At 39.0% G+C, this 57,492-nt stretch carries 59 protein-coding genes and 1 other annotated feature (1 of these 60 only partly in view); of the genes, 40 read left to right on the top strand and 19 right to left on the bottom strand.

Annotated elements, in window-relative coordinates; all coding sequences use genetic code 11:
• The 7 genes from ACJMMI_RS09055 to ilvC all read left to right on the top strand — a co-directional run.
• On the top strand, positions 1-1,104 hold the 3' portion of the coding sequence (locus ACJMMI_RS09055) for a phosphoribosylaminoimidazolecarboxamide formyltransferase (RefSeq protein ID WP_405355077.1). 72 nt of this gene lie to the left of the window's left edge; only the last 1,104 of its 1,176 coding nucleotides appear in the window; the start codon falls outside the window, past its left edge; its stop codon occupies positions 1,102-1,104.
• 16 nt (positions 1,105-1,120) lie between these two features.
• Positions 1,121-2,386 carry a phosphoribosylamine--glycine ligase gene (gene purD / locus ACJMMI_RS09050; protein ID WP_405355076.1) on the top strand — a complete coding sequence of 422 codons (1,266 nt, stop codon included), beginning with the start codon at positions 1,121-1,123 and terminating at the stop codon, positions 2,384-2,386.
• A 5-nt stretch (positions 2,387-2,391) separates the two neighbouring features.
• Positions 2,392-2,718 (top strand): rhodanese-like domain-containing protein, encoded by a 327-nt coding sequence (locus ACJMMI_RS09045; protein WP_405355074.1) that lies wholly within the window; start codon positions 2,392-2,394, stop codon positions 2,716-2,718.
• Positions 2,719-3,492: 774 nt separating this feature from the next.
• Positions 3,493-4,053: a manganese efflux pump MntP family protein gene (locus tag ACJMMI_RS09040; RefSeq protein ID WP_405355073.1), complete on the top strand. Its 561-nt coding sequence runs from the start codon at positions 3,493-3,495 to the stop codon at positions 4,051-4,053.
• Between the two features lie 142 nt (positions 4,054-4,195).
• Positions 4,196-5,818: a biosynthetic-type acetolactate synthase large subunit gene (gene ilvB, locus ACJMMI_RS09035; RefSeq protein WP_405355072.1), complete on the top strand. Its 1,623-nt coding sequence runs from the start codon at positions 4,196-4,198 to the stop codon at positions 5,816-5,818.
• Positions 5,819-5,830: 12 nt separating this feature from the next.
• On the top strand, positions 5,831-6,322 hold the full coding sequence (gene ilvN, locus ACJMMI_RS09030) for an acetolactate synthase small subunit (RefSeq protein WP_117705438.1): 492 nt from the start codon (positions 5,831-5,833) through the stop codon (positions 6,320-6,322).
• Positions 6,323-6,374: 52 nt separating this feature from the next.
• Positions 6,375-7,412, top strand: coding sequence for a ketol-acid reductoisomerase (gene ilvC / locus ACJMMI_RS09025; protein ID WP_278286548.1), 1,038 nt, complete (start codon positions 6,375-6,377; stop codon positions 7,410-7,412).
• 676 nt (positions 7,413-8,088) lie between these two features.
• On the opposite strand, the gene ACJMMI_RS09020 is transcribed toward ilvC, so the two are convergent.
• Complete coding sequence (locus tag ACJMMI_RS09020; RefSeq protein ID WP_405355071.1) at positions 8,089-8,865, bottom strand: hypothetical protein; 777 nt, start codon at positions 8,863-8,865, stop codon at positions 8,089-8,091.
• 192 nt (positions 8,866-9,057) lie between these two features.
• Between ACJMMI_RS09020 and ACJMMI_RS09015 the strand changes: the two genes are divergently transcribed.
• The 5 genes from ACJMMI_RS09015 to ACJMMI_RS08995 all read left to right on the top strand — a co-directional run bounded on the left by ACJMMI_RS09015 (position 9,058) and on the right by ACJMMI_RS08995 (position 13,223).
• Complete coding sequence (locus ACJMMI_RS09015) at positions 9,058-9,666, top strand: TetR/AcrR family transcriptional regulator (RefSeq protein WP_405355070.1); 609 nt, start codon at positions 9,058-9,060, stop codon at positions 9,664-9,666.
• Between the two features lie 310 nt (positions 9,667-9,976).
• Positions 9,977-10,186: a ferrous iron transport protein A gene (locus tag ACJMMI_RS09010; RefSeq protein WP_405355069.1), complete on the top strand. Its 210-nt coding sequence runs from the start codon at positions 9,977-9,979 to the stop codon at positions 10,184-10,186.
• A 12-nt stretch (positions 10,187-10,198) separates the two neighbouring features.
• Positions 10,199-10,420 carry a ferrous iron transport protein A gene (locus tag ACJMMI_RS09005; RefSeq protein ID WP_405355068.1) on the top strand — a complete coding sequence of 74 codons (222 nt, stop codon included), beginning with the start codon at positions 10,199-10,201 and terminating at the stop codon, positions 10,418-10,420.
• 83 nt (positions 10,421-10,503) lie between these two features.
• Positions 10,504-13,008 (top strand): ferrous iron transport protein B, encoded by a 2,505-nt coding sequence (gene feoB / locus ACJMMI_RS09000; protein ID WP_405355067.1) that lies wholly within the window; start codon positions 10,504-10,506, stop codon positions 13,006-13,008.
• 26 nt (positions 13,009-13,034) lie between these two features.
• Complete coding sequence (locus ACJMMI_RS08995; protein ID WP_405355065.1) at positions 13,035-13,223, top strand: FeoB-associated Cys-rich membrane protein; 189 nt, start codon at positions 13,035-13,037, stop codon at positions 13,221-13,223.
• Positions 13,224-13,976: 753 nt separating this feature from the next.
• Here the strand turns inward: ACJMMI_RS08995 and ACJMMI_RS08990 are convergent.
• The 3 genes from ACJMMI_RS08990 to ACJMMI_RS08980 all read right to left on the bottom strand — a co-directional run bounded on the left by ACJMMI_RS08990 (position 13,977) and on the right by ACJMMI_RS08980 (position 17,030).
• A complete protein-coding gene (locus ACJMMI_RS08990) occupies positions 13,977-15,089 on the bottom strand; it encodes a 5-methyltetrahydropteroyltriglutamate--homocysteine S-methyltransferase (protein ID WP_405355064.1) in 1,113 nt (370 codons plus the stop codon).
• Between the two features lie 125 nt (positions 15,090-15,214).
• Positions 15,215-16,108, bottom strand: a complete 894-nt coding sequence (locus ACJMMI_RS08985; protein ID WP_405355063.1) for a YitT family protein — start codon at positions 16,106-16,108, stop codon at positions 15,215-15,217.
• Positions 16,109-16,130: 22 nt separating this feature from the next.
• The gene (locus tag ACJMMI_RS08980) at positions 16,131-17,030 is read right to left on the bottom strand and encodes a LysR family transcriptional regulator (RefSeq protein ID WP_405355062.1); all 900 of its coding nucleotides are present in this window, start codon (positions 17,028-17,030) and stop codon (positions 16,131-16,133) included.
• Positions 17,031-17,309: 279 nt separating this feature from the next.
• On the opposite strand from ACJMMI_RS08980, the gene ACJMMI_RS08975 reads away from it, so the two are divergent.
• From ACJMMI_RS08975 to ACJMMI_RS08945, 7 genes are all read left to right on the top strand, one after another.
• Positions 17,310-18,719: an amidophosphoribosyltransferase gene (locus ACJMMI_RS08975; protein ID WP_405355060.1), complete on the top strand. Its 1,410-nt coding sequence runs from the start codon at positions 17,310-17,312 to the stop codon at positions 18,717-18,719.
• A gap of 97 nt (positions 18,720-18,816) precedes the next feature.
• Positions 18,817-20,568 (top strand): SpoIIE family protein phosphatase, encoded by a 1,752-nt coding sequence (locus tag ACJMMI_RS08970; protein ID WP_405355059.1) that lies wholly within the window; start codon positions 18,817-18,819, stop codon positions 20,566-20,568.
• A gap of 9 nt (positions 20,569-20,577) precedes the next feature.
• On the top strand, positions 20,578-20,988 hold the full coding sequence (locus ACJMMI_RS08965) for an ATP-binding protein (RefSeq protein WP_405355058.1): 411 nt from the start codon (positions 20,578-20,580) through the stop codon (positions 20,986-20,988).
• Positions 20,989-21,010: 22 nt separating this feature from the next.
• A complete protein-coding gene (locus tag ACJMMI_RS08960) occupies positions 21,011-21,301 on the top strand; it encodes an STAS domain-containing protein (RefSeq protein ID WP_405355057.1) in 291 nt (96 codons plus the stop codon).
• A gap of 80 nt (positions 21,302-21,381) precedes the next feature.
• Positions 21,382-22,125: an AzlC family ABC transporter permease gene (locus tag ACJMMI_RS08955; protein ID WP_405355056.1), complete on the top strand. Its 744-nt coding sequence runs from the start codon at positions 21,382-21,384 to the stop codon at positions 22,123-22,125.
• On the top strand, positions 22,115-22,423 hold the full coding sequence (locus ACJMMI_RS08950) for an AzlD domain-containing protein (RefSeq protein ID WP_405355055.1): 309 nt from the start codon (positions 22,115-22,117) through the stop codon (positions 22,421-22,423). Before ACJMMI_RS08955 ends, ACJMMI_RS08950 begins: the two co-directional genes overlap by 11 nt.
• 284 nt (positions 22,424-22,707) lie before the next feature.
• On the top strand, positions 22,708-23,733 hold the full coding sequence (locus tag ACJMMI_RS08945) for a branched-chain amino acid aminotransferase (protein WP_405355053.1): 1,026 nt from the start codon (positions 22,708-22,710) through the stop codon (positions 23,731-23,733).
• A 54-nt stretch (positions 23,734-23,787) separates the two neighbouring features.
• Here ACJMMI_RS08945 and ACJMMI_RS08940 read toward each other — a convergent pair whose 3' ends face one another.
• From ACJMMI_RS08940 to ACJMMI_RS08930, 3 genes are all read right to left on the bottom strand, one after another.
• A complete protein-coding gene (locus ACJMMI_RS08940; RefSeq protein WP_405355052.1) occupies positions 23,788-24,258 on the bottom strand; it encodes a phosphatase PAP2 family protein in 471 nt (156 codons plus the stop codon).
• Between the two features lie 70 nt (positions 24,259-24,328).
• Positions 24,329-26,161 carry an asparagine synthase (glutamine-hydrolyzing) gene (asnB, locus tag ACJMMI_RS08935; protein WP_405355050.1) on the bottom strand — a complete coding sequence of 611 codons (1,833 nt, stop codon included), beginning with the start codon at positions 26,159-26,161 and terminating at the stop codon, positions 24,329-24,331.
• Positions 26,162-26,173: 12 nt separating this feature from the next.
• The gene (locus ACJMMI_RS08930) at positions 26,174-27,241 is read right to left on the bottom strand and encodes a hypothetical protein (RefSeq protein WP_405355049.1); all 1,068 of its coding nucleotides are present in this window, start codon (positions 27,239-27,241) and stop codon (positions 26,174-26,176) included.
• Positions 27,242-27,315: 74 nt separating this feature from the next.
• Between ACJMMI_RS08930 and ACJMMI_RS08925 the strand changes: the two genes are divergently transcribed.
• From ACJMMI_RS08925 to ACJMMI_RS08900, 6 genes are all read left to right on the top strand, one after another.
• Positions 27,316-27,588 carry a YabP/YqfC family sporulation protein gene (locus tag ACJMMI_RS08925; protein WP_405355048.1) on the top strand — a complete coding sequence of 91 codons (273 nt, stop codon included), beginning with the start codon at positions 27,316-27,318 and terminating at the stop codon, positions 27,586-27,588.
• Positions 27,589-27,602: 14 nt separating this feature from the next.
• Entirely contained in the window at positions 27,603-28,781 is a 1,179-nt protein-coding gene (locus ACJMMI_RS08920) for a sporulation protein YqfD (protein ID WP_405355046.1), read from the top strand.
• 48 nt (positions 28,782-28,829) lie between these two features.
• Positions 28,830-29,603, top strand: a complete 774-nt coding sequence (locus ACJMMI_RS08915; protein WP_405355045.1) for a TIGR00282 family metallophosphoesterase — start codon at positions 28,830-28,832, stop codon at positions 29,601-29,603.
• Between the two features lie 117 nt (positions 29,604-29,720).
• Positions 29,721-31,364 carry a DAK2 domain-containing protein gene (locus ACJMMI_RS08910; protein ID WP_405355043.1) on the top strand — a complete coding sequence of 548 codons (1,644 nt, stop codon included), beginning with the start codon at positions 29,721-29,723 and terminating at the stop codon, positions 31,362-31,364.
• A 96-nt stretch (positions 31,365-31,460) separates the two neighbouring features.
• A complete protein-coding gene (gene recG / locus ACJMMI_RS08905) occupies positions 31,461-33,506 on the top strand; it encodes an ATP-dependent DNA helicase RecG (protein ID WP_405355042.1) in 2,046 nt (681 codons plus the stop codon).
• Positions 33,507-33,537: 31 nt separating this feature from the next.
• Positions 33,538-34,890 carry a D-alanyl-D-alanine carboxypeptidase family protein gene (locus ACJMMI_RS08900; protein ID WP_405355039.1) on the top strand — a complete coding sequence of 451 codons (1,353 nt, stop codon included), beginning with the start codon at positions 33,538-33,540 and terminating at the stop codon, positions 34,888-34,890.
• 45 nt (positions 34,891-34,935) lie between these two features.
• Here ACJMMI_RS08900 and ACJMMI_RS08895 read toward each other — a convergent pair whose 3' ends face one another.
• A complete protein-coding gene (locus ACJMMI_RS08895) occupies positions 34,936-35,364 on the bottom strand; it encodes a hypothetical protein (protein WP_405355037.1) in 429 nt (142 codons plus the stop codon).
• 93 nt (positions 35,365-35,457) lie between these two features.
• On the opposite strand from ACJMMI_RS08895, the gene ACJMMI_RS08890 reads away from it, so the two are divergent.
• Entirely contained in the window at positions 35,458-36,246 is a 789-nt protein-coding gene (locus tag ACJMMI_RS08890; RefSeq protein ID WP_405355035.1) for an alpha/beta hydrolase, read from the top strand.
• 57 nt (positions 36,247-36,303) lie between these two features.
• Here the strand turns inward: ACJMMI_RS08890 and pduL are convergent, their stop codons facing one another.
• Positions 36,304-36,873 (bottom strand): phosphate propanoyltransferase, encoded by a 570-nt coding sequence (pduL, locus tag ACJMMI_RS08885; protein WP_405355034.1) that lies wholly within the window; start codon positions 36,871-36,873, stop codon positions 36,304-36,306.
• Between the two features lie 173 nt (positions 36,874-37,046).
• On the opposite strand from pduL, the gene ACJMMI_RS08880 reads away from it, so the two are divergent.
• The 5 genes from ACJMMI_RS08880 to ACJMMI_RS08860 are packed head-to-tail and all read left to right on the top strand — an operon-like array spanning position 37,047 to position 39,804.
• A complete protein-coding gene (locus ACJMMI_RS08880) occupies positions 37,047-37,619 on the top strand; it encodes a uracil-DNA glycosylase family protein (protein WP_405355032.1) in 573 nt (190 codons plus the stop codon).
• A 1-nt stretch (position 37,620) separates the two neighbouring features.
• Positions 37,621-38,148 (top strand): nitroreductase, encoded by a 528-nt coding sequence (locus tag ACJMMI_RS08875; RefSeq protein ID WP_405355030.1) that lies wholly within the window; start codon positions 37,621-37,623, stop codon positions 38,146-38,148.
• Between the two features lie 12 nt (positions 38,149-38,160).
• Positions 38,161-38,709 carry a Maf family protein gene (locus ACJMMI_RS08870; protein WP_405355028.1) on the top strand — a complete coding sequence of 183 codons (549 nt, stop codon included), beginning with the start codon at positions 38,161-38,163 and terminating at the stop codon, positions 38,707-38,709.
• A gap of 6 nt (positions 38,710-38,715) precedes the next feature.
• Positions 38,716-39,279, top strand: a complete 564-nt coding sequence (locus tag ACJMMI_RS08865; protein ID WP_405355027.1) for a GNAT family N-acetyltransferase — start codon at positions 38,716-38,718, stop codon at positions 39,277-39,279.
• A gap of 3 nt (positions 39,280-39,282) precedes the next feature.
• Entirely contained in the window at positions 39,283-39,804 is a 522-nt protein-coding gene (locus ACJMMI_RS08860; protein WP_405355025.1) for a hypothetical protein, read from the top strand.
• Between the two features lie 553 nt (positions 39,805-40,357).
• On the opposite strand, the gene ACJMMI_RS08855 is transcribed toward ACJMMI_RS08860, so the two are convergent.
• The 6 genes from ACJMMI_RS08855 to ACJMMI_RS08830 form a co-directional block, all read right to left on the bottom strand.
• Positions 40,358-40,660, bottom strand: a complete 303-nt coding sequence (locus ACJMMI_RS08855) for a hypothetical protein (RefSeq protein ID WP_405355024.1) — start codon at positions 40,658-40,660, stop codon at positions 40,358-40,360.
• A 17-nt stretch (positions 40,661-40,677) separates the two neighbouring features.
• On the bottom strand, positions 40,678-40,923 hold the full coding sequence (locus tag ACJMMI_RS08850) for an IreB family regulatory phosphoprotein (protein WP_405355023.1): 246 nt from the start codon (positions 40,921-40,923) through the stop codon (positions 40,678-40,680).
• Between the two features lie 171 nt (positions 40,924-41,094).
• Entirely contained in the window at positions 41,095-41,442 is a 348-nt protein-coding gene (locus ACJMMI_RS08845; RefSeq protein ID WP_405355022.1) for a type II toxin-antitoxin system PemK/MazF family toxin, read from the bottom strand.
• 104 nt (positions 41,443-41,546) lie between these two features.
• Complete coding sequence (locus ACJMMI_RS08840) at positions 41,547-42,056, bottom strand: hypothetical protein (protein WP_405355021.1); 510 nt, start codon at positions 42,054-42,056, stop codon at positions 41,547-41,549.
• Positions 42,057-42,217: 161 nt separating this feature from the next.
• Complete coding sequence (locus ACJMMI_RS08835) at positions 42,218-43,087, bottom strand: NAD(P)H-hydrate dehydratase (RefSeq protein WP_405355020.1); 870 nt, start codon at positions 43,085-43,087, stop codon at positions 42,218-42,220.
• Positions 43,088-43,089: 2 nt separating this feature from the next.
• Positions 43,090-43,626, bottom strand: a complete 537-nt coding sequence (locus ACJMMI_RS08830; protein ID WP_405355018.1) for a hypothetical protein — start codon at positions 43,624-43,626, stop codon at positions 43,090-43,092.
• 105 nt (positions 43,627-43,731) lie between these two features.
• Positions 43,732-43,951: a binding site (T-box leader), on the top strand.
• Between the two features lie 42 nt (positions 43,952-43,993).
• Here ACJMMI_RS08830 and pheS point away from each other — a divergent pair.
• The 3 genes from pheS (at position 43,994) to ACJMMI_RS08815 (ending at position 47,846) form a co-directional block, all read left to right on the top strand.
• Positions 43,994-45,046 carry a phenylalanine--tRNA ligase subunit alpha gene (pheS, locus tag ACJMMI_RS08825; protein WP_405355017.1) on the top strand — a complete coding sequence of 351 codons (1,053 nt, stop codon included), beginning with the start codon at positions 43,994-43,996 and terminating at the stop codon, positions 45,044-45,046.
• A 14-nt stretch (positions 45,047-45,060) separates the two neighbouring features.
• Positions 45,061-47,427: a phenylalanine--tRNA ligase subunit beta gene (gene pheT / locus ACJMMI_RS08820; protein ID WP_405355015.1), complete on the top strand. Its 2,367-nt coding sequence runs from the start codon at positions 45,061-45,063 to the stop codon at positions 47,425-47,427.
• A gap of 221 nt (positions 47,428-47,648) precedes the next feature.
• Complete coding sequence (locus ACJMMI_RS08815) at positions 47,649-47,846, top strand: alpha/beta-type small acid-soluble spore protein (RefSeq protein WP_022233969.1); 198 nt, start codon at positions 47,649-47,651, stop codon at positions 47,844-47,846.
• A gap of 95 nt (positions 47,847-47,941) precedes the next feature.
• Here the strand turns inward: ACJMMI_RS08815 and ACJMMI_RS08810 are convergent, their stop codons facing one another.
• The 4 genes from ACJMMI_RS08810 to ACJMMI_RS08795 form a co-directional block, all read right to left on the bottom strand.
• Positions 47,942-48,403, bottom strand: a complete 462-nt coding sequence (locus tag ACJMMI_RS08810; protein WP_405355014.1) for a low molecular weight protein-tyrosine-phosphatase — start codon at positions 48,401-48,403, stop codon at positions 47,942-47,944.
• Between the two features lie 378 nt (positions 48,404-48,781).
• Complete coding sequence (locus tag ACJMMI_RS08805) at positions 48,782-49,027, bottom strand: tyrosine-type recombinase/integrase (RefSeq protein ID WP_405355013.1); 246 nt, start codon at positions 49,025-49,027, stop codon at positions 48,782-48,784.
• A 366-nt stretch (positions 49,028-49,393) separates the two neighbouring features.
• Positions 49,394-49,972 (bottom strand): DUF6933 domain-containing protein, encoded by a 579-nt coding sequence (locus ACJMMI_RS08800; RefSeq protein WP_405355012.1) that lies wholly within the window; start codon positions 49,970-49,972, stop codon positions 49,394-49,396.
• Between the two features lie 89 nt (positions 49,973-50,061).
• Positions 50,062-50,778 carry a metallophosphoesterase family protein gene (locus ACJMMI_RS08795; protein WP_405355010.1) on the bottom strand — a complete coding sequence of 239 codons (717 nt, stop codon included), beginning with the start codon at positions 50,776-50,778 and terminating at the stop codon, positions 50,062-50,064.
• A gap of 398 nt (positions 50,779-51,176) precedes the next feature.
• On the opposite strand from ACJMMI_RS08795, the gene ACJMMI_RS08790 reads away from it, so the two are divergent.
• From ACJMMI_RS08790 to ACJMMI_RS08765, 6 genes are all read left to right on the top strand, one after another.
• Entirely contained in the window at positions 51,177-52,994 is a 1,818-nt protein-coding gene (locus tag ACJMMI_RS08790) for an NEAT domain-containing protein (protein WP_405355127.1), read from the top strand.
• Positions 52,995-53,010: 16 nt separating this feature from the next.
• Positions 53,011-54,042, top strand: a complete 1,032-nt coding sequence (locus ACJMMI_RS08785; protein WP_405355008.1) for a heme-binding Shp domain-containing protein — start codon at positions 53,011-53,013, stop codon at positions 54,040-54,042.
• Between the two features lie 12 nt (positions 54,043-54,054).
• The gene (gene isdE, locus ACJMMI_RS08780) at positions 54,055-54,951 is read left to right on the top strand and encodes a heme ABC transporter substrate-binding protein IsdE (RefSeq protein ID WP_405355007.1); all 897 of its coding nucleotides are present in this window, start codon (positions 54,055-54,057) and stop codon (positions 54,949-54,951) included.
• Positions 54,952-55,028: 77 nt separating this feature from the next.
• On the top strand, positions 55,029-56,021 hold the full coding sequence (locus ACJMMI_RS08775; protein ID WP_405355006.1) for a FecCD family ABC transporter permease: 993 nt from the start codon (positions 55,029-55,031) through the stop codon (positions 56,019-56,021).
• Complete coding sequence (locus ACJMMI_RS08770; protein WP_405355005.1) at positions 56,011-56,787, top strand: ABC transporter ATP-binding protein; 777 nt, start codon at positions 56,011-56,013, stop codon at positions 56,785-56,787. The genes ACJMMI_RS08775 and ACJMMI_RS08770 overlap by 11 nt, the downstream gene beginning before the upstream one ends.
• Positions 56,788-56,807: 20 nt before the next feature.
• Positions 56,808-57,230, top strand: a complete 423-nt coding sequence (locus ACJMMI_RS08765) for a YbaN family protein (protein WP_405355004.1) — start codon at positions 56,808-56,810, stop codon at positions 57,228-57,230.
• Positions 57,231-57,492: the final 262 nt, after the last annotated feature.

Here is a 57,492-nt window from a genome sequence, read left to right as displayed (position 1 = left end):
GAGCTTCCTGTTGAGGTACTCAACGGCAAACCGGGTTACATTAATTTTCTTGATGCGTTCAACTCATGGCAGCTTGTGCGTGAGCTTAAAGCAGCCACAGGCTTACCCGCAGCTGCATCTTTCAAGCATGTAAGCCCGGCAGGTGCGGCAGTAGCCACAGAGCTTTCTGACACATTAAAGAAAATTTATTTTGTTGACGATTTGGAGCTTTCACCAATCGCCTCTGCATATGCAGCAGCAAGAGGTGCAGACAGAATGTCATCATATGGTGACTGGGTTGCACTTTCAGATACTTGCGATGTTCAGACTGCAAAGCTTTTACAGAGAGAGGTTTCTGACGGTATTATCGCTCCTGACTATACAGCAGAAGCTCTTGAGGTGCTCAAGACAAAGCGTAGAGGCACATATAACATTGTAAAAATTGATCCGAACTATGTTCCTGCTCCTATTGAGCATAAAGATGTATTCGGCGTAACATTTGAGCAGGGCAGAAACGAGCTTAAGATTGACGAATCTATGCTCATGCAGAATATTGTTACAGAGAACAAGGAGCTTACAGAGGAAGCTAAGCGTGACCTCCTTATTGCTCTTATTACTCTTAAATATACTCAGTCAAACTCTGTTTGCTATGCAAAGGGTGGTCAGGCTATCGGTGTTGGTGCCGGTCAGCAGTCAAGAATTCACTGTACCCGTCTTGCAGGCAATAAGGCTGACATTTGGTTCTTAAGACAGCATCCAAAGGTTCTTAACCTTCCATTTGTTGATAATATTCGCAGACCGGACAGAGATAACACTATTGATGTTTATATTTCTGATGATTATGAGGATGTACTTGCTGACGGTGTTTGGGAGCAGTTCTTCAAGACTAAGCCGGAGCCTCTTACAAGAGAAGAAAAGAAAGAGTGGCTTGCAACATTCAGCGGCGTTTCACTCGGCTCAGACGCATTCTTCCCATTCGGCGACAACATTGAGAGAGCTAAGCGTTCAGGCGTACAGTATGTTGCACAGCCCGGTGGCTCAATAAGAGATGACAATGTAATTGATACCTGCAATAAGTACGGAATGACTATGTCATTTACAGGCATCAGACTTTTCCACCATTAATCTGCGGGGTGACAATATGAATATTTTAATGATTGGCTCAGGCGGCAGAGAGCACGCTCTTATTAAAAAACTTCTTGAAAGCCCTAAATGTACAAAGCTTTATTGTGCACCCGGCAACGGCGGTATTTCAAGAGATGCAGAAACTGTAAACATTGGCGTTATGGACAAGGAAGCACTTGTGGCATTTGCTAAGGAAAAGGACATTGACCTTGCTTTTGTTGCTCCTGATGATCCGCTTGCGGCAGGTCTTGTTGACGCATTTCAGGCTGCCGGCATAAGAGCTTTTGGCCCTAATGCAAACGCTGCTGTAATTGAGGCTTCTAAGGTATTTTCAAAGGATTTGATGAAAAAGTACGGTATTCCTACCGCAAAGTATGAAACCTTTGATAATGCAGAGAGTGCTATTGAATATTTAAAGGCAGAAAATACTGCTCCTATCGTTGTAAAGGCTGACGGTCTTGCACTTGGTAAGGGTGTTATTATTGCTCAGACTGTTGAGGAGGCTATTGACGCTGTTAAGTCCATTATGGAGGATAAGCAGTTCGGCGAATCCGGCAACAGAATTGTTATCGAGGAATTTTTGACAGGTCCTGAGGTTTCTGTTCTTGCATTTACAGATGGCAAGTGCGTAAAGCCTATGGTAAGCTCAAAAGACCACAAGAGAGCATACGATAATGACGAGGGACTCAACACAGGCGGTATGGGCACAATCAGCCCTAACCCTTATTATACAGACGAGATTGCAAAGGAATGTATGGATACAATCTTTATTCCTACAATTAACGCTATGGTGGCTGAGGGCAGACCATTCAAAGGCTGTCTTTACTTTGGACTTATGATTACACCAAACGGCCCTAAGGTAATTGAGTACAACGCTCGTTTTGGTGACCCTGAGGCACAGGTAGTTCTTCCAAGACTTAAAACTGACCTTGTGGATATTTGCGAGGCTGTTATTGATGAAAAGCTTGCTGACCTTGATATTGAATGGGACAACGGTGCGGCTGCCTGCGTAGTTATGGCAAGCGGCGGTTATCCTGTTGCATACAAAAAGGGCATTGAAATGTTCGGTATGGACGAAAACGGACAGGTCGAGGGTGCAACTGTTTATCATGCCGGTACAAAGTATGAGAATGGCAAATTCTACACCAACGGCGGACGAGTTCTTGGTGTGACTGCAACTGCCCCAACTCTTGATGAGGCACTTGCAAAGGCATATGCAGCGGTTGATAAAATCAGCTTTGAAGGTATGCACTTCCGCCACGATATTGGAAAAACTAAGTGATATAAATGTGTATAATTCATACTGTAAACAGCTTTGAGGATGCAAAAAAACTTATAGATGAAAATCCTGATTGTGTTATTCTCGATGTGCGTGAGGAAGAGGAGTATGCCACAGGACATTTAAAGAACGCTGTTCTTTTTCCTGTAGATGACATTACAGAGAACCTTGCAAAAGAGAATATACCGGCTAAGGATTCTATGCTTGTGGTTTATTGCAGAACAGGCAGTCGTAGCAAAATGGCAGCACAAACATTGTGCAAGCTCGGCTACACCAATATTTATGATATTGGCGGATTGATTGCCTGGCCTTATGGCTTGGTTATGGGACTTTAAAAATTACAATTCAGTTGTATAAATATTCCTGATTTTTATTGTTAAGAGGGAGTAATCGGTACGCATTTGCGTATAGTATTATCGACATACTGGTGAATTTCACCCGGTAATATTTTAAATGATGAGACTCACAGACAGCACAAGGGGGTTGTCTGCGAGTCTTTTTTGGTTTTATCAATGAGTTGGGGTAAATTATGGTTTAGCACCGGTCGGGAGTTAAAAGGTTGAAATTGCATACACTCTCTACTCGAACAAAAAATTTAGATCGAGCCTTTTTAAAGGCTCGTGGGTTTGGGCAAAGCCCAAGAAAGGTTGTGTCTATTACAATTTATAAGGCACAAACAGCGACGCTGTTTGTGTGCTAAAGCAAGGTTTGAAAAAACAGGTGACAGGCCTTTAAAAGAAATAATTTGTTTATAAAGAATAATGGCTTTTTTGTGATGCTATCGCAATTATAAAGCTATCGCCGTTGCATTTAAGCCGCCAAACAGAAAGCTGTTTGGCTATCAAAATTTTGCGTTAGCTAAAAGTTTTGTGGGCTTTGCCCACACCCACAACCTTTGAAAAAGGTTGACCAAATTTTTGTTTTCGAGTATAAAGTCTGTGCTAATTCAAATAAAAATTTCCGACCGTTGCTAAACCATAATTTATCAATGTAATCCCAACATTAAAAACCTGTTTTAATTAAAACAAGGCAAGCGATTTAATACTTAACTATTTTATCGCATAAATTTATAGAAATGTATTTATGAAAATGTATCTGGAGGATTTGGTATGAGCTTAATAGAGCTTTTTATTCTTGCGGTCGGACTTTCAATGGACGCTTTTGCAGTATCTATTTGTAAGGGACTTTCACTTGGAAAAATCAAAACCAAGCATATGTGCATTGCAGGAGCTTGGTTTGGTGGATTTCAGGCACTTATGCCGCTTATCGGTTATTTTTTAGGCAGCTTTTTTGCAGAAATGATTGAGCAGTACGACCATTGGGTAGCGTTCGTACTTCTTGCACTTATCGGCGGAAATATGATTAAAGAATCATTTGGCAAGGATGAGGAAGTTAATTCCGCTATGGATGTTAAATCAATGCTCTTGCTTGCAATTGCAACAAGTATTGACGCTCTTGCTGTTGGTGTTACATTTGCATTTTTGCAGGTGCAGATTGTACCGGCTGTTACATTTATCGGTGTGGTGACATTTGTTTTCTCTGCTGTGGGCGTAAAAATCGGCAGTTTGTTCGGTACAAAATATAGGTCAAAGGCAGAATTATTCGGCGGTATTGTTCTTGTGCTTATCGGTATTAAAATATTGCTTGAGGGTATTGGTGTGTTCGGATAAATTGCAAAATTTTTTTGAAAAAAGTCGATTGTAATGGATTATCACCCTTTACTTTTGATATAAATTATAGTATAATTATCTGTAAAGCAAAGTTAGGCTTTGCTTGGCTATTTAATTAAAAAGGACAGGAGTGCAGAAAGCAATGATAAACGGTGCCGATATAATGGTAAAATGTCTGGAAGCCGAGGGTGTTTCGGTAGTTTTCGGATATCCGGGTGCGGCTATTTGCCCTTTTTACGACTCACTTTATAATTCATCTATCAAGCATGTGCTTGTTCGTCAGGAGCAGAACGCTGCTCACGCTGCAAGCGGTTATGCAAGATGTAGTGATATTCCCGGTGTTTGTGTAGCAACCTCAGGCCCGGGTGCAACAAACCTTATTACTGGTATTGCAACTGCTTATCAGGATTCTATTCCGATTATTGCAATCACAGGTCAGGTACGCAGTGACCTGCTTGGCAGAGATGTATTTCAGGAGGCTGACATTACAGGTGCGTGCGAACCATTTGTAAAGCACAGCTACCTTGTAAGCAAAACTGAGGATTTGCCACGAATTTTTAAAGAAGCTTTTCATATTGCCAAAACCGGCAGACCGGGACCTGTGCTTATTGATATTCCTATTGATATTCAGCAGAATGAAATTGAAAAGTTTGAATATCCCGAAACCGTAAACATTATTGGTTACAAGCCAACTACCAAGGGACATATTGTTCAGGTAAAGCGTGCGGTTGAGGCAATCAGAAATTGCAAGCGTCCGATTATTGTGTCGGGCGGCGGCGTGTTAAGCTCAGGCGTAAAGCCAAAGTTTCAGGCTTTCGCTGAGAAAACAGGTATTCCTGTAATTTCTACAATGATGGGTATAGGGGTTATGCCGTCTGAACATGAGTTGTACCTTGGTATGCTTGGTACTCATGGCAAACCGGCTGCAAACAGAGCCTTGCATGAGGCTGATTTGGTTATTGTTTGCGGTGCAAGACTTGGTGACAGAGCTGTGGCAGCACCTGACCAGATGAGTAAAAGAACAACTGTAATTCATATAGACATTGACCCGGCAGAAATCGGAAAGAATGTTAAGACTGCTATTCCGATTGTCGGCGATATGATGAATGTTATGGATATGCTCAATGATAACATTGGCGACTACAAGGTGCAGAAGCAATGGAGCGAGGCTGTTAAAACATGGAAGAAGGATTTGTTCAGAGAGCCTCCGAAGTTTGACGGCTATGTAGAGCCAAGAACCCTTGTGGGTCATTTGAGTGCAATGTTCCGTTCAAAGGCAATTTTGGTTGCCGATGTTGGACAGAATCAGATTTGGTGTGCAAACAACTTCCGTATTCGTGAGGGCAGATTCCTTACAACAGGCGGTATGGGTACTATGGGTTATTCCGTTCCTGCCGCAATAGGTGCAAAGTTTGCCAGACCAAACAGAGATGTGCTTGTTGTCTGCGGTGACGGCAGTTTTCAGATGCAGTTAAACGAGCTTGCAACTATTGCAGGTAATAACCTAAACATTAAAATAATAATTATGCGTAACACAAGACTTGGTATGGTGCGTGAGCTTCAGGATAACCACTACGGTCACAGACACAGTGCCACTATTCTTGAGGGTGATCCTGATTTTCTCAAGATTGCCGAGGCTTACGGCATTGACCACGCAGAGGCTAACTCAAATGAGCAGGCTGAGGAGATTATCAAGAATATTGTTGATTCAGATAAGCCGTTCATTCTTGTGTGCGATGTATATCCCGACACTCCGTCGATTTAATGAGGTGTTGTTATGCAATATACTTTATCAATACTTGTTGAAAACCAGGCGGGCGTTCTTTCTAAGATTTCGGGTTTATTTTCAAGACGAGGCTTTAACATTGACTCACTTGCAGTTGGTGTGACTACCGACCCTAATGTGTCGAGAATCACCATAGTTGCAAACGGCGACGAATATGTTGTAGAACAGCTTGAAAAACAGCTTAACAAGCTTATTCCTGTAATCAAGGTAAAAAGACTTGCCGAAGGTGATTTTATCAGCCGAGAGCTGATACTTATAAAAGTTCATTGTCCTGCACCAAAGCGTGGCGAAATTCTCACCACAGTTGAGCTTATGCAGGGTAAAGTAGTTGATTTCTCTACTACAAGCGTTACTGTTGAGTACTGCGAATGTACAAGCAGGGTAGATACTTTGGTAGAGCTATTAAAGCCTTATGGTATCCGTGAGATTGTAAGAACAGGTACGGTTGCACTTGATAAGGGTGCTGCTGCGGTGTCCGTGTAATCTTGCAGATTTACATAAATCTTTTTATATAAACCGCATAGCGGTAAGGAGGATTTTTAAAATGGAAAATATGACAGCAAAAATTTTCTATCAGTCAGATTGTAACCTTTCTTTGCTTGATGGCAAAACAATTGCAATCATTGGTTATGGCAGCCAGGGTCACGCTCATGCTCTTAACCTTAAGGATTCAGGTTGCGATGTAATCATTGGTCTTTATGAGGGTAGTAAGTCTTGGGCAAAGGCAGAGGCACAGGGCTTTAAGGTATATACAGCTGCAGAGGCTGCAAAGCGTGCCGATATTATTATGATTCTTATTAACGATGAGAAGCAGGCTGCTATGTACAAGAAGGATATCGCTCCTAACCTTGAGGCAGGCAATATGCTTATGTTCGCTCATGGTTTTGCAATTCACTTTGGTCAGATCGTTCCTCCGGCAGATGTTGATGTTACTATGATCGCTCCTAAGGGACCTGGTCATACAGTAAGAAGTGAATATCAGGCTGGTAAGGGTGTACCATGTCTTGTTGCTGTTGAGCAGGACGCTACAGGTAAGGCTAAGGATCTCGCTCTCGCTTATGCACTTGGTATTGGCGGTGCAAGAGCAGGTGTTCTTGAAACAACATTCAGAACAGAAACAGAAACTGACCTCTTTGGTGAGCAGGCTGTTCTTTGCGGCGGTGTTTGTGCACTTATGCAGGCTGGTTTTGAAACACTTTGCGAAGCAGGTTATGACCCAAGAAATGCTTACTTTGAGTGTATCCACGAGATGAAGCTCATCGTTGACCTCATTTATCAGTCAGGCTTTGAGGGTATGAGATATTCTATTTCTAACACAGCTGAGTACGGCGACTATATCACAGGTCCAAAGATCGTTACTGAGGATACAAAGAAGGCTATGAAGAAAATCCTTTCTGATATTCAGGACGGTACATTTGCTAAGGACTTCCTTCTCGATATGTCACCGGCAGGTGGTCAGGCTCACTTCAGAGCTATGAGAAGAAAAGCTGCTGAGCATCCTGCAGAAGTAGTTGGTAAGGAAGTTAGAAAGCTTTACAGCTGGTCAAACGAAGACAAGCTTATCAACAACTAATTTAATAGTTTGTAGCTTATTTACAGCCTTGGCTTTTCAGTCAGGGCTGTTATTTTTAAGGTTCTTTTTCATTAGTTGGGGTAAATTGTGGTTTAGCAACGGTCGGGAAATTTTCTTTGAATCAGCAAAGACTTTATACTCGGACATAAAAATTTGGTCAACCTTTTTAATGGTTGTGGGTGTGGGCAAAGCCCACAATACTTTAGACGCAATATTCTGATAGCCAAACAGCTTGCTGTTTGGCGGCTTGAACACAATAGCGAAAGCTTTATAACTGCGATAGCAACACAAAAGCCATTATTCTTTATAATTTACTAATGAAGTATTTCTTTTAAAAGGCTGTCGCCTGTTTTGTCAAACTTTGCCTCAGCACACAAACAGCGTTGCTGTTTGTGCCTGAAAATTTGCAATGAAAACAACCTTTCTGGGCTTGGGCTTTGCCCAAACCCACGAGCCTTTAAAAAGGCTCGACCTAAATTTCTTTGTCCGAGCAGAAAGCATAGGCAATCTTAATACTTTTAACTCCCGACCGTTACTAAGTCATTGTCGGGAACAAGAAAACTATTATTTAGCAAACTATCTTCTCGTAATAAAAACCATAATTTACTCATCATTAAGAACAAAAACAAAAACGCAAGGACAAAAGCCTTGCGTTTTAAAATTATTCAAAAGAAAATCAATTCATATAAATGTAATCGTCAGAAATTTCAAAAGGAGTAATTGGAACAAGATCACTTGGAGTATCGGAATCATCTGAGCTGTCATAGTTTGAATCAGTGTCAGTTGATTCTGTGGCTGTGTTGCTCTCCTCAGTATAACTGTTGTTTTCAGGCTCAATAACTTCTTCAATCTTTTCTTTGCCTTCGTCAATTATTGTCTGAGCTTCCTGTTCAAGCTTATCCTTTGCTTCTTTTTCAGCCTGTTCAATAGCATCAATTCTTGCAGAATATTTATCAATCAAATCCTGAATTTTAGTTTTTAATTCCTCAAACTTTTCATTTGAAAGAACGGCGTCTTTTTCGCTGTTGAGTTTATCAAGCAGGGCAGTAAGCTTGTCCTTGCAAGCTTTGAGCTTTGTTTTGTCTGTAATTTTTTCAATCTCTCTTAAAGTGTTGTCGCTAATAACCTTTTCATAGTAGGTCACAAAGTATGATTTCATTTGCTCAAGGTCAGATTGATACTTTTCTTTGATTTTCTCGACAGGCTCATTATTTTTTAGGTAGTCTGTCAAATCATTTTCAAGATTTTTGATGATTACAATTCGCTTATCTCTGTCGCTTTCATTTACAAAGTTATCGTATTTGCCTTTAATGTCAGAAATCAACTGCTCTATCTGTTGTTCTTTCATATTTTTGTTATAAACATTTACACCAACAACTGTGCCTCCTGCAATTAATGCAACAGCAAGAACGCAACAAATTATTATTACTACCTTTTTTGTACTCTTTTTCATACGTAACCCTCCAATTCTATTATATATACATAAAAATAAGTTGATTATCATTAAAAATATATTAGCATTTTATAAAAGAATTGTCAAGTCTTACGATGAAATATGTATTTTATTTTTGATATTTTGTCTTGCTATTGACAAAAATACCCAACACAATTATAATTGTAGCAACAGGTGTATTGGGGTGTTAGAATGAAAAAATTTGATGCGGCTGTTTATGAAAAGCGAAAAAAAGAATGTCTTGATAAATGCTTTCAGGCTTTTATGGATAACGGACTTGAAAATACAGGACTTCAGCTTTTATGCAAATATTGTGGATTTAAAACTAATCAAGCATTATATCATTACTTTGAAAGCAAAGATATGATAATTACAGAGTCTGTTCAGTATGCAATGATTAAATTTGAAAGAGAATTTATGAAAAAAGCACCTCGTTCAAGGGCAGATTTAAAAAATTATCTCGAAAAATTTCCACGCTGGATGCAAAAAAATTACGGTGAACATATGCGTTTTGTATATCAGGTATATACATCACCAAAATATAAAAAACAGGGCTACGATTTTTTTTCGGGTATTCCAAAAAGATATGATACTTTTATTCATCATATAGCCAAAAACCTTGATGTTTCGTTTGAAAGCATCAGAGCATTGTATTATCTGTACATAACTTCAACCTTGCAGTATGCACTTTTTAAGGACGAGGTTTATCTTGATGTAGAGGTAAATGCAATTTACAATATGTGTCTTGAAGTTTTTGAGGCAGAGGATAAGAAAAAACTTGATGAAAGCTCTACTGAGTGATAATTAATGTGTTAATAAATTTAAAATAATAATCATACTTCCCACATAGCTTACATAATATAGCTGTGTGGGATTTTTAGTGAAAATCAGTGTAGCTAAGAATACATTTATTATAAGTATAAAATTTCTAAAATTTGTCAATTTAACGAAATTAGTGTAGAATTATTTTGAATTTAATAAAATTATTGACTTTTAAATATAAAAGTAGTAAACTAATATTTAGTTAGCGGGTGCTAACTTTTTTTAAACAACAAAAGTTAGTTGTTACTAATTAGTCGGCACTAATCAAAGCGGTTAGGATGGTGAGCTTATGCCTTTAACATTTGCCGATCCGGGCGTTGAGAACATTATTAAGAAAATCGGAGGTAACTCCGAAGTCAGAGCACATCTTGAAAATTTGGGTTTTGTTGTTGGTGGTGCAGTTACTGTTATCACTTCAATGGCAGGTAACCTTATTGTAAATGTCAAGGGTGCAAGAGTGGCAATTAGCCGTGAAATGGCAAGCAAAATTATGATTTAATGGAGGTACAGTATGAAAACTCTGAGAGATGCAAAAATCGGAGAAACCGTTAAGGTTGCAAAGCTTAATGGCGAAGGTGCAATTAAGCGTAGAATTATGGATATGGGTATTACAAAGGGCGTTGAAATTTACATTCGTAAGGTAGCTCCGCTTGGTGATCCGATTGAGGTTACTGTAAGAGGCTATGAGCTTTCATTGCGTAAAGCTGACGCTGAAATGATTGAGCTTGTTTAAGATAAATACGGGGATTTTTCCCCGATATTTTTAAACTTTTAGTTAGTCTAAAATAACTATTAATTTATGAGAGGAAGACATTAATGGGTATTAAAATTGCACTTGCAGGTAATCCAAACTGCGGTAAAACAACCCTGTTTAACGCTCTTACAGGTTCAAACCAATTTGTAGGTAACTGGCCGGGCGTTACTGTTGAGAAGAAGGAGGGTAAGCTTAAAAAGCACAATGATGTTGTGATTATGGACTTGCCGGGTATTTACTCACTTTCTCCTTACACACTTGAAGAAGTAGTTGCTCGTAACTACCTTATCGAGCAAAGACCGGACGCAATCCTTAATATTGTTGACGGTACTAACCTTGAGCGTAACCTTTATCTTACAACACAGCTTACAGAGCTTGGTATTCCTGTAGTTGTTGCTATCAATATGATGGATGTTGTTAAGAAAAGCGGAGATAAGATTGACACATCAGCACTTGCAAAAGAGCTTGGCTGTAAGGTAGTTGAAATTTCTGCTTTGAAGGGTACAGGCATTATGGAAGCAGCTGAGGCTGCTATTGATGCTGCTGAGAACACAAAGACTGTTCCTATGCACACATTCAACGGCGTTGTAGAACATGCTATTGCTCATATTGAGGAAGCTGTAGTTCACGAAATGCCTGAGGAACAGCAGAGATGGTACGCTATCAAGGTATTTGAGCGTGATGATAAGGTTATGGCAAAGCTTAACCTTAGTGAAGAAGTTAAAAAGCATGTTGAAACTGACATAGAAAACGCAGAGAAAGAGCTTGACGATGACAGCGAAAGCATTATCACAAACGAGAGATACATTTACATAGCTACTATCATCAAGACTTGCTACAAAAAGAAGAGCAAGGGCAGCCTTACAACATCAGATAAGATTGATAAGGTTGTTACAAACCGTTGGCTTGGCCTTCCGATTTTTGCCGTAATTATGTTCCTTGTATATTACATCTCAATGCAGACTGTAGGTTCAATGGCAACAGACTGGGCGAATGACGGTTTGTTCGGTGACGGTTGGCACTTGTTTGGTATCGGTACTTCTCAGACAGAAGAGGCTGAAGAAACTTATGGCGACACAGACGCAATCATTGAGGCGTTCAATGCTGAGTATGGTAACGATGACATTGCCGCAGCGGTTGACCTTGAAGATGAAAATTATTCAGATGAAGCTGCAAAGGCTGCTCTTACACAGCTTGTTTCTTTAACTCCGTCAAATGCAAATGTTACTTACTCTGTAGAAGATGAAGAAACACTTGAGGTTACAGATTATCCTGATACAACTAAGGCTCAGTTACAGGAAGCCGTTGATAATTACCTCGATACAGATTATAAGGAAGCTTATGGTGCTCCTGATCCAAGCACATATGGTGTGTGGGTTCCCGGTATTCCTGTTCTTATCGGCAACGGACTTGACGCTATTAATTGTGCAGACTGGCTCAACGGTCTTATCCTTGACGGTATCGTAGCCGGTGTTGGTGCAGTTCTTGGTTTCGTTCCACAGATGCTCGTACTTTTCTTACTCCTTGCTTTCCTTGAAAGCTGTGGTTATATGGCTCGTATCGCATTCGTACTTGATAGAATTTTCCGTAAGTTTGGTCTTTCCGGTAAATCATTTATCCCAATGCTTGTTGGTACAGGTTGTGGTGTTCCGGGTATCATGGCTTCTCGTACAATCGAGAATGAGCGTGACCGCCGTATGACAATTATGACAACAACATTTATTCCTTGTGGTGCTAAAATGCCATTTATCGCTATGATCGCAGGTGCTATTTTCCAGGGTTCTCCTTGGATTGCTACATCAGCTTACTTCATTGGTATGGCTGCAATCGTAGTTTCAGGTATTATGCTTAAAAAGACAAAAATCTTCTCCGGTGAGCCTGCTCCATTCGTTATGGAACTTCCTGCTTACCATCTCCCAACAGTCAGCAATCTTCTCCGTTCAATGTGGGAGCGTGGTTGGTCATTCATCAAAAAGGCAGGTACAATTATCCTCCTTTCAACAATCCTTGTTTGGTTCACAACATACTTTGGATTTGTTGACGGTACATTCCGTATGCTTACCGAGGACGAAATCGGCAACTCAATTCTTGCTGCTATCGGTAACTGCATTGCTTGGATCTTTGCACCTCTCGGTTGGGGTAACTGGCAGGCAGCTGTTGCATCAATTACAGGCCTTGTTGCTAAGGAAAACATTGTTGGTACAATGGGTATCCTCTATGGTGGTACAGACCTTGGTGCATATGGTGAAATTGCTCAGCACTTCACACCAATCAGCGGTTTCTCATTCCTCGTATTCAACCTCCTTTGTGCTCCATGCTTCGCAGCAATCGGTGCTATGAAGAGAGAGATGAACAACGCAAAGTGGACCTGTTTTGCAGTAGCTTATCAGTGTGTATTCGCTTATGCAATCGCTCTTATGATTAACCAGTTTGGCGGAATCTTCACCGGCAACATCAATGTAATCGGACTTATCTTTGCATTTGCTGTACTTGCATTTATGATTTATATGCTCGTAAGACCTTACAAAGAGGCTAACACATTAAAGGCTAATGTAAAGGTTAAATAATTAAATTTTGATAGAGGAGGATGTATATGCTTAGTTTTTTACTTAACAATATTGGTACAATAGTTGTTTTACTTATAGTTGTTGCTGTAGTTGCTGCAATTATTATCAGCCATTTCAGAGCAAAGAAAAAGGGTAAATCTTCTTGTTCAAGCTGTGGCTGCGGATGTGCATCCTGTGCAATGGCAGGTAAATGCCACTCTAACAACCATAAATAATTATTACTAAAAAGCGACCGAACAGTTTTAAAATTGTTCGGTCGCTTTTGCTTTTGTGTTTTTTTAGAAATTGGAGTGAAATTATCATTTGTGGATATTTTAATTGGTTCTTTTTCAATAGTTGGGGTGAAAATTATGGTTTAGCAACGGTCGGGAAACTTTTACTTCAATTATCACAAACTTTATACCCGAAAATAAAAATTTGGTCAACCTTTTTCAAAGGTTGTGGGTGTGGGCAAAGCCCACAATACTTTCCAATTACGCAAAGCTTTGATAGCCAAACAGCTTGCTGTTTGGTGGCTTGAGCACAACAGCGAAAGCCTTATAATTGCGACAGCAACACAAAAAAAGCCATTCTTCTTTATTATGTATTAATGCAGTATTTCTTTTTAATGGCTGTCGCCTGTTTTGACAAACTTTGCTTTAGCACACAAACAGCGTTGCTGTTTATGTCTAAAATTTGCAATAGAAACAACTTTTCTTGGGCTTTGCCAAAACCCACGAGCCTTTAAAAAGGCTCGACCTAAATTTCTTTGTCCGAGCAGAAAGCATAGACAATTTCAATACTTTTAACTCCCGACCATTACTAAGTTGTTGTCGGGAATAAGAAAATTATTACTTTGCAAACTATCTTCTCGTAATAAAAACCACAATTTAACAAAAAGCCATTTATGCAGAATAGGGAAAAGGGCTGTCACAAACAAATGTGGCAACCCTTTTATATTTAGAGAAGGATATTAACGGCTTAAAAAATTAACCCCAAACTTCCTCGGCAATTTCTTTTACAAGTGCAAGCTTTGCCCATTGCTCTTCCTCTGTAAGCTTATTGCCGATTTCACATGATGCAAAACCGCATTGTGGGCTGAGGTAAAGTCTGTCAAGTGGAATATAATGGCTTGCTTCCTTAATTCTTTCAATAACAGTCTGCTTGTCCTCAAGCTTTGCTTTTTTAGTGGTGATAAGACCAAGTACAACTTTCTTGTCACCGCTAACTAATTTTAACGGCTCAAAGCTTCCTGAACGCTCATCGTCAAATTCAAGATAATAAGCATCAACATTTTCTCTGCCAAAGAGTGGCTCTGCTACTGAATCATAAGCACCGCTTGAGAAATATGCTGAGTGGTAATTACCTCTGCAAATGTGTGTGTTAATAACAAAGTCATCAGGCTTGCCTTCAATAGCAAGGTTATTTACCTTTAAAAGCTTTTCACTGATTTCCTTAAAATTAGTTTCCTTGCCATATCGGATTACACTGCCTTTAGCAACAAGAACACCCCAAGTACAGTCATCAAACTGAATGTTTCTGCAGCCTGCGTTGTAAAGGTCGCCGATTACCTTGCGGTAACCTTTTGCAATATCATCAATAAGTTCTTCATCTGTCGGATAAAATTTTCTTGTAGCTTCAATATTAGCAGGAATAATCATCTGTTGGAAAAACTGGGCCGGTGCAGGGATTGTCTGCTTTGCAACAGTATTTTCATCCTCAAGAGCCTTTACAAATTTATAATGCTCTACAAATGGGTGGTTGTCAACCGAGATTTTGCCGGTAAGCCATGTATCGTCAATTAATGCAGGCTCGCCATGAAATGCTACGCCCTTTTCTGTCTTTTTGTGTGCCACTCCGTTGAATCCCCACATAAAGTCAAGATGCCATGTTGCACGGCGGAACTCACCGTCTGTAATAACTTTATAGCCTAATTTTTTCTGCTTATTTACAAGGTCAATAATTGCTTTATTTTCAACCTCTGTAAGCTCCTGCTTTGTAATGTTGCCTTTTTCAAAGTCTGCTCTTGCTTTCTTTAAATAGTCAGGTCTTAAAAAACTGCCTACATAATCAAAGCGGAACGGTGTGTTTGATTTACCCATAAATATTACCTCCGTTTCATTTGACAACAGTATAATGCAAAAACTGATATTTGTAAAATACATAAAAATTTAGGTTTGATATAGCTGCTAACTATATCAAACTTCACTTGCTTTACAAAGCTGTTTTAATCGTCACTGTTTGAGTTTGCAGAGTAAACATCGGCAATTTCATTGATAGATATATAAGCCTTCGGGTCAATGTCATGTACAAGTCGTTTCATTTTATCAACCTGAAAGCGGTTGATTACAAAGTAAATCATCGTCTTTTTGGAACCGGAATAGTAGCCCTTTGCCTCAATGGTTGTAATACCGTTTTCAAAGGTTTGGGAAAGCTTTTCGCATACCTGATCTGCTCTTGTAGTAATGATGAAAGCTCCTTTTGCTCGGTCAAAGCCCTCAACAAAGAAGTCAACCATTTTAACGGCAACGGCGTAGGTTACTATTGAATAAAGCGGCAAAATCCAGCTTCCGATTACTATACCGCAAATGATGTAGAGAAGAATGTTATAAATCATAATAAATGTGCCGATGCTCAGGTGGAGCTTTTTGGCAAACATAATGGCAAGAATATCAATACCGTCAATAGCACCGCCAAAACGCATTGCAAGACCGCTTCCGCAGCCTGATATTACACCGCCGAAAATTGCACACAAAAACAGGTCATTGCCTGCCAAAGGTGAAATAAAACTTACATCAATAGGCAAAATATCGGTTATTATCCATGCCGCAAGGGAATAGATGAGTACGGAATAAATTGCATATATAGTAAACTTTAACCCCTCACGCTTTAAACCAAGTAAGAACAGCGGAATGTTCAGCAGAATAAGAATCAGCGAAAGACTGCACCAGTCAGGTGTTTCCTGAGAAATAAGCATTGATGTTCCGGAAATTCCACTGTCATACAGCTTTACCGGTGCAAGAAATACAACTACACCAAAGGCATTTATAACACCTGCAAGCGTTAAAAAGAGAAAATTCAAAATTTTTAATTCCTTTAATGTACTGATAAAATTTTTCATTTTTGCCTCCTTGTATGTAATGTCAGTTTATATATTTGCTTAAATTTTCCAAAAACTTCTTACAAAGTTTGCTTGTAATTAAATTTTTGTGGCAAATATAGCCTATTTTCATATTACCCTCCTTACTAAGTGGAATTGAAATAATATTTGAGCCGTTCAGGTCGCTGTCTATGATTCCACTGCAAACTGTGTAGCCGTTTAAGCCGATGAGAAGATTAAACAGCGTTGCTCGGTCTGTTACTCTAATATTCTTTTTGCGTTCAACTGTGCTGAAAATTTCCTCTGAATAATAAAACGAATTATGCTCACCCTGTTCAAATGAGAGATAAGGGTAATCGGCAAGTTCTTCCATTGTTACAGATTCCTTATGTGCAAGCGGATGTTCTGAGGTTACAAAAATATGCGGTTTTGCAACAAAAAGTTCATTAAAGCATAAATCCTTTGATTTAAGTATCTTCATCAAAGCCGCCTCGTTAAAAGAATTTATATAAATAATGCCGATTTCACTTTTCATTGTGTAAACATCGTTGATTATTTCATAGGTCTGGGTTTCCCTTATTGAAAAATCATATTCATTGTGCGGAAGATCTTTGATTAAATCAACAAAGGCATTTATTGCGAAAGAATAGTGCTGTGTGGAAATACAAAAGCGTTGCTTATCCTGAGGTGAGGTTTTATAGGCACTCTCAAGCAGGTTCGCTTGTTCAAGCACCTGTCTTGCATATCCTAAAAATTGTTCTCCCTCGTTCGATACAGCAACGCCTTTGTTGGTTCTGTTAAATATTGTAATGTTCATTTCTTTTTCAAGCTCACGAATTGCATTTGTAAGGCTCGGCTGAGATATAAAAAGCTCTTTTGCCGCTTCGCTGATAGTGCCTTTCTGAGCAACCATGACTACATATCTTAGTTGTTGCAAAGTCATAATAAATTTTCCTTTTGTAAGAATATATACTGTTTTAATAAGAATTAACTATATTATAACATAAAATTAACCTTGTGTAAATCTTTTATAAAAAATAATTGTGATTTTTTGCTTAAAATTTAATATAGTTAAACAAATAAGCAAAAAAGTATATCACTGCATAATAATATTAAGATATAATTTTTATTTTTGTATAGACAACAGGACAAAATAATAATATAATAAAATATAACTGTATTTGGGTTGCAGTTTTATACTGAATTATAAAGGAGAAAAAATATGGGTGGATATATGGGAGTAGCAGCCAAGGACGACTGCGTATTTGATTTGTATTTTGGTATTGACTATCATTCACATCTTGGCACAAGAAGAGGCGGTATGGTAGTTTATGACGATGAAAGAGGCTTTGACAGATCAATTCATAACATTGAAAACGCACCTTTCAGAACTAAGTTTGATAAGGATATGCAGCAGATGAAGGGCAGACTCGGCATTGGCTGTATTTCTGACTATGAGCCACAGCCGCTTATGGTACGCTCACATCACGGTACATATGCTATCACAACAGTAAGCAAGATTAACAATACAAACGAGCTTGTGGAGGAGATTTTCTCAAACGGAAATTCTCATTTCCTTGAGATGAGCGGTGGTGAAATCAATCCTACAGAGCTTGTTGCTACATTAATTAACCAGAAAGAAAACCTTGTTGACGGCATTAACTATGCACTCGAAAAGGTTGACGGTTCGCTTTCTCTTTTGCTTATGAATCCAAACGGCATTTATTGTGCAAGAGATAAGTATGGCAGAACTCCTATAGTTATCGGCAAAAAAGAGGACGCATTCTGTGCCGCATTTGAAAGCTTTGCATACAAAAATCTCGGTTACAGCAATTATAAGGAATTAGGCCCCGGTGAAATTGCTGTTATTACGGCTAAAAACTGCGTTACACTCAAAAAGCCCGGTGATGAAATGAAAATCTGCACATTTCTTTGGGTTTATTACGGCTATCCTGCAAGTTCATATGAGGGAATGAGCGTTGAGCAGATGCGTTACCATTGCGGTGAAAAAATGGCTGAGAGAGATAATGTAAAGCCTGATGTTGTAGCAGGTGTGCCTGACTCCGGTATTGCACACGCAGTTGGTTATGCAAACGCTTCGGGTATTCCGTTCTCAAGACCGTTCATTAAATACACCCCGACATGGCCAAGATCATTTATGCCGACAATTCAGAGCCAGCGTAACCTTATTGCAAAGATGAAGCTGCTTGCTGTTGAAGATTTAATCAGAGATAAGAGCTTGCTTTTGATTGATGACTCAATCGTTCGTGGCACACAGCTTAGAGAAACTACTGAGTACCTTTTTGAGAGCGGTGCAAAGGAGGTTCACATCAGACCGGCTTGTCCGCCGCTTGTTTATGGTTGTAAATACCTGAACTTCTCACGCTCATCATCTGAAATGGATCTTATCACAAGAAGAGTTATTGAAAGACTTGAAAACGGTAATGTTACTGATGAGGTGTTAAAGGAATATACTAATCCTGATTCAGAAAAGTATGAGAAGATGGTTGACGAGATTTGCAAGGAGCTTAAGTTTACTTCACTTCGCTTTAATCGTCTTGATGATATGCTTGATTCCTGCGGTATTGATAAGTGCAAGCTTTGTACCTACTGCTGGAATGGCGAGGAATAATAAAATTTGTCAAAAGGGCAGTTTTTACTGCCTTTTTGTTATTTAAAAAGTAATATTAATATGCTATAATTAGGTAAGTACTTTTTGAGGTGATGCAATGAAAGTTAAAAATGACCTTAGGTATAAATTGCTTTTAACCCTGATTTGCGGTGTGGCATTTTTCTGCGTTTGTGTCCCGTTCAGATCCTTTTTTCAGCTTACAAGTATGACGGAGCTAAGACCTGCGGCAATTCTGCCTCCTGTATGCTCATTATTTTTTGGATTTTGGGGTGCATTAGGTTGTTCTCTCGGCAATCTTGCCGGTGATATTGTGTTCGGACTATCTGCACCTATGTGTGTTGAAAGTTTTTTTATTCAGCTTTTTACAAGCTATATTGTGCATCATTTGTGGTATAGCGACTTTGTGGTGGATAAGGATATTTCGCTTTACCCACGCTTTGATAAAATATCAAAGGTAGTTCGCTTTGGTGTTATTGTGCTTATCAGTTCACTTCTCAATGCCGGCTTGCTTGGATTTATGATTATGTTCAATACTCATTCCGATTTTATAAACAACACGACATTAATCATATTTTTTAATAACCTTGATTTCGGTGTATTGCTTGGCATACCTTTTGTTGCTTTTTTATCAAAGAAAAATATAAGATTTATTATCCCCAAAAATAAGGCTGAAAAGCTTGGCAACGAACAAAAAGATGTTGCGTCCTTTAACGAAAAAATGATATACCAATTTATGTGTGCAGGTTTGATTTTTACTGCTATCATTACAGTGTTTTGCTACTTCTTTTTATCTGCTGTAGTTGTTGATGATATTAAATTGTGGGAAACAATCTATATTTTTGCAGGTGTAGTAATCAATCTTTATATCATTATTATTGCAAGGGTACTGCTCTACACAGAAAAAAGCTTTGTTATTCCGATTAAGTCTATATCTACTTCAATTTCAGAATATGGTACAGACGGCAATTTTGACAATAAAGCTATAATAAATGAATGTAAAAAATTTGCAGGTATTGATTCCGAGGTTGGCAATATGGCTAAGGTAATAGAAAAAATGCTGACTGATATTGAGGTTTACACCGATAATATAAAAAAAAGCACAGCTGAACGAGAGAAAATGGTAGCTGAGCTTAATGTTGCATCAAAAATTCAGCGAGGAATTTTACCGAAAAATTTCGATGAACTTAACAAATTTAATGTGTCTGTAAGTGCAGATATGACTCCTGCCAAAATGGTAGGCGGTGATTTTTATGATTGCTTTGCTGTTGATGACGAGCATATGGCGGTTGTAATTGCTGATGTGTCGGGTAAGGGTGTGCCTGCCGCAATGTTTATGGCAATGACAAAGGTTATTCTTCATATGTTCTACGATTCTGGCAAAACTCCGTCAGAAATTCTTACCAAAACAAACGAGGTATTGTGCAGTCAAAACGATGCAAATATGTTTGTAACCGCATTTATCGGACTTCTTAATATTAAAACAGGCGAGTTTATATATTCAAACGCAGGACATAACGCACCTTTACTTATGCGAAACAACAAAGAGTTTGATTATGTAAAAATAAAGCCGGGCTTTGTGCTTGCAGGTCTTGATGATTTTAAATACAAGGAATTTTCTACAACACTTAATAAGGGTGACACAGTTGTGCTATACACTGACGGAGTAACAGAGGCAAACTCAGCTACAGGCAATATGTATGGTGAGGAGAGACTAAAAAATATTCTTAATAAGAATAAAAATGTCTCTGTAAAAGACCTTGTGAATGCAGTAGAAAACAGCGTAAGTAATTTTGCAGACGGTCAGGAGCAATTTGACGATCTGACTTTGCTTGCTTTAAGAATAGAGTAGGTGCAGAATATGAAAAAATTAACGCTAAGTGCAAATAAAGAAAATCTTTCAAAGCTGACGGATTTTCTTGATGAATTCTTAAATCCATATGATGTAATGCCGAAAACACAGATTCAGCTTGAGCTTGCCGTAGAGGAAATTTTTGTAAATATCTGCAGCTATGCTTATGCAGAGAGTGGAGGAACGGTGAATATAAGCTTTGAAATTCTACCTGAACCACTTAGCCTGAGAATTACATTTGAAGATACAGGAAAACCGTACAATCCGCTTGCAAGAACAGACCCGGACATTACGCTTGAGGCGGAAAAAAGGCAGATTGGCGGACTCGGTGTTTTTCTTGTAAAGCAGGTTATGGATAAGTGCGATTACGAATATAAGAACAAAACTAATGTCTTTTCGATTGAAAAGCATCTCAACTGATTAATTATGCGGGAGATAAACTATGAAAATTATAAGAACCGAAAACGGTGATGAGCTTACACTTTCACTTGAGGGCAGGCTTGATACTCTCACAGCACCACAGCTTGAAAATGAAAATATTGCTGACAGCGTAAACACTCTTACACTAAACCTTGCAAAGCTTGAATATATTTCCTCTGCCGGTTTGCGTGTTGTGCTTACCTTGCACAAGAAGATGTCAGCAAAGGGCGGACTTACAGTTTCAAATGTGAATGAAGCTGTGCTCGATGTTTTTAATGCAACAGGCTTTACAGATATTTTGAATATTGTCTGAGCGATTTTTTTTAGCTTAGCCGACTGCATTGAGCGGTTGGCTGTTTGTGCATTTTAATAATAAAATTTATGGAGTTAAAAATGGGTGGAAAAAATTTAATAAAAACTAACCGAAAGGTTATTGCACAGGGACTTCGTGACGGAATCCCAATAGGACTTGGCTATCTTGCGGTGTCATTTTCCTTAGGTATTGCCGCAAAAAACGCAGGACTTACCGCATTTCAGAGCTTTCTGGCAAGCTTGCTTTGCAATGCCTCGGCAGGCGAATACTCAGGATTTACCGTAATTGCGGCAGACGCTACATTCTTTGAAATGGCAGTTGTAACGCTTATTGCAAATGCAAGGTATCTTTTGATGAGCTGTGCTTTAAGCCAGAGAATAGAAAGTGGCACTAAGCTTATTCACAGACTTTTGCTCGGCTTTTTTATAACCGATGAATTTTTTGGTATTACAATTTCACGCAAGGGAAGTGTAAATCCGTATTACACATACGGTGCAATCCTTTTTGCCGGTCCCTGCTGGGCGGTTGGCACAGCACTCGGCACAATAGCAGGTAATATTCTGCCTCTAAGAGTGGTGAGTGCCTTGAGTGTGGCATTGTTTGGAATGTTCCTTGCCATAATTGTACCGCCGACAAAGACAAACAAACCGCTTATGGGTATAGTGATTGTAAGTTTTATATTAAGTCTTGCTTTTGCATATCTGCCAATAATCAGTCAGATTTCCGAGGGCACACGAACAATTATACTTACTGTAGTTATTTCGGCAGTTGCAGCATTGCTTTTCCCGATAAAAGATGAGGAGGGCAAAGAAAATGACGCATAATCCGTATATTTACATACTCATAATGGCTGGTGTGACCTTTGCCATAAGAGTATTGCCTCTCACACTTGTGAAAAAGCAATTTACAAATAGGTTTGTAAAATCATTCCTTTATTATGTGCCGTATGTAACGCTTTCTGTAATGACATTTCCGGCAATAATCAATGCCACACAAAGCCCGATTGCAGGTGCATTAGCCTTTGCGGCAGGTCTTGTGGCGGCATGGTTTGACGCAGGACTTTTCAAGGTGTCGGTAATCTGTTGTGCACTTGTGTTTGTGTGCGAGTTTATAATTTGTTAAAATAAAAATGAAGGTTCAGAATTTGCAAATTGCATTTTTGGTAAAAAATGTATGCAATCTCTGAACCTTTTTGATTTATAAATATACTTGTAAAATTAATAAATATGCTAAAATTTACCGCTTTAATTCGTAAAAGGAATTGTAGTTTGTTGAAAGTAGAAAAATTGGTACAAAATATACCTTTATATACTAATAATCTCGCTTTAATTGTTGACAAATCACGATAATAAGTATAATATATACTTATAACAGATTTTGCCTACAATGAAAGGAAGTAATATATTATGGAAAAACAGCATATTGATTGGGCAAATATCGGTTTTGGTTATATGCCTACCGGTGAAAGATTTGTAGCTAACTATAAAGACGGCAAGTGGGACAATGGTGCAATGACAACCGATGCAACAATCACAATGAGTGAGTGTGCAGGTGTTTTGCAGTATGCTCAGACTTGCTTTGAAGGCTTAAAGGCTTATACAACTCAGGACGGAAAAATTGTAGTTTTCAGACCTGACCTTAACGCAGCAAGAATGCAGGATTCCTGCAAAAGACTTGAAATGCCTGTTCTCCCTGAGAATATGTTTGTTGACGCAGTTTGCAAGGTTGTAAAGGCAAATGCAGACTATGTTCCGCCATACGGCTCAGGTGCAACACTCTATCTTCGTCCATATATGTTCGGTATTGGCCCTGTTATCGGTGTTAAGCCGTCAACAGAGTATCAGTTCAGACTTTTTGCAACACCTGTCGGTCCATACTTCAAGGGCGGTGCAAAGCCAATCACAATTAAGGTTTCAGACTTTGACAGAGCCGCACCACACGGTACCGGTCACATCAAAGCAGGTCTTAACTATGCAATGAGCTTACATGCTATTGTTACAGCTCATGAAGAGGGCTTTGCCGAGAATATGTACCTTGATGCCGCTACCCGTACAAAGGTAGAGGAAACAGGCGGTGCAAACTTTATCTTCGTTACAAAAGACGGTAAGGTTGTTACTCCTAAGTCAAACAGCATTCTTCCTTCAATCACCCGCCGTTCTCTTATGTATGTTGCAAAAGAGTATCTTGGCCTTGAGGTAGAGGAAAGAGAAGTTTACTTTGACGAGGTTAAGGATTTTGCAGAGTGCGGTCTTTGCGGTACAGCAGCCGTTATCTCACCTGTTGGCAAGATCAATGACCACGGCAAGGAAATATGCTTCCCAAGCGGTATGGAAGAAATGGGCCCTGTAACTAAGAAGCTCTATGAAACTCTCACAGGTATTCAGATGGGCAGAATTGAAGCTCCAAAGGGTTGGATTAAGGTAATTGAATAATTACAGTTGAATATTTAAAAAATTGTGCCTGAGCATTTTGCCCAGGCACTTTTTTTAAATTATGAAAAATGAAAAATAGCCGTAAAGAAGTGAGATTGCCATACCTGCGATTACATCGCTTATAAAATGAACTCCCGAAAGCACTCTTGAAATTGTAATCAATACGCTGATTATCATATAGGCGATGCCAAGCGGTATGCTTACATACATAAATGCCATTGCAATTATAAACGCAGATGAAGTATGTCTGCTCGGCATACTTTCACCGTCTTTGTCTTTGCCAAATACCGATTCAATTTTGAATTTCTGGTAAGGTCGCTGTCGGTTGAATATTTTTCTGAAAACCGTTACCAATGCAAATACCGTAAACGGTGCAAGCAATACCCTTGCAAAGATTTTTGCATCGGAAAACAGCATAAACACAAGCAAAATTCCGTATGAAAAAAACATTATGAATGGCAGAAAGTTATAACAGAATCTTAGTATCAGATTGCAAAATTTATTTTTTTTAAAGAAATTTACCATAGCCGAATACATTTTTTGCGTTATAACAATCACCCGCTTTTTAATTCTTTAGCTTATTTTATCACAAGCTTTAAACTATTTCAACATTGTATTTTTCAAACCAATAATCAAGCTCAATTATATAAGCAAGTATCTGTGGTGCTTGCATAAGTTGACCGTACCAAGGAGTTGTGATGCTTTCTGGATTTTCAATTATTTTCATTATGCCGTCAAAGCTGAGTAATTCTGTAAGTTGATTTTTCTTTTTAAGAATATTTAACACACGCTCTTTGCATATTTCAAAATAAACCGGATTGTGCGTTTTTGGATATGGACTTTTCTTTCGCCAACATATTTCCTCCGGCAAAATATCCTCAAAAGCTTTGCGTACAATTCCTTTTTCTCTGTTGTTGTAAGCCTTGATTTCCCATGGCATATTGTAGGCATATTCTGCAAGCCTGTAATCACAGAACGGCACACGCACTTCAAGTCCGTTGTACATTGAACAGCGATCCTTTCGCTCGAGCAGGCATTGCATAAACCAGTAGAAATTAAGATAAAACATCTCTCTCATTCGTGCGTCAATTTTAGAATCCGTCTTTAGTTTAGGTGCAAGGTTAACGGTATCAAGGTATTTTTGCCGTACATATTCCGCACCTTTTGGCAATATGCCGTCTTTAAGAATACCCGACCTTACATCTTTCGATTTTGACCACGGAAAGTTATCTTCAAACAAAATGTCTTTGTTGTGGTACCATGGATAACCGCCGAAAAGCTCATCTGCACATTCGCCCGAAAGGGCAACTGTGTAGTCTTTTTTTATTTCACCGCAAAACAGAAGCAGAGAGGAATCTACATCAACATACCCGGGCAAATCCCTTGCGTTTACGCTGTCATATAGTGCATCGGCAACGGCCTTGTTGTCAAGAATAATTTCCCTGTGTCGGCTGTCGGCATTGCGTGACATAAGCGAGATGTATTCAAAATCAGCGTTTGGTTGAAACAGGCTTTTTTTAAAGTATTTTTCGTTGTCACGGTATTCAACCGAGTAGGTGTTGATTTTGCCGAGTCTGTTTTCTTTATAATACTGTGAGGCGGTTTTTACAATAATACTGCTGTCAAGTCCGCCTGAGAGGAAAAAACATAACGGCACATCGCTTACAAGCTGACGATTTATAGCATCTGTAAGCAGGTAGCGTGTTTTTTCAATGCTTTGCTCAATGCTGTCTGTGTGCTCCTTTGCCTGAATTGTAAAGTAGCTTTTTTTAGTGAGCTTTTGGTCTTTGTATATTGCCATTTCACCGGGCTTTAATTCCTTTACACCTTTAAAAACACCGCAAGACGGAGTTCGTGCAGGGCCTAAAAAAAAGATTTCATACAGTCCGGTTTCGTCAATCTGCGGTTTTACAATTTTACTTGCAAGCAATGCCTTTATTTCTGACGCAAACAATATTCCACCGTTGTATTCATAGTAGAAAAGCGGCTTTACTCCGATTTTATCCCTGCATAAAAATATACTGTTTTCACTCACATCATACACTGCAAAAGCAAAAATACCGTTGAGCATATCGGCACATTTTTCCTTGTATTTCATATATGCTTTAAGCACAACCTCGGTGTCGCTGTGTCCTCTGAAATGAAAACCGCTTGCTTTCAAGTCTTCTCTGAGTTCATCGGTATTATATAATTCGCCGTTATAGACAATTATATATGTTTTGCCCTTGTGCCTTGCCGCCATAGGCTGTTTGCCGTTTTCCTTGTCAATAACCACAAGCCGTCTGTGGAGCAATGCACAGCCTTTATTGATGTATAGTCCGTTTTCGTCAGGGCCTCGCTTGCTAAGCGTTTGCGACATCTCATACAAAACGGGAATCCGTTCGCTCATATTAATTTCATTGTCAAACCAACCGGCAATACCACACATAAGTAACCTCCGTTAATTGTTTTTACAGTTTTTAAGAGAATACAAAAAGCATATCATAAGTGCGGCAAGCACAATCCCCGAAAAGGCTGTGCCGCCGTAAATTGAACTGCCCGTAACTGTCCCGACCGAAAATACAGTCTTTGCATCATAAAAAATCTGCATACCCGCATAAGTAAAAACTGCCGTCAATAAGCCTTGTATAATTCTGTAACAGAAAAACTTTATTTTGCTTATGTTCAAGCTACCGAGTACGGAAAAAATCTGAAAATGAACGCATATTCCGCCAAAGCCTGCAACAAAGGCGGTTGCCCACACAGGCAGTTCGCTTGAAACCGTCTTTACGCCCGTGCAGACCTCTAATACGGATAAAATAACAGTTTTTATAAGTCCGTCATCAATTACAGCAGAAATTATTCCCGATACCGCAGAAAAAGCAATTACAAATGAGCATATTGAAAGCATACCTTTTGAAGCGTCTGCAACCGCTTCCACAAGAGATTTTGTAAGACTAAGCTTAACACCGCCTAAAGCCTTGCTTTTATAAGAAATTTTTCCTCTGTTTATTATTCTATTCGCAATGCCTGTAAGAAGTACCGACAAAATCTGGGAAACAAGCATAATTGTGCCTATTTTTCTATCGTTATAAATTGACATTCCGATAAAACTTATGAGAAATCCCGGCCCCGCACACACCATAAAAAGGCTTGCTCGTTTACATTCTTCAATATCAGCCGTTCCGTTTTTATACAGCTCGTTACAGCTTTTTGCACCAATCGGGTAACCTCCTGTAACCGACAGCAAAAGTACAGGAGCAAAGGCAGGACTCAAGCCGAAAATGCCTTTCATAATTTTTTTAAACGGCTTGCCAAGAATGTCTGACACACCGCTCCTTATTATGAAAGACGATACAGCCATAAACGGAAAAAGTGAGGGAATCAGCACATTAATGCACATTTCAATTCCCGAAAAAGCACCGCTTGCACATTCCTTTGAAAAAATCAAAAGCAGAACGCATATAATTATAATTGCAAGGGAGAGCAATACGGCTGATATTTTGTGAAAATTTGCCTTTATAAACATAGCAATCACCATTAATATATATGTGACACTCTGCATAAAAATAATAATAAAGCTTTGGAGTGGAGAGATATATTTTGCAGAGAAAAAACGATAAACCTAAAAATCAATCGACAAACTCAGTGGCGATTGACTTAAACTCAGGCTTGCCAATGCTTGAAATGCTCGGCAACCGAAGAATTACCATTGAAGGTTCAACAGGTGTTTTGCGGTACGAAAGCGAGAATATAAAGATAAACACCAGCAAAATGGTTGTGTCTGTGTGTGGCAGAGGGCTTACAGTAAAGTGCATTTCTGCCTTTGATGTTGTGATTGAGGGATTTATTACGGGAATTGATTTTATTACATAAAGCGAGGCGTTACTATGCTTTTAAAGCTGATAAGGTGGAGCAAGGGTTATGTTGATTTTTCGGCAAGCGGAAAATTTCCTGAGAGGTTTATTAACCTTACCACTCGCAACGGAATAAATGTGTGGAATTTAAAGCCTACAGAAAAAGGCTTAACCGCCACAATGCAGGTGTATGACTACAAAAATATACGAAGTATAGCCTCAAAATCAAAGCTTAAAATGCAAGTTACGGCAAGGCATGGACTGCCGTTTTATGCTCAGCGGTACAATGGGCGAGTGGGACTTGTGATTGGCGGTATAATAGGAATTGTGCTTATAGTAGTGCTTTCAAAATTTTTATGGTATATTGACGCACCGCCCACAAAAACTCTCAGCACTTCGCAGATACTCCACGCACTTGAAGAAGATAATGTAAAAATCGGTTCTTATATAAACTCAATAGATACTAAGAACACAGAGAGAAAACTGATAATGCAAAATGAGCAGATAGGTTGGATAAGTCTAAATATTATGGGCAGTACAATGAGCGTGAATATTGAGGAAAAAGCACCAAAGCCCGACACACCAGATTTTAAAACGCCATGCAATGTAAAGGCGAACAATGACGGAGTTATTACAGATATAAAAACCTCAAGAGGTGAAACAAAGGTATTAAAAGGTAGCGGAGTAGTAAAGGGAGATTTGCTTGTCAGCGGTATAGTAGAATCAAAGCAGGAAACAATAGAATATGTGCACGCAAGTGCAGAAATAATGGCAGATGTTATATATAAAAAGGAATATACCCTGCCAAGAAGCTATGAGTATTATTCAATAACCGACAACCGCACAGACAGGTATATCTGCAATTTTATAAATTTTAAGTTTCCTTGCTCGTTAAGCTTTTTGTCTTACGATGACAGCGTGAGCGTTTACAGTTGTGAAAAACCGAATTTTAACAATACCGATATTCCCGTTGAAATTATTACTCAGAGCGAAGTGGAGGTTAATAAAACCGATGCCGAGCTTAATAAAAGCACGCTTGATAAAAAATTACTCACTCAGTCAATACTTTACGAGGTGTTTGAAAAGCCTGAAAGCAGGATTGTAAGCAGAAAAATTAACACTAAAATGAACGGTAATGACTATATAGCAGAAGTAAGCTATATTTTTAACGAAAATATTGCACAAACATTTGAATTTAGTGTGACAGATTAGATTGTTTGTGGTATAATTAAACTCATCAGATTATTATAAGGTGATATTATGCGGATATTATGTATAGGTGATGTTGTGGGCAGTGTCGGCTGTCGATTTTTGCGAGATAAATTGCCTACTTTAAAAAAGGTAAATGGCATTGATTTTGTTATTTGTAATGGTGAAAATTCAGCCGACGGCAACGGAATTACTCCAAGCTCAGCAAATTATCTGCTTGACAGCGGTGTAAATGTAATCACACTCGGCAACCATTCTTTCAGACGAAAGGAATCCTATGAATTTATTGATGAAAATCCTTTTATAGTTCGCCCTGCGAATTTCCCGAACGGCACAACTCCGGGTACAGGTATTATCAATGTTGATACAGGCAGAAAGATTATTACCGTTATCAATATTATGGGCAATACTTTTATGGATAATAACCTTGATTGTGCTTTTTCGTGTGCAGAAAATATGCTGAAAAAAGCTGAAAGCAATATTATTGTTGTGGATTTTCACGCTGAGGCTACAGGCGAAAAAAGAGCAATGGGATATTTCCTTGACGGCAAGGTATCGGCAATGTTTGGCACACACACACATGTGCAGACCTCTGATGCACAGGTTTTGCCACAGGGCAGCGGATATATTACCGATGTGGGTATGACAGGCACAATTCATTCGGTTCTTGGCGTAAAAAGTGAAATTATTATTAATAAATTCCGCACAAAAATGCCCGCAAGGTTTGACCTTGCAGACGGTGACTGCAAAATGGAATGTGTGATTTTTGATATTGATGACAAATCAGGCAAAACTCTCTCTTTTGAGTCGCTAAGAATTGAATAAGGTGACTAAAATTTAAAATTTGCTATATTTTTGTGAATTTCACTTGCAAAATTCCGCACTAAAATATATAATAACTATGTCTATGAATTTAATTGTATGATAAAGGATGTGCTCGCAATGTTTAACGGCGAAATCTTAAAGAATGCGATAATTTCTGGTGCAAACAATATAAGCTCACAGAAAAATCAAATTAATGATCTTAATATTTTCCCTGTTCCGGACGGTGATACAGGTACAAATATGTCTATGACAATAATGGCTGCCGCAAAGGCTCTTGCCGAATATAACGGCGATGACGCAGGCGAGGTAGCTCAGATTACGGCTTCTGCAATGCTGAGAGGTGCAAGAGGTAATTCAGGCGTTATTACTTCTCTTATTTTCAGAGGCTTTGCACAGGGCCTCAAGGGTATGAAAGAGGTAAACGGAAAAAGCCTTGCAGCGGCACTCGGTATCGGTGTTGACGCTGCTTACAAGGCAGTAATGAAACCTACAGAGGGTACAATCCTTACAGTAGCTCGTATGGCTTACGAAGAGGGTGTAGAGGCTTCAAGAATCAATTCAGACAGCCTTTATGTATGGCAGAGCATTTGTGACAAGGCAAACGAGGCTCTTGCAATCACTCCTGAGCTTTTACCTGTTCTTAAAAAGGCAGGCGTAGTTGATGCAGGCGGTAAGGGACTTTGTGTAATCTTTGAGGGTATGCTTTCTTACCTTAAAGACGGTGTAATGGTTGAATATACAGAGGACAAGGCAGAGGCTACTGTAGAAACTTTTGAAAGTGCAGCGGCTGAATTTGACGATGACATTCAGTTTACTTACTGCACAGAATTTATTATTGGCAGAAATATTGAGGATGCTCCAGATCCTGATGAATTAAGAGCTTATCTCCAGACAATAGGTGATTGCGTTGTTGTGGTTAATGATGAAGAAATCATTAAGGTTCATGTTCATACAGAACAGCCGGGTAAGGCACTCACAAAGGCACTTTTATTCGGTCAGCTTTTAACCGTTAAGGTTGAAAATATGAAGGAGCAGCATAAGAACGCAAAGGCGGCTTCAAAGCCTAAGAAAGAAAGCTTTGAGCCTGCCGAGCCGGTTGAGGACTTCGGTTTTGTTGCAGTTGCAGCAGGCGAGGGACTTAAGAATCTCTTTAAGGATTTAGGCTGTGCAAATGTTGTATCCGGCGGTCAGAGTATGAACCCAAGCACAGACGATATTTACGCTGCTATTATGGCAACTCCTGCCAAGAATGTACTTGTTTTCCCAAATAACAAAAACATTATTCTTGCAGCAGAGCAGACTATTCCTATGGTTAAAGACAGAAATGTTGTTATTGTTCCTACAAGAACAATTCCGCAGGGTATGACTGCATTGCTCAACTTTGATTCTGAAATTTCACCTGAGAGCAACGCTCAGCTTATGATGGATGCAGCTACAGGTGTTGGCACAGGTCTTGTTACATTTGCTGCAAGAAACAGCGAATTTGGTGGTAAGAAAATCAAAGAGGGCGACATTATTGCTCTTGAAAACGGCAAGCTTACCATTACAGAAAAGAATCCTGTAAAGGCAGTTGTAAAGCTTGCAAAGAATATGGTATCTCGTGATACTTCTTTCATCACTCTTATTTACGGTAATGAAATCAGCGAGGAAGATGCAAAAACTGCATTTAACGAACTTTCAGATAAGTTTGGCTCACGCACAGACATTACTCTTGTTAAGGGTGACCAGCCGGTTTATTACTTTATCCTCAGCGTAGAATAATTTTGTAAGCATTCTGGCTTGCCCTGTGGCTGAGATAAAAGTAGAAAGTGATTTTTAAGGGGCGTGTCATCACGCCCTTTTATTTTCGGTGTTACTATGGCTTCTCTGTATAAAATTTCTATTGATAAATTAAACGGAATAGGCAAAAAAAGAGCCGAGCTTTTTAATAAGCTGGGTATTTACAGCATTGGCGATTTGCTCAGCTTTTATCCAAAAGGTTACGAGGATTGGAGTTCTACCACTAAAATTGAAAGCCTGCAAGACGGAATGAATGTGTGCATCAAGGCTGTGCTTGGCACTCAGATAAGAGATGGTGTTTTGCCCGGCGGCCGCATTATTTCTAAGGGAATGGTATATGACGATACCGGTACACTTCAGCTTGTGTTTTTTAACAATCGCTACATAAGCACTATGATTCATCCAAATACGGAGTATTATTTTTATGGTAAAGTAACGGGCAGTATGGGTGGAGCACAGATGATTTCTCCGACCTTTTCACCGGTAGGTGAGGGCTCAAAAATCCACCCTGTCTATAAGCAGACGGCAGGTCTTAATTCTAAGATTATTGCAAATGCCGTAAAGCAGGCGGTAACTTTTTTGCCTGACAAAGTAAACGACCCGTTACCCGAAAATGTACGCAAAACTTTTTCTCTTTGTGACTTGAAATATGCAATTCAGAATATACATTTTCCGGAAAATTCCGAGGCACTTGCAAGTGCAAGGAAAAGACTTGTTACCGAGGAACTCTTGGTGCTAAATCTTGGTATGCGTTCATTAAAGGAGCATAGCCGAGGGGAAAGCGGAGTTGACATTACAAAAAGCTATTTTGATGAATTTAAGGAGCTTTTGCCATTTACTCTTACAAATGCTCAGAATCGAGTGGTAAGCGAGTGTATATCCGATTTGACAAAAGGCACACGACCGATGAACAGACTTGTGCAGGGTGATGTAGGATCAGGTAAAACGGCGGTGGCTGCCGCTGTGTGCCATACTGTTATCCGCAATGGCTTTCAGGCAGCGTTTATGGCACCTACCGATATTCTTGCAAGACAGCACTACAAAACCTTTACCGAGCTTTTTAAGGATACGGATATAAAAACCGCATTGCTCACAGGCTCAATGAAAGAGTCTGAAAAAAAGGCTGTAAGAGCTGAGCTTGAAAACGGTGATATTTCATTTGTGGTTGGCACTCACGCTTTAATTACCGAGAAAACGAATTTTTATAATCTTGGCATAGCTGTAACCGATGAACAGCATCGCTTTGGTGTGTCACAGAGGGCAAAGCTGCTTGCAAAGGGCAGTAATCCGCACTTGCTTGTAATGAGTGCAACCCCGATTCCGAGAACCTTGGGGCTTGTTATTTTCGGCGACTTGGATATATCAATAATTGATGAATTGCCACCGTCACGAAAACCTGTTAAAACCTATGCGATTAATACGCTAAAGCGTAAAAACTGCTATGAATTTATAAAAAATGAAATAGCACAGGGCAGGCAGGCTTACATAGTGTGTCCTCTCGTTGAGGAGGGTGAGCTTGAGAATGTTGCCTCAGCAGAGGAATATGCGGCTGAGCTTATGCTCGATGATTTTTCGGATATTTCTGTCGGTATTGTTCACGGACATATGAAACCTGCCGAAAAAGATGAGGTTATGAAAAAATTTGCAAATAATGAAATTTCACTGCTTGTTGCCACAACTGTAATTGAAGTCGGTGTTGATGTGCCGAATGCTACAGTTATAGCGATAGAAAATGCAGAGCGTTTTGGACTTTCTCAGCTTCACCAGTTAAGGGGACGAGTGGGCAGAGGTAAGTATGATTCGTATTGTTTCTTGATAAGCAATAACCGCAATCCCGAAACTATGCAAAGGCTAAAGGTAATGTGCAGTACAAATGACGGTTTTAAAATTGCCGATGAGGACTTAAAGCTTCGTGGACCGGGCGACTTTTTCGGAGAGCGTCAGCATGGACTTCCGCAAATGGCGATTGCCGACTTTGCCGATACAAAAAGCCTTGAGCTTTCTCAGAAAATAGCCGAGTTCATTATTTTTAACTATAAAAATCTTTATCACGATGATTTGCGACTGTTAAGAGCCGAGGTGCAACGCCTCTTTTCTTCAAACGGTCAGAATTATCTGAATTAATATATATCAGGAAATAGGAGTAATTGAGTTTATGAAAAGAAAATTTGTCAGAGTTTTGTCGGTGCTTTGCACACTTGTTGTGCTTGCCTGTGCATTTGCACCAACTGCGGGTGCTGTTTCTTTTACAAACAGCGTACAAACAAAGTCAGAGTCAATTCTGCTTGTAAATACCGATACAGGTCAGACTGTTTATGAAAAAGAGGCTGACACAAAGCGTTATCCGGCATCTACAACCAAGATTATGACCTACATAGTTGTAATTGAAAATGTTGACGATATTGAAAATACCAGAGTTACCATTAAAAAGTCAGTGCTTGATAAGCTTAAAGGCACAGGCAGTTCGGTTGCAAATCTTGAGGCACATATTGGCAAAACAATGTCTGTAAAGGATTTGCTTTACAGTATGATGGTACCGTCCGGTAATGACGCCGCAATGACACTTGCCGACTATGTTGGTGACGGAAGCATTGATAAGTTTGTTGAAATGATGAATGATAAGGCTAAGGAGCTTGGTCTTAAAAACACTCATTTTATGAATCCTGACGGCTTGCATGATGAGGAGCATTACACCACAGCAAGAGATATGTATACTATGGCTTCTTATGCGTTAAAGCTTCCTTACTTTGATGAAATTACAAACACCACAGAGTATTATTGCGAGGGCGATGATGAGCCGCTTACCACAACAAACTATCTTATTGACCAGTGGCGTGGCGGCGATTACTACTATATGTACGCTAAGGGAATTAAGACAGGTACAACCGATCAGGCTGGAAGATGCCTTGTTACCTCAGCTTCGGCAGACGGATATTCTTATTTGCTTGTACTTTTGAAAGCACCTTACAAAGAGGGTGTTGATGAGGAATACTACACATTTACCGATGCGGCAGATCTTTTCCGTTGGGCACTTACAAGTCTTGAACTTAACACAGTAGCATCAACAAAAACTCCGATTTGCGAAGAAAAAGTAAATCTTTCATGGGGCAAGAATTCAGTACTTCTTGTGCCTGAAAAGAACTTTAGTGCCATAGTTCCGTCAGATTATCAGGAAAAATGGATAACGGTAGAAACTGATGTTCCGGAGTCGGTGGACGCACCGCTTGACACAAACACTGTTGTCGGTACTGCTACTATTTATTATCAGGACGATAAAATGACAGAAAAGCAGAAGCTTGCAACAGTTAATCTTGTACCAAGCGAAAAGGTAGAATTAAGCGGTTTTCTTTATGTTATGAATGTAATCGGCAGTATTATGAAATCATACTGGTTCTTGATTGCAGTCGGAGTAATCGTATTAATTCTTGTAATTTACTACATTACTTCAAAAATCAACCGCCAGAAAGAAAAAGCAACTAAAAAGGTAAAGCATTACCGCAATCTTTAATTATAGCAAAGCCACCGCAGAAAAAAGCGGTGGCTTTTGTAATGCTCACAAATAAGATTTAAGCTCTCCTATGTTTTCTTCCTCGGTATCGAGCATTCTTTTGGCAAGCATTGTTACATGCGGGTCGCTTCCGTCATACTCACGCATATGTCTTGCCATTTTATTTACACCCATTGTGTTGCCCTTTATCATCATTTCCGCAATGTGTGATGCTGAGGAGTCACGCTTTAAATCCCTGTTTGCGGCATAGCTTGTCATTGCTTTTGTAACAGGACTTACATGATGTACTTCTGCACCACGCCTTCTAAGCATTGTATTTGCACAATGGTAGAGCTTGCTGTATTTTATGAGCTGTTCGCAAAGCACACCGTCAACCTTGTTGTCTTTCAGCTGTTTGCGTACTGCCGAAATTCCGTTACAGCCCATTTCAGCATTCTGCAAAACATAATTGAGCATCTCGTTATCGTTAATCACAAAATCACCTCTGAATTTATTATTATTAACTATTTAAAAAATATACATCTTGCAAGCGGCTTTGATTTGTGGTTTAATATAAATGGTGATATTATGATTAATTCAGAATTAAAAACTTTTACACTGCCCTTTCCAAACAACAGGGGAGAGCGTAAAATATGGGTATATGATCCAAGTCATAACGTGGGTGAAAAATTACCTGTAATTTATATGACTGACGGACAAAATTTATTTGATGAAAAAAGTACGGATTACGGCTGTTGGAATGTTATTCCTGCTGTTGAAAGTGAGCAGAAAAGCACAGGACTTTCCGCTGTAATAGTCGGCATAGATAACGGAAATGTCTATCGTGACAGCGAGCTTACACCTAAGTGTATCGGCGAAATTCAGCACAGAGATTATTTTAATGACATTTTCACCCCTGAGGGAGAATTATTTGACATCTTTTTAACGGATACTGTTATTCCTTATGTAGAAAACAATTTTCCTGTAAAGAAAAATAAAGAGAGCATTGCAGTATGCGGCAGTTCATCGGGCGGTTTGCAGGCTTTCTTTGAAGGAATGGAGCACAGCGATAAATTCAGCTTTGTTGGTGCGTTGTCACCTGCATTTGCTGTATATACCGAGGAGGACTGGAGAGCGTATTTGCTTTCTAAGGTCAATTCTGATATGCCGTACATTTATATGTATTGCGGCAATGCTGATCCGCTTGAGGAAATTCTTATGCAGAGCACAGAGATGATGTATGACCTTTTGCCTGAGGTTGGCTATCCTTATGATATGTTCAATGAGGTTTTGCTTTTTGAAAATGCACATAATGAAAAAGCATGGAGAGAAATTTTCCCCGATTTTCTGCACACTTTTCTTGATAAGGCAAGATAATTGGCAACAAAAAACGCTCTGTCTTTGTGACAGAGCGTAAATGCCGATATGTAAATATTAGAGAATAACCTCGCCGTCAACAGTACCGCTAAGACCTGCTGCATTTGATTCATCTGTATCAATGTGCATTGCAGGAGCGTAGCTTGGGCTTACTCTTACAACAACATCACCGAATGTTGTTGCTCTGCCTGTGTTTTCGCCAACCTTAACAGATACAATCTGCTTATCGGTTACGCCAAATTCAACAGCAGCTTCCGGAGTAAGGTGAATGTGTCTTTTAGCGGCAATAACACCGCACTCAATCTCACACTCGCCTGCAGGGCCAACAAGCTTGCAACCAGGTGTGCCGGCAATATCGCCTGACTCACGAACAGGAGCAGCAATGCCGAGCTTTCTTGCATCTGTAAGAGCTACCTCAACCTGAGTAGCGCTTCTCTCAGGGCCGAGAATTGACATCATCATTTCACCCTTAGGGCCAACAACCTTAACCTTTTCTGCACAGGCAAACTGACCCGGCTGAGAAAGATCTTTTTTCTTAGTGAGAGTTGCGTCTGCACCAAAAAGTGTTGCGAAAACTTCCTTTGTCACATGAATGTGACGAGCAGAGGTTTCTACCATAATTTTCATATTTTTTACCACCAATCATAAATAAATACAGCCAATGGCTTTGAGTATATTTTACTACTAAATTTCTGAAATTTCAACACATTTACGCTAATGTATTTAATTTTCAAAAAGATTTTAGCCGAAAATTGTCTGAGTTGGAAATTTAATTTCAAAAAATAAGGAATGATAAGAAAATGTATAAAACATGGGAAGAATTATATAGCGAGTGCAAGGCTTGCCGAAAATGTGAGCTTTGCAAAACACGCACAAATGTAGTTGTGGGTGTGGGCAACCCGAATGCAGATATTATGTTTATCGGCGAAGGTCCCGGAGAAAACGAGGACTTGCAGGGTGAGCCATTTGTGGGCAGAGCAGGCAAGCTGCTTGACAAGATGCTTGAGGCGGTTGACCTTGACAGAAACAAGAATATTTACATTGCAAATATTGTAAAGTGCAGACCACCGCAGAATCGTGACCCAAAGCCTGAGGAGCAGGAGATGTGCATTGACTGGCTAAGGGCACAGGTAAAGCTTATTAATCCGAAAATCATAGTTTGTCTTGGCAGAATTGCTGCGGCAAAGCTGATTAAGCCTGATATTAAAATTACCAAGGAGCATGGAATGTGGTTTAAAAAGGGTAATTTTGAGATGATGGCAATGCTTCACCCGGCGGCTGTTTTAAGAGATCCACGCAAAAAACCAGAGGCTTTTGATGATTTTCTTAAACTGCGTGACAGACTTGAAGAACTTAATAAAGGAGAGAATTAAAATGAACGAAATGGTAAATCAAATGATAACAAGAAGAAGTGTAAGAAAATTTAAGTCAGATATGCTTCCTAAAGAAGTGATTGATGAGATTATTGAGGCAGGCACTTATGCGGCATCCGGCAGAAACAGCCAGTCACCTATTATTATTGCTGTTACAAATAAGGAATTAAGAGATAAAATTTCAAAAATCAATGCTGAAATTATGGGCAAGACTGAGGGCTTTGATCCGTTTTACAACGCACCTGTAATGCTCGTTGTGCTTGCAGATAAAAATGTGCCGACCTACCTCTATGACGGCTCACTTGTAATGGGAAATCTTATGCTTGCGGCTCACGAACTTGGTGTGGGTAGCTGTTGGATTCACAGAGCAAAGGAATTTTTTGAGAGAGAAGAGGGCAAAGAACTGCTCAAATCACTTGGTATTGAGGGCGATTATGAGGGTATTGGAAATTGTGCGTTAGGCTATGTTGACGGTGAATATCCTGCCACACACCCACGCAAGGAAAACAGAGTTTTTTATGTTGATTAAGAGGTAATTTTTATGATAATTCTTGCATCGGCATCTCCTCGCAGGCAGGAACTTTTAAAGCTTATCACTGAGGATTTTATTGTTGTGCCGGCGGATATTGACGAGTGTGTGCCGCCTAATACTGAAACCGAAAAAAGTCCGGAGTATCTTGCGGTTAAGAAGGCAAAGCATATTTATGAAAACGGACATACAAATGATGTTGTAATCGGTTGCGACACAGGCGTATTTATTGACGGCAAAATGCTTGGCAAGCCTAAAAACAAAGAAGATGCAAAGCAAATGCTAACAGAACTTTCAGGCAGAAAGCACAAGGTAATTACAGGCTGTTGTGTTTGCCAAAATGGCAAAATAAAAAGCTTTTCACAGGTGACAGAGGTTGAGTTTTACAGCCTTACAGAAAAAGAAATTGAAAGCTACATTGCTACAGGTGAGCCGATGGATAAGGCAGGCTCATATGGAATACAGGGAAAAGGTTCTTTGCTTGTAAAGGGCATTGTCGGTGATTATTTCAATGTGGTAGGACTACCTGTAGCAAGGCTTAATAAAGAATTAAACGGATAGGATAAAATGAATATTGAATTTAAAAGGGTAACTAAAAAACTGCCTGAATACAGGAAACTCAGGCAGTTGTATTTCACGGCATTTCCGGCAGAAGAACGAGCACCGTTTTATTTACTGATAAAGCGAGCAAAGAGGGAAGATGTAGATTTTCTCGCAATTTATAATGAAAACAAGTGGGTGGGAATGATTTATATTATAAATCACCTTGACCTTTCATATGTGTTCTATTTTGCTCTAAATGACAGTCAGAGAGGTAAGGGCATCGGTTCAGCCGTTCTTCAGAAAATTCACAAGCTTTACAGTGGCAGAAGATTTTTTCTTGCACTTGAAACTCTCGATAAAAATGCAGATAATTACGCTCAGCGTGTAAGCAGGAGTAAATTTTATCAGAAAAACGGACTCCAAAAACTCTGTATTTCTATTAAAGAGGGCAATGTTGTGTATGACGCTATGGGCTTTGGCGGTGAAATTAAACCTGAAGAATACAGAGAAATGATGAAAAATTACACCGGATTTTTCTTTTCAAGGCTTTATAGCATTGATATGTTTGAGAATAAAACCGAGGTGTAAACGATGAAATTTATAACAAGGCAGACGATAATTGATGATTACAGCAATACTGTTACTACAGTTGCGTGTTCAATATCAACGGGTGTCGGTATTTTTATGGTATTTTTGCCTTTCCTTTTGTCCCGAAAATTTGATGTCAATTCACTTATTCTTTCGCTTATTTTTTTGGCTTCATTCGGAGTTATGTTTGGCTATGTTTTTGGACTGAAAAACCTTATTCATATAATAAAGGTAAAGAAATGTCTTAAAAACGGAGATTTTGCAGTTATTCCGGACAGAATAACCGATATATATTCTCAATGTGATTATTCAGGAAACGATCCAAAAGATCATCAGCTGTCCTTGGAGCGTTACTCTAATCAAACAGGAAAAAATGTCTGCGTGCCTTTCGACACATTTCGACAGCTAAGAGAGGGCGACAGATGTGTTGTGGTGCTTTGCAAGGCAAGCAAGGAATCAGTTCTCACATATCCCGGCAATGAATATGTAATAGACAAGTCGTTGGCTGATAAAATTTCATACTAAAAAATAAAGGTATTGTTTTAAATGTTGGGATAACATTTATAAATTATGGTTTAGCAACGGTCCTGAAATTTTCTTTGAATTATCACTGACTTTATACTCGGACAAAAAAGTTTGGTCAACCTTTTTCAAAGGTTGTGGGTGTGGGCAAAGCCCACAAATACTATTCTCTTACGCAAATCTACGATAGCCAAGCAGCGGGCTGTTTGGCGGCTTGAACACAATAGCGTGAGCTTTATAATGCGATAGCAACACAAAAATCCGTTCTTCTTTATTATTTATTAATGAAGTATCTCTTTTAAAAGGCTGTCGCCTGTTTTATCAAACCTTGCGTCAGCACACAAACAGCGTTGCTATTTGTGCCCGATAGACTGATATAAAAACAGCTTTTCTTGGGCTTTGCCCAAACCCACGAGCCTTTAAAAAGGCTCGACCTAAATTTTTTGTTATTTATCCGAAACTCTCAGCTAAACCATAATTTACCCCAACTATCCAAAAAGAACCAAAAGCAAAAAGCTATCACAAATTAATGTGATAGCTTTTTCAGCGTTAATATTTAGTTGTTGGCAAGTGCTCTTTCGAGCCAGATGTCAGCAATATCCATTGCAACAAAAAGTCCGTGCTTTTCGCTTGATTTTACAAGCTGCTTTCTTGGTGAAAGGTCAGGGTCGGTTGCAAGTAACTGTACTGTTACTTTGTCTGCAATCTCAAGTCCGTTTACCTCGTTTTTGCTTTTTACCTGAAGTCTGATTACATATGGTTCAGACATATTGCCGTAGTAAATCTCATCGCCACATCTTACAAGTGGTCTGCCCTTGTAGGTGGAAAATTCCTGAGCTGCTTTTTTAGCTTCTGCCACGAAGCATCAGTCCTTTCTTAAACATTAAGGTAAGATTTTACGAGTGCTTCAAGTAAGTCGTCACGGTCAATTTTACTGATAATGTTGCGTGCGTTGTTGTAAGTTGTTATATAAGTGGGATCCTCACTAAGAATATAGCCTACTATCTGGTTTATTGGGTTATAGCCCTTTTGTCTGAGAGCGTCATAAACAATGGTAAGACTGTTTTTAATAGCATCGTCCCTTTCCTCACCAAGTGAGAAAATCATAGTCTTATCCAACATACCGAAACACCTCCTGTAAATTATTCTTTTTATATTATATACTAAATCAGTAAATATTTCAAGTCTGTTTTCGTGAATTTTATGTGAATTGTTAAAAAATGTGTTTTAAGGGTAAAAAAGCCTCCCAAAATAAGGGAGGCTTTGCTGAGTGCCACTATATGTAGCACATTATCAGATATTAAGTCCAAAGGAAATAGAAATTGCGTCATTTATTTCGCTCATATAACTCTGGTCAACCGAACCCATTTTTTCTTTGAGTCGTTTTTTATCAATGGTACGGACTTGTTCAAGCAAAACTACGCTGTCTTTAGCAAGTCCTGAGGAATCAGCATTCAGCGGAATATGTGTGGGCAGATTTGCCTTTGACTGCTGGCTTGTTATTGCCGCCGCAATAACGGTAGGACTAAATCTGTTGCCTACATCATTTTGAACAATAAGTACGGGGCGGATTCCGCCCTGCTCAGAGCCTACCACCGGACTTAAATCTGCATAAAAAATATCCCCTCGTTTGATATTCAAGACTTTCACGCTCCAAATAATTAGATTACTGATATTTTTCCCTTTCCAAAAATTTTTATACAGCTACTATATATTATTTTTGGGCGTAAAAATTGTGCAGGCTTTTATTCGCTGAGGGCAAGCTGATTAAAAAAATCAATGCGAAAATTTTTAGAATTTATCTGTGCCGATGTTATATAACCGTTTTTATCAACTGCATATGTGCATTTACCCTTTGAGGTTTCCAATATATATGTATCAAATTCATCACTTTTTTGATAAAGGATCTCTCGTCCGCCACTAACCTCTGTTGCTACGCTATGAATAAGCTGCGGCAGATTATCTTTTGGCAAATATGCCTCGTCTGCCGTGCTTACAAGATTGTCGATTTCAAGCGAAATTTCACCTCCGCCGTTACAAATTTTTAAACCGTTTATAGTTTCCGGACTTGTAAAAGTCAATTCGGTTTCGCCGTTTTCTGCCGTTATACTTCCCTCTGCTTTGAATTTTTCGTTGCTTGCGGTAAAGTCAGCATTAAAGTTTGTGACTATGCTCTTTTTGCTTTCAACATTCTGACAAGCGGAAAAAACAAATGCCACAACAAATAAAGCCGCTAAAAGCTTTAGCTTTTTCATATTACGCCACACTCCTGTCTTTGTTAAAGTATATGTTTTAGGTGTGGCAAAAAGTATTTGTACCAAAAATAAAATGGCAACCAAAATTGATTGCCATTGCATTAAATATAATTCAAAGTGCCATTTTTGCTTTCCAAAGTGTCATTTTGGCACTTTGAAATTTATATTAGTTTCTTATAGGCCAAAGGCAGGCAGTCTATCATATCGGTGGGGAGCATTGAGATTTTGCCTAAGCTTTCGGCGGCAAGGTCGCCTGCTGTGCCATGCAGAAATACTCCTGCTGCGGCTGACTCAAAAGGCTTTGCACCCTGTGCGAGCAATGAGCCGATTATGCCTGCCAGCACATCACCGCTTCCGCCTGTAGCCATACCTGAATTGCCTGTGTGATTGATGTAAGCTTTACCGTTTGGTGATGCTATAATTGTTCCCGCACCTTTTAAAACAGTTACTACACCGAATTTTTTTGCAAAATTAATTGCAGTATTTTCTCTGTCAGAATTAACTTCCTTTGGTGTTGATTTTAAAAGTCTTGCCATTTCGCACGGGTGAGGGGTGATGATTGCCGTTGCTTTTAAGCTTTTTAGAATTTCAGGCTTGTCGCAAATACAATTAAGTGCATCAGCGTCAATCACCATTGGTTTTGTGCAATTTGAGATAACGTTTTTTACAAGCTCTTTTGTATCATCACAAACCGAGAGTCCGCATCCTATTAATACCGCTGATGATTTTTCGCAGGCTTCAAGCAAAAATTCGGAATTTTTACTTGAAATTGCACCGCACGGAGTTTCTTCAAGCGGATAATACACGCTTTCGAGAATATTGGTGGCACATATTGGATAAATGCTTTTTGGCACAGCAATTTTTAAAAGACCGATTCCGCATCTGAGTGCGGCTTTGCCTGCCATAATCGCAGCACCCGCCATTCCGTAGCTTCCGCAAATGCACAGCAGACTGCCGAGTGTGCCCTTGTTTGCATCATCAGGACGGTTATATACAGCTTTTTTAAAAAGAAATTTATCGGTTTCTTTCATACTTAGCCTCTTTTATAGAAAATTTTGAGAACAATATCCTTTTTAAGGTGACCTTTCATAGCGTTGAGAATTTTTTCGTTTGGTGCAAATACAAGCAATGTTTTGCCGTATGCAGCTGAATTAAAAACAGCGTAGTAGTTGTTTTCATCGTTAATGTCAGCACAAGCCTCAATTCTCTTTGCAAATCTCATAGAATCAATAGCCTTTTCATCTTTATCAAGAATTTCAATGTCGCTTACCTGCAATTTGCACATTGTTTTTCTTTTTCTGAGGGCAATGATTTTTGAAATCTCAATAATTCCGCCGGATACCGAATATTCATATTCTACACGCTGAATACTGAAAACATACCATACTATGTAAATTCCAATAAGGAAAATAAAAAACGCTACATAAATAAGGTAAGCAAGGTGTAGTGGGTATGCAAGCATAATGCACAGTGCAGGAATTGTGATAAGCAATGCAACTGATAAAACTTTGATAATAAGCTGTTTTGGCTTTTTAGCTCTTTTTACAAGCTGTTCGTTAAATATTTCCAATTTTTTTACTCCTTTTTTAAGTAGATTAATAGTATAATAACATAACAGGCGTTTTTTTTCAACAAAACTCTTGCAAAATCAAAAAGAAAATGATATTATACTAATGATAACACGCTGACGAAGAGAGTAGCGTTTTTTTATGTCGGAAAAGAGAGCAATGTCACGGCTGAAAGCATTGTGCGGCAGAAATTCCGTGAAGTTCACTTCCGAGTGGTGAGGCTGAAACAACAGTAGGCTTCAACGGCTGACTCCGTTACAGGTCGGGAAGTGTTTGCTTCTTTAAGCAAAAATCAGGGTGGTACCACGGATATTATTCGTCCCTGCGTAAGTGATTACGCAGGGATTTTTTATTACTACGGAGGTATGTATGAACGAGAAAATCACAAGCCTTATGGGCGAAATCAACTCAAAGGTTTCAGAAATTTCTGATCTTGTTGAGCTTGATAAAATAAGAGTTGCCTATCTTGGTAAAAAGGGCAGTATTACTGCACTTTTAAAGGGTATGAAGGATCTTTCTCCCGATGAGAAAAAGACCTTTGGTTCAGAGGTAAACCAGCTCAAGGCTATGGCAAGCGAAAAAATCGAGCAGAAAATTGAGGAGCTTAAAAAGAAAGAGGTTGAAAGAGAAATCGCTTCTATGCGTCCTTTTGATATAACCGCTCCGTCAAATATCGTAAAAGGCTCATATCATCCAATCACACTTGTTCAAAGACAGTGCGAGGCTATTTTTAAGTCAATGGGCTTTACTGTAGAGGATTATTCAGAAATTGTAACAGACTATGAATGTTTTGAGTCACTCAACATTCCAAAGCATCATCCGGCAAGAGATATGCAGGACACATATTACCTTGATAACGGTCAGCTTTTAAAGTCACAGACCTCTGCCGCACAGAATGCTATTCTTAAAAAATACGGTAAAAATCTTATTGAAAACGGTGTGCCAATCAAGGCAATTTTCCCGGGCAGATGTTTCAGGAATGAGGCAACCGACGCTTGTCACGAAAATACCTTCTTCCAGATGGAGGGTGTAATGGTTGACAAGAATATTTCTATTTCAAACCTTATCTTCTTTATGAAAACTATGCTTTCAGAAGTTTTTCAGAAGGATATTAATGTACGACTCAGACCGGGCTTTTTCCCATTCGTTGAACCGGGATTTGAGCTTGACATCAGCTGCCTTATCTGCGGCGGTGAGGGCTGCCCTTCGTGTAAGCACAGCGGTTGGCTTGAGCTTTGCCCATGCGGTATGATTCACCCTAATGTACTTCGTGAGGGTGGCATTGACCCGGACGAATACACAGGTTTTGCGTTTGGTCTTGGTCTTACAAGACTTGCAATGATGAAGTACGGCATTAAGGATATAAGAGATTTAAACAGTGGTAGCTTAAAGGCATTGTCACAGTTTACAGATGATAAATAAGGGGGAGAATAGTAATGTTTTTATCAATGAACTGGATTTCTGACTTTGTTGATTTATCAGGACTTGACAAGGTTGAGCTTATTCATCAGTTTTCTCTCTCTACAGCCGAGGTTGAAAACGAAATTTTCTTCAAGGGTTCAGACCTCAGCGGTGTTGTTGTAGCTGAGATTAAATCTATTGAAAATCATCCTGACTCAAAGAAGCTTCACTTGCTCAAGGTTGATGTAGGCGAGGGTGAGCTTGTAGATGTAGTTTGCGGTGCTCCGAATGTAAGAGTCGGTATGAAAACCGCTTTTGCCAAGGTTGGTGCAAAGCTTGGCGAAATCACTATTGCACCTCGTCCGCTTGCAGGATATACTTCATACGGTATGTGTTGCAGTGAGGCTGAAATCGGCATCAGTGACGATAACTCAGGCATTATGGACATCACAGAAGATGTCGCAAATGGCACAGACATTAAAGATGTTTTTGAAATTGACGATATTGTATTTGAGGTTGATAACAAGTCACTTACAAACCGTCCTGATCTTTGGGGCCATTATGGTATTGCAAGAGAGTTTGCTGCCCTTGCTGGCAGAGAATTAAAGCCGCTTGAGGTTGAAGATCTCACAGTTTACAATGAGCTTGCAAAGGTTGATATGAAAATTGAAGATCCGCTTTGTCAGCGTTACAGTTGCTTACAGGTTGAGAATATCAAGAGAAATGTAAGCCCTGTAAATATGAGAATAAGACTTTACTACTGCGGACTTCGTGGTATTAATTTCCTTGCTGACCTTACAAACTACCTTATGCTTGAAATGGGTCAGCCAATGCATGCTTTCGACTCAAGAAAGGTTGAGAAAATCCGCATTAAGCGTTTTGACAAGCCGTTTGTATTCCGCACACTTGACGGCGTTGACAGAAATATTGACGAAAACACACTTATGATTTGCAATGACAACACTCCTGTTGCTATTGCCGGTATTATGGGCGGTCTTGATTCCGAAATTGTTGACGATACAACAACTCTCACACTTGAATCCGCTACATTTAATGCCGTTTCTGTTCGTAAGTCAACAGTAAGACTTGCACACAGAACAGATGCATCTATCCGCTACGAAAAGTGCCTTGACCCTGAGATGACAACTGTTGCTATTGCAAGATTTGTTAAGCTTTTAAAGACATATGACAGCGACATCAAGGTGGTTTCAAGCCTTACAGATGAGTACGCTTTCCACTATGAGAAGGTTACTCTTGAATTTGATAAAGCATTTGTTGACCGTTACACCGGTATTGAAATCAGCAACGAAAGAATCGTAAAAACTCTTGAGAGCCTCGGCTTTGATGTTCAGCTTGCCGGTGATGATTTCGCAGTAACTGTTCCGTCATGGAGAGCTACAAAGGATGTTACTATCAAGGCAGATATCATTGAGGAAATTACAAGAATTTACGGCTATGATAACTTTGCTGTTCACACAACCCGTTCACCTCTTTATCCTGTAAGAACAGGCGAATTAAAGAGCAATGAGGATAAAATTAAGGATATTCTTGTTCAGAGATACAACCTTCACGAGGTTCATTCATATGTATGGGCATATAATGATGAGCTTAAAGCACTCGACATTGAGGTGGAAAACAATGTTAAGCTTGCAAACGCTACCAACCCAAACATTGAAACCCTCAGAAATTCAATTATTCCGACACAGCTTTGTCAGGTTAAGTCAAATACTTCATATTCAAATGATTTCGGCATTTTTGAAATCGGCAGAGTTGTAAAGGGACTTGATGAAAACAACCTTTGCATTGAGCAGAAAAAGCTTGCAATCACACTTTTCAGCAAGGTTAAGGATATTAAAACTCTTTATTTTGAGTTAAGAGATATGCTTGTTGTACTTTCAGAAGACATCAAGCACAAATCGCTTGGCTTTAAGAAAGCCGAGCCGACACACAGCTACGAGCACCCTGTAAATCTCTATACAATTATGATTGATAACGAAGAAATTGGTACAATCGGCATTGTACACCCAACTGTAGGCAAGAAGCTTGACAAGAAAGCAAGCGTTGTATTTGCCGAGGTTGATATGAACGCATTTACAGACGCTCAGACTGCTCCTATTGTTTATGATGAGCCGTCAAAATTTCCACCAATCGATTATGATATTAGTGTGGTAGTGCCTGAAAAGCTCTTCTTTGAGGATCTCAGCAAGTGCTGGATCGGCAAGGGCGAGGGTATCTTAAAGGGTACAAAAATTGTTGATACCTACGATACAGACACAGTTCACAGCATTACAATCCGCTTTGAATTTTCATCAGCAGAAAGAACTCTTTCATCAGCAGAAGTTCAGACTGTTATGGATGAGATCATTGCAGATCTTTCAAAAATCGGTGCAAATTTAAGATAATAAACTAATCAACCGACCGTAAATTAAGCTTTGCGGTCGGTTTTCTATGTTGTTATATTGACAGTAAATGAAATGATTTCAAAATAAAATATATGAAAAATTTACATATTATAAAAGCTCAACTACCGCAAACAATACTATTGCGGAAGGAAATCAAGAGGTTGAACCTGACGCTTAAAATATAAAATGATTAAAATTTAAGATTAAAGGAGAAAACCAATATGTCAAGTAATAACAATCAGCTTAATGTACCACAGGCAAAGGAAGCAATGGAACGCTTTAAGATGGAATGTGCAAACGAAGTAGGCGTAAACCTCAAGCAGGGTTATAACGGCGACTTAACTTCAAGAGAAGCAGGCTCAGTCGGCGGTCAGATGGTTAAAAAGATGATCGAGTCATACGAAAACAGTATGAAATAATCTAATTTTCACTAAATCATAAAAATAAATCGGGGCATACGGCAAAGGCTGTATGCTCCGATGTCTATTGTGCGTTATTTTGGCTGAAATATTAGTTAGAAATTGTGTTTCTTTATGTACTCCAAAAGTGCGTGACAGCCGTTGTTAATGTCGGTGTAGGTAACATCAAAATTGCCTGTGTACCAAGGATCTGCCACATCTCGCGGATAACTTGTAAAGTCGAGCAGGCGGTGAATTTTCTTTTCGCTGTCAAATCCGACTATCCTTTGCAAATTGCGTAAATTCATAGAATCCATTGCAATTATGTAATCGTAGCTTTCATAATCTGCCTTGGTAATCTGCACAGCATGGTGTGAAGTAAACGGAATGTTCATCTCAGTTAGCTTTGCTTTAGTGCCACGATGAATGCCATTTCCAATTTCCTCTGTGCTTGTTGCCGATGAATTAATCAAAAATTTATCAGCAATCCCACTATCTGCAACAATTTTTTTCATTACAAACTCTGCCATCGGTGAACGGCAAATATTCCCATGGCACACAAACATTATCTTTATCATAATATAATTCCTCCCGATTTGCCGTAATATGCCGTGATTTGCAAGGATATTTTGAATATAACAGGAATGAGTATCATTTTAACGTCTCCTCAAAACACGCAAATCAAGGCAAAATACGGCATATTGAATTTTTCAAAAGTAGTCAAATGGTAGTCAATTAAGGGGGTGCAAAAGGTTTTTGTACTTATTATAATTTATTGATTAGAGATGTCGTTATTGAGGTTAAAAGATGATTTTATTATAGCATAAAAATCATTTTGTCACAACAAAACAGCACTCACACCGTGATGATGTGAATACTGTTTTTTACACCGTCTTAAACATATTCTGTTTTAGTGGTTGTGTGCTGAGGGCTTTTTCAACTTCTTTTCTTGCTTGTTACGGTTCTTCGAGCCTTATCATTTCGTCCTTGGCATCGTCAAGTCCAAGGTGGGTATAGGTATTCATCGTGACACCGATATCGGAATGTCCCATAAGGTATTGCAATGTTTTTAGATTCATTCTTGCCTTTGCTATATTTGAACAGTAGGTATGTCTGCAAATGTGAGGAGTGATATTAGGCAGTTGCTCTCTGAAAATATCGTTGTATCTCTTGACCGAGTGGTTGAACCTATGCTCTCTCAATGCATTGCTACTTCAGGCATTCCATTTGAATCTCTGAACAGAAAACCGCAATGTCCTGCAATCATAATTTCAGGAAGATTTGCAGGTCTGTTCTCAAGTATTCTTTCCAAACTATAAGAGCCTTACAATCCGTACAATGAAACAAACTTGTGCCGCAAGAATATCTCCAACTCTCGGAAATGTCTTATTTTTAAGCCCTTTCGTTATTCAACTCTGTACTTCTGACAGCAAAAAAACACACTTAAAATGAAAATGTTAGGCTGTTTTCAGTCTTAGATCCAATAGTTCTAAAAAGCAGTATTTATTAATGTTATGCTACAATTTTTATGAATTGCAAATTTGATTTATTGCCAAGTTGTAAGAAGGCTATTTGTAATAGTTAATAAGCAATTCTTCAAATCTCTCTGCCGGATAATAATACTGTGTTTTGCCATCAATTTTATCTGATACAAGATATTTCCTATTAATGTTTCTGTTCAAATCTATTGTCTTTAGAATACCATTCTCAATAAAATCATATAAACGATACCCATCTTCAAGGTATATGTTTTGAAAACGATTCATTGTAGAGATTATTATTCGATCTGTAAGTTCGGCAAAGCACACTAATGGATGCTCCTTAAAGAATTGTTTCAGCAGATTTGTCATTCTTTTATTATCCGAATATATATCTATTAGATACCTTGCAACCAATTCTCCCACAGATTCTAAGTCTGCTTTTTTTATATCCACAAGCACAACTGTTAATTTACTTGCAAAATGACAAATTTGGATACATTTGCGACGATCAAAATAAAATAACTTTGCTCCCCATTCCAGTAACCGATTGTCCTTTTCAGAATTATATACATCTAAGGCGATTTGCCGCATAATCGGATCTTGAAAGTTTTCCGGCATTTTTATTCCATATCTATCTACTGTTTGTTTTGTTGCGTATATGATCATGCATTCAACTCCTATTTTTATTTTGGTAGTACTATATCTTTTTCTTTGCTTTTAAGGCATCATTATAAGCTATGTGTTTTATTCAAATCTTATTTTTCGCCCTCAACATAGAATTCTTCTCCGGTATCCAAACAAACAGCTGCCAATCGGCCGTTTTTTAAGTTGCATCCACAATCAATCGCAATATGATTATTTTTCCTGTAAACATATCCTGGTCTTGGATTTCCTTTAATTTTCTGCGTTGGAGTGTGTCCTGTTACAAGTTTCACATCGGTATAATACTGAACATCATATTTTGCTCTGCTCCAAACAAGTTCCTCTATTTCATAATCTTCTAAAGCTTTTTCAGGACTAAAATTGTCAAGACTACCGTGAACCAACAGATAATTTTTACCATTTATGGTTAATTTTTCATATAGCTGCAAATCGTTCAGGAAATTTATAACCTCATATTTCGTATCAAGATCGAAAGCTCGAAATTCATCGAGTGTTGTCTTGCTTCCGTTGCATTGCCATATCACTAAATTGTTTAGCATTTTTTCATTTAACTGATCTATTGACATCTCAGTAATTTCTTTTATAAGAAAAGGCAAGCACTGTAAAGCCATATATTCATGGTTTCCTGCCAAGCATATAGCATTTGGCATTTCCATAATTTTCATAAGTGCCTTGATGGGATGAGGTCCTCTGTCAAGTATGTCCCCTAAAATATAAAGCGTATCAGTATCTTTTAATTTGATCTTATCAAGCAAGTCCAAGAACATTTTATATTGCCCGTGAATGTCTGAAATAACATATGTAGCCATAAAATCATCTCCAAAATATTAATTTCACTCGCATAACTTAAAATTCATACTTATACATCTCAATTACTTTCAACTGTAGTTGCTCAGTTTGTTTTTAGCAATCTATTTACACATTCGATTATAAAACTTTCGTGATTTGCAAGGCCAACTTGAGTATAACAGTAATGTGTATCACTTTTGTATTTTACTCAAAATAAGCAATCAAGACAAATGTGATGTTAAAGAGTTTATTCATAACCGTCCGCACGGAGTAAAAGACCTTTTGCCCAAGGCGGAGTTCTGCTCATTTGTTCGCAGATAGTGTTTACGGAAACATCTTTTTGGTATTCAATAATACAGCTGATAAATCACAGCTTGAAGCTGTATTTGAAAAGTATGTAAATGCTTGTGACCCGGGCATGGTACTTCGTAAGGTTTACACAGAGGACAGCTACAATACTTACTATGTTCCGACATGGCAGAAGGTTTATCAGGCTTACACATATGTAAATGCTACACAAGAGCAGATTGACGAGGCAGTAAGCGAGGGCAACGAAAGCTTTAATAAGCTTGTTCCTGTAAAAGAGGGTGACGGTGTAAATCTTACTTGGAATGTAAATCGTGTTCTTAAATTAGCAAATGCTGCTGACGCAACTCTCTATACATCAGCTTCTTACAACGCTATGATGGCTATTGTTCCAAAGGCAGACGAAGTTCTTGCTAAGGGCACCGATGCATATGCATATGAGCTTGCAGAGGTTTATTTTGAACTTGAAGATGCTTATGATGCACTTGTATTAAAGGCAACTGACTTTACAGCACTTGAAGACGCAATAAACGAGTTAAAGCAGATTTCACTTGACGGTTATACAGAAACAACAGCAACAGCATTCAAGAATGAACTTAACAAGGCAGAAGAAATGCTTGCTGCCAAGGATTGTTCGGAAAACGAAATTGCAGAAGAAATCAAAGCACTTTACAGTGCAAAAGAGGCTCTCTCAACTTATGATGTTGTAGAGGACGGACTTTATAAGATTAACCTTTCAATGGTTAAGATTAACCGCAAAGACCCATCAATGGCAGGCGGTGCAATCAATAACATTGCTAAACTTGAGGTTGTTAACGGTGAGTATTACCTTACACTTGACTTCAAGGGTATGACAATTACAAACAAATTCGGTTACCTCTCAAAGCTCTGGTATTATGATGAGGGATATACATACAACGAGTATGGCGAACCACAGGGTAAGCTTGTTGAGGCAGAAACACTTACAACACAAAAGAACGCTGACGGCACAGATGTAATTGATATTTACAACGACGCAGATAACCTTTATCCTGATCTCGTTAAAATCAAACTTACAAAGACAGCTTTATCAGATTCTGACGGTTATGTAGCACTCAAAGTTTTAGTTCCGATTATGGAATCTATCGCAGAGGGCAACGGTCAGCAGAATGTACTTGCTAAACTTGAGTGGCAGTCACTCACAAAGACAACCGAAGATGATCCTGACATTCAGCCTGACAAGCCTGTTGAGCCGTCACCGGCTGTAAGCATTACAGATTCAGCTACAGGTGTTAAGCTTGCCGCAGACAAGGGTGTATTTAAAGAGGGCGTTCAGCTTTCAGTTTCTGAAATTGCAAACGGTGCTGATTTTGACCTTGCTTCAAAGGCACTTAACGGCACAGCAAGCAAGTTCAAGCTTTACAATGTAAACTTCCTTGACAAGGCAGGCAGTGAGGTTGCTCCAAACGGCACAGTTACACTCAGCTTCCCTGTTGCAAAGGATTACAATTCAGCTAACATTGCTCTTTATAGAATTAACGCTGACGGTACTAAGACAGTAGTTAAGGGCACATACGCTGACGGTTTATACACAGTTGTTACAAAGGCAGGCGGCAGCTACGCTATTGCAGACACAACAAAGCAGGAAGAGTCAACTGAGCCTACAACTCCTTCACAGGACAACACTCAGCCAACTACTGCACCTGCAACAGAGCCTTCAACTGCTCAGGACAACACACAGCCTACAACTCAGAACAGTGCAAACGCTAATACAAACAATACTCAGAACACAACTGCAGCCAACAATACATCTAACAATAACACAACAGACGGTAAGACAGGCACAGTTAAGACAGGCGATACAAGTTCAGCTATGATTTACTTTGTAGTTATGCTTTCAGCTTGTGCAGTTCTCGCAGCAGTAAGCGTTAAGAGAAAGGGCAAAAACTAATACAGGAGAATAACCTATGAAAAAAATATACTGTACAAAGGCAATTTCAATGCTGTGCAGTATGGTTGTAATGCTCGCACTTGTGGCGGGCATTACTGCTATACCGACTTATGCGGTTTCAAACGGTATTTATACCGCTACTGCCACACCACACTATAAACACCCAAAGACAGGTGTTATTGAGGATTCGGGCGGAAATAGCTCCGCTGTTCTCGGTCAGTCTATGACGGAATCCGCAACCGATACTCACGCTCTTGTGGAGGTCGATTCTGACGGCACTACATATATTACCATAAGATTAAAGCTTATGGATAACATTACAAACCCGACTTTCAGAGTTGATGACAACGATGTTTCGGCTACCCTTATGCAGGAGGATTATACCTACAATACCGCCGACTATCGTATGAGAGTAAATAATGAAAACTCAATTATCCGCTGCAGTATGTATGTTGTGCCTATGGGCAGAAATGTTATTTTCTATATTACAGTTTCGGATTTGCAGTCGGGAAGCGGTGACTTTGTTACAAGCATTACTGTAAATAATCAACAAAATAACAATAACAACAATAATAACAATCACAGTAATACTAATAACAACAACGGTAATAGCGGAAGTAAAGCTAATAATAACAGCGGCAATTCAAATGCAAATAGCAATAACGGAAGTAACAATGGTTCTGATAATAATGTAAATAACAATCAAAACAATTCTCAGAATAATAATCAATCAGGTAATTCCGGTGGAAATAATTCTGACAGCAGTAAAACAGAGGAAAGCAAGACCGAAGAAACCACAGCTTCATCAACACAACCTACTACAACTCCGTCAACAACTACTGCGGTTAAATCAACAGAGAGCGACGAAAATGTTGGTTTACAGGTGTTTGACGAATCAGGCAATGAGGTTGAGCAGACATCTGTAAAGACTGACGGAAACAGCAGTAACTTTAGCGTTGTATGGATAATTATCGGAATTGTTGCAGTTGTTGCCGTTGCAGGCTTTTGCGTGTGGTATTTCTTATTCTTTAAAAAGAAAAAGAACTGAGGTGGAGTAGGTATGAAACTAAAAGGTATTCTTTCGCTGATACTCGCCCTTGCACTTTCTGCCTTAATGGTAGGTTGTGTTGACCAACACCCTGAGGATAAAAACGGCAGTACAAAAACAGAGGCTGACTCTCAGGTGCGATTGGTAGCAACTTCTCCGGCTGTTGCTCAGATTTGCAGCAGATTAAATCTTGACCTTGTGGGAGTGTGCGAAACTTCAAGCACTTTGCCTGAGGAGTATCAGAATTTAACAAAGGTCGGTATGGCAATGAACCCCGATTTAGAGGTAATCAAGTCTTTAAATCCCGATTACATACTTTCACCAAGTTCACTTGAATCCGACTTACAGCCAAAGTATGCATCAATCGGTGTGAAGTCAATTTTCTTGAATCTAAAAAGTGTTGACGGAATGTATTCATCTATTGAGGGACTCGGAGAAAAGTTTGACAGACAAAGCGAAGCTGACGAAATGCTTTCGGAGTTTAAGTCATTTATGGATGAATACAGCAGTAAAAATGACGGTAAAGAAAGCCCAAAGGTACTTGTGCTTATGGGACTTCCGGGTTCATATATAGTGGCAACTGACAACAGCTATGTGGGCAGTCTTGTAAAGCTTGCAGGCGGTACAAATGTTTACGGTGACGGCGGCGGAGAAGAATTTTTAACCGCTAACACCGAAGATATGCAGGCAAAAGATCCGGATATAATTCTCAGAGCAGCTCATGCTATGCCTGATCAGGTAAAAGAAATGTTTGCAGAAGAATTTGAAACTAATGATGTATGGAAGCATTTCAGAGCCGTACAGGACGGCAAGGTGTATGACCTTGATTCATCACTGTTTAATATGAGTGCAAATTTCAGCTACAGCGAGGCTTTAAAGGAATTACAGCCAATGCTGTATGGCGACTAATAAAATAATTAAACCGATTTGTCTTTATGAGAATTAAAGCAAATCGGTTTGGTTTGTTGAAAGGCAGGTTTTTGTTTTTGATAAGTACACGCAAAAAAGTACTTTCCTTTGTAATTACTGTTGCCGCATTGCTTATACTTTTTTTGTTTGCGGTAAATACAGGAAGTTTAAAGGTATCGGTAGCAGAACTTTTCAGGGGATTATTTATAGAATATGATTCAAATGTTGCTACAATATTTGATTTGCGTTTTCCACGAATTTTTATAGCAATGCTTGGCGGTGCGGCAACTGCCGTTTCGGGCGTGTTGTTGCAGGCGGTAATGAAAAATCCACTTGCCGATCCGGGCATTATCGGTGTAAGCTCAGGTGCAAGTCTTACTGCGGTGCTTATCACAGCGTTTTTCCCTGCAATGTATTTCTTTACTCCGATACTTGCATTTATAGGCGGTATGATTGCGTTTTTGCTTGTATATAGCCTTTCTTGGAAAGGTGGACTTTCGCCGTTGAGAATAATTCTTGTGGGTGTGGCAGTTAATGCTATGTGTACAGGTCTTATGAATGCTTTCAACTCGGCAACCGGCAGTAATTATTCGGGTGTTGCAAGCTTTGTTAATGCAAACATCACTCAAAAAACATGGGACGATTTTCAGACGCTTGCTGTTTACACTTTAATAGGTCTTGTGGCTTCTTTCTTTGTAACAGGGCAATGCAATCTACTTGCACTTGAAGACAAAACAGCCAGAAGTCTTGGCGTAAATGTTACAAGAAGCAGAATTGTTATTTCTGTTGTAGCCGTACTTCTTGCATCAATCAGCACAGCAGTTGTTGGTGCAATCAGCTTTTTAGGACTTATTGTTCCGCACATTGCAAGGTTGCTTGTCGGCAGTAATCATAAGGTACTTGTGCCGTATTCAATCATTCTTGGTGCGTTTACATTATTGCTTGCAGACACACTCGGCAGAACTGTTGCGTCACCTTATGAGATTAGTGCGGCTGTTGTAATGTCTGTTGTGGGCGGTCCATTCTTTATTGTACTGTTGAGGAGGTCAAAGAAAAACTATGGCGGATAATGTTTTTAAAATTAATAACCTTTCCTTTGCTTATGGAAAGCATACGGTTATAAACAATCTTAATCTTGAGCTTGCCAAGGGCAAAATTACCACCCTTATCGGTGCAAATGGTTGTGGTAAAAGTACATTGTTTAATCTTATGACTAAAAATCTTGTGCCTGAATCAGGCGAAATTCTTTTGAACGGTGAGAATATAGTAAATATGAAATTAAAGGATTTTGCAAAAAAAGTTGCTATAGTCCATCAGTACAACACCGCACCTGCTGATATTACTGTAAAAGATTTAGTTGCCTTTGGCAGAACTCCGTACCATACAATGGGACTTTCTAAGGATGCGAATGAGGACGAAAATATGGTGCAGAAAGCAATGAAGATTACAAATATCATAAAATACAAGGACAAGCCGGTAGCCGAGCTTTCCGGTGGACAAAAGCAGCGTGTATGGATTGCAATGGCACTTGCACAGGATACAAAAATTCTCTTTCTTGATGAGCCGACCACATACCTTGACATACGCTATCAACTGCAAATATTAAAGCTTGTGCGACAGCTTAACGAGAATTACGGAATAACCATAATTATGGTTTTGCACGATATAAACCAGTCGCTTTATTACAGTGATGAAATTATAGCAATGCAAAGCGGAAAAATACTTGCACACGGCAGTGCGGAAAGCGTAATAACCGCCGACCTGATAAAGCAAGTATATGATGTGGAGCTTGAAATTAAGCAGGTAGGTGGAAAGCCGTTTGTAATTCCGATTTAAAACATTATGGGGGAAAGAAGATGAAACTCAAAAGAATTTTATTTTTAATAGCGGGTTGCATTACTCTTGCAATAGGCTGTGTGGGAATTGTATTGCCAATCCTGCCGACTGTACCGTTCTTTATAGTAACTGTATTTTGCTTTGCAAATTCATCGCAAAAGCTACATAATTGGTTTGTAAATACAAAGATGTATAAAAAGCATCTTGAGTCATTTGTAAATAAAAAAGGAATGACTGCTAAAACTAAAATTAAAATAATGACATCAGTAACAGTTTTAATGGCATTTGGCTTTGTTATGATGATGTTAAAGGGAATAATCATTCCGTGTATAATTTTAGCTGTAGTCTGGCTCTGTCATCTCATTTACTTTATATTCTTTGTAAAAACGATTCCTTCCGATAAAACCGAGAAAAAGGAAGATGTTGTTCCGTCAGCAGAATAATTTATAAGCACAGTTAGTTTTGAAAACTGTGCTTTTTCTTTTATATAAAAATCTGATTGACAGATTGCTTTTTATGTATTAATATTTTAGTATATTGTTGTCAAATCTTGACTTTGATTGATTTAATTGAGAAATTATAAAGATGTATTAAGGGAGATAATTCGTAGGTGGATAGAAAAGAATTTATAAAAAAAGCAAAAAAGCTTCGTGTTCCCAAATTTATGTTTAATTTAGACGGTGTCGGTCGTGATGATGAAAGATT

The sequence above is a fragment of the Ruminococcus sp. genome, from assembly GCF_045129435.1.
Lineage (GTDB): Bacteria > Bacillota > Clostridia > Oscillospirales > Acutalibacteraceae > Ruminococcoides.
Note: the sequence above shows the minus strand (reverse complement) of the source record. Positions and strands in the feature narration are given on the sequence as shown.

What these genes read in the sequence shown, in the direction of transcription:
- ACJMMI_RS08835 (WP_405355020.1), bottom strand. Translation starts at nt 43,087, where the DNA reads ATGAAAGAAACCGATAAATTTCTTTTTAAAAAAGCTGTATATAACCGT.
- ACJMMI_RS08930 (WP_405355049.1), bottom strand. Translation starts at nt 27,241, where the DNA reads ATGTTTATAAAGGCAAATTTTCACAAAATATCAGCCGTATTGCTCTCC.
- ACJMMI_RS09045 (WP_405355074.1), top strand. Translation starts at nt 2,392, where the DNA reads ATGTGTATAATTCATACTGTAAACAGCTTTGAGGATGCAAAAAAACTT.
- ACJMMI_RS08795 (WP_405355010.1), bottom strand. Translation starts at nt 50,778, where the DNA reads ATGGCTACATATGTTATTTCAGACATTCACGGGCAATATAAAATGTTC.
- ACJMMI_RS08990 (WP_405355064.1), bottom strand. Translation starts at nt 15,089, where the DNA reads ATGGGTAAATCAAACACACCGTTCCGCTTTGATTATGTAGGCAGTTTT.
- ACJMMI_RS08860 (WP_405355025.1), top strand. Translation starts at nt 39,283, where the DNA reads ATGAAATTTATAACAAGGCAGACGATAATTGATGATTACAGCAATACT.
- ACJMMI_RS08815 (WP_022233969.1), top strand. Translation starts at nt 47,649, where the DNA reads ATGTCAAGTAATAACAATCAGCTTAATGTACCACAGGCAAAGGAAGCA.
- ACJMMI_RS08870 (WP_405355028.1), top strand. Translation starts at nt 38,161, where the DNA reads ATGATAATTCTTGCATCGGCATCTCCTCGCAGGCAGGAACTTTTAAAG.
- ACJMMI_RS08770 (WP_405355005.1), top strand. Translation starts at nt 56,011, where the DNA reads ATGGCGGATAATGTTTTTAAAATTAATAACCTTTCCTTTGCTTATGGA.
- purD (WP_405355076.1), top strand. Translation starts at nt 1,121, where the DNA reads ATGAATATTTTAATGATTGGCTCAGGCGGCAGAGAGCACGCTCTTATT.
- ACJMMI_RS08960 (WP_405355057.1), top strand. Translation starts at nt 21,011, where the DNA reads ATGAAAATTATAAGAACCGAAAACGGTGATGAGCTTACACTTTCACTT.
- ACJMMI_RS08875 (WP_405355030.1), top strand. Translation starts at nt 37,621, where the DNA reads ATGAACGAAATGGTAAATCAAATGATAACAAGAAGAAGTGTAAGAAAA.
- ACJMMI_RS09005 (WP_405355068.1), top strand. Translation starts at nt 10,199, where the DNA reads ATGAAAACTCTGAGAGATGCAAAAATCGGAGAAACCGTTAAGGTTGCA.
- feoB (WP_405355067.1), top strand. Translation starts at nt 10,504, where the DNA reads ATGGGTATTAAAATTGCACTTGCAGGTAATCCAAACTGCGGTAAAACA.
- pheS (WP_405355017.1), top strand. Translation starts at nt 43,994, where the DNA reads ATGAACGAGAAAATCACAAGCCTTATGGGCGAAATCAACTCAAAGGTT.
- ACJMMI_RS08985 (WP_405355063.1), bottom strand. Translation starts at nt 16,108, where the DNA reads ATGAAAAATTTTATCAGTACATTAAAGGAATTAAAAATTTTGAATTTT.
- ACJMMI_RS08850 (WP_405355023.1), bottom strand. Translation starts at nt 40,923, where the DNA reads ATGTTGGATAAGACTATGATTTTCTCACTTGGTGAGGAAAGGGACGAT.
- ACJMMI_RS09010 (WP_405355069.1), top strand. Translation starts at nt 9,977, where the DNA reads ATGCCTTTAACATTTGCCGATCCGGGCGTTGAGAACATTATTAAGAAA.
- ACJMMI_RS08980 (WP_405355062.1), bottom strand. Translation starts at nt 17,030, where the DNA reads ATGACTTTGCAACAACTAAGATATGTAGTCATGGTTGCTCAGAAAGGC.
- pduL (WP_405355034.1), bottom strand. Translation starts at nt 36,873, where the DNA reads ATGAAAATTATGGTAGAAACCTCTGCTCGTCACATTCATGTGACAAAG.
- ilvB (WP_405355072.1), top strand. Translation starts at nt 4,196, where the DNA reads ATGATAAACGGTGCCGATATAATGGTAAAATGTCTGGAAGCCGAGGGT.
- pheT (WP_405355015.1), top strand. Translation starts at nt 45,061, where the DNA reads ATGTTTTTATCAATGAACTGGATTTCTGACTTTGTTGATTTATCAGGA.
- ACJMMI_RS08950 (WP_405355055.1), top strand. Translation starts at nt 22,115, where the DNA reads ATGACGCATAATCCGTATATTTACATACTCATAATGGCTGGTGTGACC.
- ACJMMI_RS08840 (WP_405355021.1), bottom strand. Translation starts at nt 42,056, where the DNA reads ATGAAAAAGCTAAAGCTTTTAGCGGCTTTATTTGTTGTGGCATTTGTT.
- ACJMMI_RS08865 (WP_405355027.1), top strand. Translation starts at nt 38,716, where the DNA reads ATGAATATTGAATTTAAAAGGGTAACTAAAAAACTGCCTGAATACAGG.
- recG (WP_405355042.1), top strand. Translation starts at nt 31,461, where the DNA reads ATGGCTTCTCTGTATAAAATTTCTATTGATAAATTAAACGGAATAGGC.
- ACJMMI_RS08915 (WP_405355045.1), top strand. Translation starts at nt 28,830, where the DNA reads ATGCGGATATTATGTATAGGTGATGTTGTGGGCAGTGTCGGCTGTCGA.
- asnB (WP_405355050.1), bottom strand. Translation starts at nt 26,161, where the DNA reads ATGTGTGGTATTGCCGGTTGGTTTGACAATGAAATTAATATGAGCGAA.
- ilvN (WP_117705438.1), top strand. Translation starts at nt 5,831, where the DNA reads ATGCAATATACTTTATCAATACTTGTTGAAAACCAGGCGGGCGTTCTT.
- ACJMMI_RS08800 (WP_405355012.1), bottom strand. Translation starts at nt 49,972, where the DNA reads ATGATCATATACGCAACAAAACAAACAGTAGATAGATATGGAATAAAA.
- ACJMMI_RS08970 (WP_405355059.1), top strand. Translation starts at nt 18,817, where the DNA reads ATGAAAGTTAAAAATGACCTTAGGTATAAATTGCTTTTAACCCTGATT.
- ACJMMI_RS08790 (WP_405355127.1), top strand. Translation starts at nt 51,177, where the DNA reads ATGGTACTTCGTAAGGTTTACACAGAGGACAGCTACAATACTTACTAT.
- ACJMMI_RS08890 (WP_405355035.1), top strand. Translation starts at nt 35,458, where the DNA reads ATGATTAATTCAGAATTAAAAACTTTTACACTGCCCTTTCCAAACAAC.
- ACJMMI_RS08810 (WP_405355014.1), bottom strand. Translation starts at nt 48,403, where the DNA reads ATGATAAAGATAATGTTTGTGTGCCATGGGAATATTTGCCGTTCACCG.
- ACJMMI_RS08765 (WP_405355004.1), top strand. Translation starts at nt 56,808, where the DNA reads ATGAAACTCAAAAGAATTTTATTTTTAATAGCGGGTTGCATTACTCTT.
- ACJMMI_RS08940 (WP_405355052.1), bottom strand. Translation starts at nt 24,258, where the DNA reads ATGGTAAATTTCTTTAAAAAAAATAAATTTTGCAATCTGATACTAAGA.
- ACJMMI_RS09015 (WP_405355070.1), top strand. Translation starts at nt 9,058, where the DNA reads ATGAAAAAATTTGATGCGGCTGTTTATGAAAAGCGAAAAAAAGAATGT.
- ACJMMI_RS08785 (WP_405355008.1), top strand. Translation starts at nt 53,011, where the DNA reads ATGAAAAAAATATACTGTACAAAGGCAATTTCAATGCTGTGCAGTATG.
- ACJMMI_RS09040 (WP_405355073.1), top strand. Translation starts at nt 3,493, where the DNA reads ATGAGCTTAATAGAGCTTTTTATTCTTGCGGTCGGACTTTCAATGGAC.
- ACJMMI_RS08920 (WP_405355046.1), top strand. Translation starts at nt 27,603, where the DNA reads ATGCTTTTAAAGCTGATAAGGTGGAGCAAGGGTTATGTTGATTTTTCG.
- ACJMMI_RS08900 (WP_405355039.1), top strand. Translation starts at nt 33,538, where the DNA reads ATGAAAAGAAAATTTGTCAGAGTTTTGTCGGTGCTTTGCACACTTGTT.
- ACJMMI_RS08975 (WP_405355060.1), top strand. Translation starts at nt 17,310, where the DNA reads ATGGGTGGATATATGGGAGTAGCAGCCAAGGACGACTGCGTATTTGAT.
- ACJMMI_RS08955 (WP_405355056.1), top strand. Translation starts at nt 21,382, where the DNA reads ATGGGTGGAAAAAATTTAATAAAAACTAACCGAAAGGTTATTGCACAG.
- ACJMMI_RS09020 (WP_405355071.1), bottom strand. Translation starts at nt 8,865, where the DNA reads ATGAAAAAGAGTACAAAAAAGGTAGTAATAATAATTTGTTGCGTTCTT.
- ACJMMI_RS08910 (WP_405355043.1), top strand. Translation starts at nt 29,721, where the DNA reads ATGTTTAACGGCGAAATCTTAAAGAATGCGATAATTTCTGGTGCAAAC.
- ACJMMI_RS08880 (WP_405355032.1), top strand. Translation starts at nt 37,047, where the DNA reads ATGTATAAAACATGGGAAGAATTATATAGCGAGTGCAAGGCTTGCCGA.
- ACJMMI_RS08945 (WP_405355053.1), top strand. Translation starts at nt 22,708, where the DNA reads ATGGAAAAACAGCATATTGATTGGGCAAATATCGGTTTTGGTTATATG.
- ACJMMI_RS08995 (WP_405355065.1), top strand. Translation starts at nt 13,035, where the DNA reads ATGCTTAGTTTTTTACTTAACAATATTGGTACAATAGTTGTTTTACTT.
- ACJMMI_RS08965 (WP_405355058.1), top strand. Translation starts at nt 20,578, where the DNA reads ATGAAAAAATTAACGCTAAGTGCAAATAAAGAAAATCTTTCAAAGCTG.
- isdE (WP_405355007.1), top strand. Translation starts at nt 54,055, where the DNA reads ATGAAACTAAAAGGTATTCTTTCGCTGATACTCGCCCTTGCACTTTCT.